Source organism: Nakamurella sp. A5-74 (assembly GCF_040438885.1).
Lineage (GTDB): Bacteria > Actinomycetota > Actinomycetes > Mycobacteriales > Nakamurellaceae > Nakamurella.
Genome location: NZ_CP159218.1, coordinates 860,337 through 918,007, shown reverse-complemented (window position 1 = coordinate 918,007; position 57,671 = coordinate 860,337). Strand labels below are relative to the sequence as shown.

Below are 57,671 nucleotides of genomic sequence, written 5' to 3'. Positions count from 1 at the left end.
CCATCATGGTCTGGCCACCGACGCCGGAGGTGTGGCTGAAACCGGTCCCGGTGATGCCGGTGTCCGTGGTGATCCGGGTGGTGATGATCTCGATGTCGGTGACCCGGTGGATCTGGTCCCCCCATTCGCCGTGCGGCAAGGGGATGCGCGAAAGCATCAGTTGAATGTCAGCAATCTTCACAGTCAGTGGCCTCTTTCGTCTGGATGGGTACGCATGGTGGTCGCCCGCTGGCGGTCTGGAAGCGGCGCAGGTCTCGGAGGGTGCCGGTTCAGCCCTTGACCGCACCGGCAGCCAGGCCCTCGACAAGCCGGTTCTGCACCAGGAAGAACCCGATGATCACCGGAACGACGGACAGCACTCCACCGGCGGTCAGCAGATCCCAACGGATCTGGAACTCGCCGATGAACAGGTGGAGCCCGATGGGCAGGGTCCTGGTGGAGTCGGAGGCGGTGAACGTCAATGCATACAGGAACTCGTTCCACGACAGGATGAAAATGTAGGTGCCTGCCGCGACCAGTCCCGGAGTCAGCAGCGGGAGGATAAGTCGCTGGATCACCTGGAAGGTCGAGGCTCCGTCGATCCGTCCGGCTTCTTCCATCTCCCGCGGGATCGAGTCGAGGAACCCCTTCAGCAGCCAGGTGGCGAACGGCGTGGCGAAGGCTGCGTGCACCAGTGCAAGCCCGACCTTGCTGTCGAGCAGGTCGAACGTCTGCAATTGACCCTGGAGGGAGATCACCAGCAGCACGGCGGGGAAGAGCTGAGCCAGCAACAGGCCGGTCATCACGAAACGCTTGCCGCTGAACTCGAGACGGGACAACGCGATCGCCGCGCCGGTTGCAACCACCAGGGTGAGAGGCACCGCGATCAGTGCCACCAGAAAGCTGTTCCGCAGGAACGTGAGGAACGGCGTTCCGGTCAGCAGCTCCCGGTAGGCATCCAGGGTGACATGTGCCGGCCAGAGCGAGGCGCCTGCGGTGTCCAGCTCCGACTGAGGCGTCAGAGAGGTGATCACCATGATGAGATACGGAGCCAGAATGGTGGTCAGCCAGCCGAGGAGTCCGACGTACAACCCGATCCGCGCGACTGAGCGGTTGCTGGTGGCTGTCGCAGTGATCATGACTTCTCCGATCGGCGCGTCATCCTCAGGTACATCGCGACGAAGATGCAGAGAATCACCGCTTGCAGCACGGCGTAGGCGGCGCCCTTGCCGAGATCGGCGGACTTGTAGGCAGTGATGTACGACTCCAGGGCCCACGTGGTCGAGGACGTTCCAGGACCGCCCTGGGTCATGATGAGAACCAGATCGACGTAGTTTGCGGTCCAGATCAGCCGCAGCAACGTGGTGATCATGATCGTGGGCAGGATCACGGGCAGCACCACCGAACGGAAGGTGGCGAACCGCCCGCATCCGTCCACCGCGGCTGCTTCCCGCAGATCCGGCGGAACTCCCTGCAGCGCAGCCAGGATCATCACCGCGAAGAGGGGGACGCCCTGCCAGACGTCGATCATGATCAGCGTCGGCAACGCGGTCCCCGGTGAACTCAGCAGTTCCAGCGGCTGATCGATCAGATTCAACCCGAGCAGCACCTTGTTGAGGATGCCGTGGTTGGGATCGAGGATCCACAGCCACATCAGGGCGACCAGCACGCTGGGTGTCGCCCACGGGATCATCGCCAGACCACGGAAAACGCCACGGAGTACGAACCGCTGGTTCATCAACAGAGCGGCACCGAGTCCGCACACCAGTTGGATTGCGACGGCCCCGAACGTCCAGACCGCGGTGTTACCGGCGAACGTGCCGAAATCACGATCGGTGACAACGCTTCCGAAGTTGTCGAATCCCACGAACTTGACGATGCCCTCGAACAGGTTGGCCTCGTTGAAGGCGTACCAGACCGACCGGAGCAGTGGGTAGCCAGCGAAGATCCCGACCAGGACCAGTGCGGGTCCGAGCAGCAGGTAGGCCTCGAAATCTTTGATCCGGCGGCGCCGACGGGCGGTGTGCGGACGCGCATCGTCGACCCGCGGGCTGCCGGCCGGGGCCACGACCCCGGCATCAGTCGTGCTCATTTCTTGTCGAGGATGCCGGCGATCTGGTCCACGGCCGCGTCGCTGCTGAGCTGACCGAGGAAGGCCTGCTGTTCGATCGTCTGCCAGTCCTTGGCGGCCAGTTGCGCCGTTCCGGGCAGTGCAGGCCAGGTCTTGGCCGTCTCCGCGGCCTTGACGGCGACCTTCAGAGCCTCGTCCTCGGTGTAGGGCGCCTGAGCCGCGACGGATGCCAACACCGGGAGCTGGCCTCCGCTGGAGGTGGAGATCTTCTTCATCGGGCCCGCGGTGTCCAACCACGAGATCCATTGGAACGCAGCCGCCTTCTTCGCGCTCGAGCTCAGGACGATGTTGCCGCTCATGGAGCCCAGGGTGGCGCCGGGAGCGCCGTCGACCGTCGGCAGCGGTACCACACCGACCTTGTCTCCGAGTGCTGATCGCACGTCGGCGAGTGACCCCGGATGGTGGATCATCATGGCCGTCGTCCCCGTCGTGAAGTTCGTCTTCACCTGGGCGAACGCGGCCGTCACCGATCCCGGCGGTGTCAGTTTGTCGGTGGCCAGCCGGACATAGAACGCGTTGGCCTTCTTGGCAGCATCGTTGTTGATCGACACGGCACCACCCGCGTCGACGAAGTCGCCGCCGCCGGCGAGCATCCATGCAGCCCACTGGTCCTGACCGCCGGCACCGCCGCGGACGTCGAGCCCGAACCGTTTCCCGTTCGTCAGTTTCGCAGCGGCGTCGAGCACGTCCTGCTGGGACTTCGGCGCTGCCAGTCCGGCTTCCTTGAAGTAGTCCTTGCGGTAGTACAGATAGAGGGTCGTGTACTGGTGAGGCAGCATGTAGATCTTCTTGTCACCGGGCAGTTGCCCGGTGGCCCAGAGTGCCGGAGTCACATCGGCTTTCCCCGCCCAGCCGTCCACGTCGGCGGTCAGGTCGGCGACCATCCCCTTGGGAGCGAACTGCCCGAGCCACCAATCCTTGCTGCGCGCGGCATCCGGGCCGGCCTTGTTCGCGGCGGCCGTGATCAGCTTGTCCTGGTACTGGTCCAGGGGAATGACCTCGACGGTCACCTTGACCTTCTGCTGCGATGCGTTGAACTCGGTGGCCAGTTCGTTCCAGGTGGTGTCGGTGGGGTTGTCCTGCCACAGCCAGTAACGGATCTCGACCGGCCCGGACCCTTGGGCAGAGGTGGAATCGCCACCCCCGCAGCCGGTCAGCGCCAGCGCCGCCGCGAGCAGCACCGCACAGGTCGCGACGCGTTTGCGAAACTTCATCGTGTATCTCCTCGTTGAAATAGCGGATGTTCTTGACGCGGGATGACGGTGATTCGGCAGCGTCAACCGGCAGGCCGGGCCTCCTGCTCCGGATGGTCGCGCAGTGACACCACCCGTCGCCTGACGCCGTAGAAGTGGGCATCGAGTTCGTGCGCGGCCAGTCTGATGTCGCCGTCCGTGATGGCATCGGCGATCGCCAGGTGTTTGCGAGCGACCGCAAGACGGTCTTCGTCGGCGGGTCGACCCGCGGTGTAGGCATGGAAAACCCGCCAGTACGCCGTCATCAGGCCCAGCAACATGGTGTTACCGAGGGCCGCGAACATCAGGCGGTGGAATTCCTCGTCCTCACGTGTGAACGGCCGTCCCGCCTCTGCCTCGGAGATCATCCGGCCTGCCAGGTCACGAAGGCGGGCAAGATCCAGGGGTGTCATCTTGTCGACAGCCTGCGGGAGCAGCGTGGTCTCCAGGGTCTGCCTCAGTTCGAGGAAGTCGGCCAGCGCCGACGAACCGCCCGCACCGAGAACGCCCCCGATCTGTTCGCCGAACGTCGTCCCGTCGAAGCCACGCCAGACTCGACGCGCTCCCTGTCGGGCGTCGATCGCACCGAACGCCTCCAGCACGCGGAGACCTTCACGGATCTGCGGGCGTCCGACAGCCAATGCAGCGGAGAGCTCGGATTCGCTGGGAATGATGCCGCCGAGACCGATGCGTTGATCACGCAGCGTGCGCAGGATTCGCAGATGGGCGGGGACCGGGTTCTCGGTCGAGGCCTTGTCGGAAACCAGAGAATCGTCTGTCTTGTCGGACAAGCTAGCCACCATTTCCTTCATTCAAGCGGGCAGGCGAGGTGGGAAATTCCTCTGAGCACGAAACCTAGAGCGGCCGCCGAGCTATGGTCAAGCAGTTCTTTGTGTACTTGTAGGACATGTCCGCGACAAACAGGACGGGGTGTCAGGCCGGGCGACGGCGTTGGGGTCGGTCACCCTGGCCGATCACCATCGGATCTGGGAGCGACCGCGACGGGTCGCACGGTGGGTGCTCGGGCCACCCGAGGAACCGGCTTCGCCCCACCAGACCGCTGGCATGTGGTGGACCCGATCCATTCCCGCGACGACCTGCGCGTCGACATCCAGGCGCTCGGCTGGATGTCAGGTGGTCGCTACCGCCTGCTCACCGACGACATCGCCTCGACCGCGCTGTACTACCTGGACCGACCCACTTCGGCCCACCCCGCGCTGCCGAGCAACGACGACCTCGAGGTGACGGGCGCACCGATGGATCCCCTCACCTGAGCTGTCCTGACGGGATCTCGACGCGCTCGTTCCTCGCTTGCTCGATCACCGGAGAGTTCGATGACCGAGCGAACGAACGAGTCGAGATGTGTTGCCCGAGAACCGATCACGTCACGTCGGGATCTCGACGCGCTCGTTCCTCGCTTGCTCGGTCACCGGTGATCTCGGTGATCGAGCTGGGTCCACGCCGAGCGTCAGCGGGGTGGGGATGAGACGCGATCCGTTGCGCGAGAACCGATCACGTCACGTCGGGATCTCGACGCGCCCGTTCCGCGGCCCCGATCTCTGGCTGGTACTGCGAGGTCACAAGGAAGGGACGGCCTCTCGGATCCGGACGCTGAGGCAAGTCACGCACCCCTCGAGCTTGGTGAACTCGCCGATGTCCACCTCGGTCACGTCGATCCCCCGATCCCGCAGCAGCGCGGCGGATTCGGGGGCGTCGGAGCTCATCACGATCGCGTTCTCACCGATCACCACCACGTGGGAGCCACCCTCCTCCGGCATGGCGAGGAAGGTCGGATAGCGCTCGACCTCGTCCACCAGCGGCAGGTACCCGATGATCGTGCCGTCGGGCAGCGCGGTCACCGCGCTCTTGAGATGGAGCGCCTTCGTCAACGGGATCGCCACCACCGTCCATCCCCGCGGAGTGAGCCACTGGGTCAGCTGATCTGCGGCAGCCTGGTTCGTCGATGCGGTGAGCCCCACGTAGACGGTCCGTCCGACCTTGAGCACGTCACCGCCGTCCATCGCCGCCGGATCCTCCAGCCGCAACAGCGGGATTCCCAGCGATTCGACAACCGTTGCGGTGTCACGGATCTCCGGGTGGCGCTGCGGCCGGTTCGGGTTGGTGAGCACCGCGACGTCACCGAACATCACCACCGTGTCCTCGACGAACACCGAGTCCGGCAGCGCGTCGTCCGGCGGGACCTCGACGATCTGCCACCCCGACTGCTGCAGTACGGCGACATAGGCGGCCCATTGCCGGAGCGCCAGCTCCAGGTCGATCGGGGAGCGTTCGATGAACGTCACCATGCCGTCGGCGAGAGAGGTGGCAGGACGGCGCACCAGAGCGATCATCCGGGCAGCCTACGACGCGACCGGAGACCCGATTCCGGCGGCGGGTTGTCAGGATCGGGATCGGGGGTTATCGTCGGAAGCGCAATCCATCAAGACCGGCAGAGGGACAGGCCCGATGAAGCCGGGGCAGCCTCTCGTGGAGCAATCCACGAGAAAGGTGCCAAATCCTGCGGAGCTGTTTCTCGGGCCCCGGAAGATGGAGCGTGACGACGGGCCCTTCGGTGGCGTTCCGCCCTCACGTGAACCTCTCTCCGGCGTTCGCCGAAACTTCCCTCAGCAGGTTGGCAAGCCTGACTCCTGGGAAAGGCACGACATGACGCAGCAGGACTCCCCCGCCGCCTGTTCCGACACTCCTCGAGCCGTCTCGCAGCTGACGCGAGGCTTGCGCACCGGCATCGACTCGGACCCGGCGCAGGGCGCGATCATCCCGCCCCTCTACCTGTCGAGCAACTTCTCCTTCGCCGGTTTCGACGAGCCGCGCCAGTACGACTACACCCGCAGCGGCAACCCCACCCGGGACGTGCTCGCCGAGGCGCTGAGCACCCTCGAGGGTGGCGCCGGTGCCAGCATCACCTCGACCGGGATGAGCGCCATCACCTTGTGTGTCAACGCACTGCTGTGTCCCGGCGACACGATCGTCATCCCGCACGACTGCTACGGCGGAACCTGGCGACTGTTCGACACCCTCTCCTCGCGCGGCCAGTTCGAGTTGGTGACCGTCGATTTCGGCGACCAGGACGCGGTCAATGCGGCGCTCGAGGCCGGCCCGACGGTGGTCTGGTTGGAGACGCCGTCGAACCCGCTGCTGCGGGTCACCGACATCGAGCTGGTGACCAGGGCTGCGCATGCGGTCGGCGCCCTCGTCGTGGCCGACAACACCTTCCTGTCGCCGATCCTGCAGCGGCCCTTCGAGTTCGGGGTCGACCTCGTCGTGCATTCGACGACCAAGTACATCAACGGCCACAGCGACGTCGTGGGTGGCGCCGTGATCGCGAGGACCGGTGAGCTGGCCGAGCAGATCGCCTACTGGAGCAACGTGCTGGGCCTGTCCGGCAGCCCCTTCGACAGTTACCTGACGGTGCGTGGGCTGCGAACGCTGCACACCCGCATCCGGGCGCACCAGGAGAACGCGACGGCGATCGTCAATGCCATCGCGGCGCACCCCGCGGTGGGCTGCGTGTACTACCCCGGCCTCACCTCGCACCCGGGCCACGAGATCGCCGCCAAGCAGCAGGACGGGTTCGGCGCGATGTTCTCGATCGATCTGGCCGGTGGCGAGACGGCCGTCCGCGCCTTCCTGCAGGGCCTGCGGTGCTTCTCACTGGCCGAGTCGCTCGGCGGTACAGAGAGTCTCGTGGCCCACCCCGCCACCATGACCCATGCGTCGATGAGCGCCGAAGCGCGCGCGGTGGCAGGCATCGGTGCGGGTCTGCTGCGACTGTCGGTCGGGATCGAGCTGGCCCAGGATCTGGTGGCCGATGTGCTGGACGGCCTCGACCGGGCGCTCGCGGCAACCTGTCCGACCGGACCCACAGAGATCGCCGAGGAGCTGCCGGCCCCGGGACGGGTCCTCGCCCGGGTGAGCTGACGGGCAACGGAACGCACGTCCGCGTTTCCGACACGCGCAGGACGAGACCGGCCCCCGACGGGGCCGGTCTCGTCGTTCAGGGGGAGCGGTCGGGATCCCACTTCTTGCCACCGAGCTCGGAGGCGAGCAGCGTCATCGCAGCTTCCTCCGGGTCGTGGACAGAGGCTGGGGATGCAGCGGCGGCGGGATCTCCGTAGTCGTCGGGGATCTCGTCCTCGAACGCCGGATCATCCGGGTCCGGAGGCGCCTCGGGCATCGGCCAGTCGTCGGCGGCGGGGACCGCCTGTGCACGGCTTGAGCCGTTCGAGCGAGGGGCCGCACGCTGCGGTTCCTGGCTCCGGGCCGGAGTGGCCGGACGTGGCGCTGCCGCGCTGGACGGCCGGGAGTCGGGTCGCTGGCCGTTCGCAGCCTGCTGGTCCGAGCTGCAGTCGATCGCCCAGTCGACTCCCAGCACCTGGTGCAGAGCCGCGCGCAACGGCTCGGCGTTACCCGTCTCGACCACCCGCCTGGCCATCCCGGCGGTGGGCATCGACAACTTCAGGGTGCGCCCTTCGACTCCCGCGACGGTCGCCGACTCGAGCAGGATCTGGGTGGCCCGGCGGCGGCGCTGGACGTCCTTCAACACGTCCTGCCAGACCCGCCGGACATCCACGACGCCGATCTCGGCGCCACCGGCCCGCCGTGGCCCGCCCTCGGGGGGCGCTGCCGCGGGCTGCCGGTCCCGGTCGGCCTCGGCCGATCGGTCTCCGGGGTGCTCCGGCGTCGGGCGCTGCGGCTTCGCCGTCGGGGGCTGCCCGGTCTCCGAAGGTTCCGCGGCCGGACGGTCGACCGCAGGGGCGGCCTGCCGGGCGGCCGGCGGCTGAGCTGCCGGAAGTTGCGCCGCTTGAGGTCGGTCTTCTGCAGATTGTGCTGCGGCAGGCTGTGCTGTTGGACGCTGATCTGCCGTGGGCCCTGCTGCCGGAGGCTTTGGCCGGCCCTGCTGGGCACTCAGAGTCGGTCGCTGTGGCAGTCCCAGCGAGGAGGCCGCTCTCGCGGGCGGCCCTGCAGGTTCGGGAGCGGATGCCGAACCCGGCTGCCCAGCCCGCTGCGATGTGGACGGCGCACCGTCCGCGGGTGGGGAGGGCTCGCGTTCAGAGGGCATAGGTCCCGGCGTGGCCTCGGGTCGGGGGGAGGCCGGTCCGGACGCGGAGGTTCCCGCGTCTCCCGGCGCCGAGTGCGACTCGGACGTCGCCGGGATCACGGCTGCCCGGGCAGCCGGGGTGGCCGCCGGCACGCGACGCACCGCAGCAGGTTCGGATGGCGCGGCAGTGGGTTCAGGACGCGCGGCAGCCGGGTCAGGACGCACGGCAGCGGGTTCAGGACGCACAGCAGCAACTGCGGGCCGCGCGGCCGCGGGTTCGGCGGCGCCGGTTCCGGGGGCAGCCGCGATGTCCATCCGCCGCTCCACCCGCTCCAGACGCTGCAGGAAAGCGGCATCATCGTCCGCGGCGTGCGGCAACAGCATCCGGGCACACATCAGCTCGAGCACCAGGCGGGGAGCGGTGGTGCCGCGCATGTCGACCAGACCCGTGTGCACCACGTCCGCGAGCCGGCTCAGGGTGCCGGCGCCGATCTTGTCGGCCTGCGCGGTCATCGAGGCGAGCTCGTCGTCCGGCGCGTCGATCAGCCCGCGTGGTCCCGCATCCGGCACGGCCTTGAGCAGAATCAGATCCCGGAGGCGTTGCAGCAGATCGGCCGCGAACCGACGCGGATCGTGGCCGGCCTCGACCACCTTGTCGACAACCCCGAACACGGTGGCGGCGTCGGCGGCGGCCAACGCGTCGGCCATCTCGTCGAGCAGTGCCGCGTCGGTGACCCCGAGCAGCGCGACCGCGTTCGCGTAGCTGACACCGTCCGGACCGGCACCGGCGAGCAGCTGGTCGAGCACCGACAGGGTGTCGCGAGCCGAACCACCGCCCGCCCTGATCACCAGCGAGAAGACGGCGGGATCGACGGTGACCCCTTCCTGCCGGCACAGGTTCTCCACCAGCGTGCGCATGGTGGCGGGCGGGATCAGCCGGAACGGATAGTGGTGCGTCCGCGACCGGATGGTGGTGAGCACCTTCTCCGGTTCGGTGGTCGCGAAGATGAAGACGAGGTGCTCCGGTGGCTCCTCGACGATCTTGAGCAGCGCGTTGAAGCCCTGCGGCGAGACCATGTGCGCCTCGTCGATGATGAACACCCGATAGCGCGACTGCGCAGGCATGTAGAACGCCCGATCGCGGAGCTCACGGGTGTCGTCGACGCCGCCGTGGCTGGCCGCATCCATCTCCACGACGTCCAACGATCCGGAGCCCTCGGGTGCCAGGGCGACACAGCTGTCGCAGACGCCGCACGGATCCGGGGTCGGACCCTGCTCGCAGTTCAGGCTGCGCGCAAGGATCCGGGCGCTGGAGGTCTTGCCACAGCCGCGCGGCCCGGAGAACAGGTAGGCATGGTTGATCCGACCGGCGGCGAGCGCGATGCGGAGCGGATCGGTGACATGGTCCTGCCCGATCAACTCGGCGAACGTCGCCGGACGGTACTTGCGATAGAGAGCCAGGGCCACGGTAGGAGACTACGTGCGGCCACCGACGACGGGCGAGCTCAGCCCAGCCGCTCGCGCGGTACCGGCTGGGTCCCGTTCGCCGAGCGTTCACCGACGGCACCCTGCGCCGCCGCCGGTCCGCACCGATAGTGGGTGCCATGAGCAACGACATCGCCGACCTGTCCCGCCGACGCCTGCTGATCAGCGCGGGCGTGGTCGCCGCCGGCGCCGCGGTCGGCGGCGCTCAAGCCGCCGAGGCCTCCCCGCCGAGCGGTCGTACCGGCGCCGTCGATCCGGACGGCCGTCGCGACAGCGCCGCCGGTCGAGGCCCGCAGCAGCAGGTCAACGGCCTGCACCTGCAGTTCGGGCACGATGCCTCCAGGCAGGTCGTCGTCAGCTGGCACACCCTGACGCCCGTCTCCGGCGCCCGAGCCGTGATCGGCCGACCGGACGGGGAGTTCCTGGCCTCGGCGAAGGCGACCACCCGGAGCTACCTCGACCAGCAGGGCGGTGTCACCGTGTACGCCCACCACGCCCGCTTCGACCGGCTCGCACCAGGAACCGACTACCTCTACGCGGCGCTGCACGCGGGGGCGGCGCCGCAGTTCGGTCAGTTCTCGACCGTGCCGCGTGGCCGGACCCGGGTGACGTTCACCAGCTTCGGCGACCAGGGCACCCCGACGCTCGGCAAGCTGTTCCAACCGCCGGTGGGTGTCACGCTGCCCCGGATCCCCTGGGTCAACGACAACCTCGGTTCACCCTCGGCCGGCGACACCACGGCCGGTGTCGAACAGGTCGCTCCGATGTTCCACCTGTTCAACGGTGACCTCTGCTACGCGAACCTGGCTCAGGACAGGGTGCGCACCTGGTTCGACTTCTGGGAGAACAACTCCCGCTCGGCCCGCAACCGTCCGTGGATGCCATCGGCCGGCAACCACGAGAACGAACGCGGCAACGGACCGATCGGGTACCGGGCCTACCAGACCTACTTCGAGCTGCCCGCCGCAGACCGTCAGACGGACGTCACGCGTGGTCTGTGGTACTCCTTCACCGCCGGTGCGGTCCGGGTGATCTCGCTGGCCAATGACGACGTGTGCCTGCAGGACGGCGGCGACTCCTACGTCCACGACTACTCCGGCGGCGCCCAGAAGCGTTGGCTGGAGCGAGAACTCGCGGCCGCCCGAGCCGATCGCGACATCGACTGGATCGTGGTGTGCATGCACCAGGTCGCCATCTCCACGGCCAACAATTTCAACGGCGCCGACCTGGGCGTCCGCCAGGAGTGGTTGCCGCTGTTCGACCGCTACGGCGTCGATCTGGTCGTCTGCGGCCACGAGCACCACTACGAGCGCAGCCACCCGCTCCGGGGCCACGCGGACACGCGGACGCTCACCCCGACCCCCGTGTCGACCGCGACGCACTCGGTCGACACCAGCCGGGGCACCGTCCACATGGTGCTCGGCGGCGGCGGTACATCGGCACCCTCGAACCAGTTGCTGTCCAGCCCGCCGGAGTGTCGGGTCATCGTCTCCGTCGGCGACCCGGATCCCACCACCGGCAAGCGGCCGCCGGTGTACGTCCGCGAGCAGGCGCCCTGGTCGGCCGTGCGGGACGCGGCCAACGCCTACGGGTTCGCCGGATTCGAGGTCGACCCTGGTCGCCGCGGCGGCGAGACGACCATGAAGGTCACCTACTACAACGTGACGGGCGTCGGCGGCGGCCTCGAGGTGTTCGAGACCTTCACGCTGCGACGTCCCCGCCGCGACGGCTGACGACCCGGCCGATCGCACCGTTGCGTGTGAACGCCGCCGGGCCGGCTCCGGCGGCGCAGCGGGTCCGCTGTCAGCTCTGCACGAACACCGCGACGGTGCGTCCCGGGACCGTCACCGCACTGCCGGAGACGGTCGAGGTCCGCACGACCGGGTCCGTGCCCCCGGCCTGCACCGGGCTCAACCGCAACGCTCCCGCACCCGTCACCGGGACGGTCTGGCTGCCCGGGGTGGCGTTGAAGACGATCACGATCCGCTCCAGCCGCGGGTCCACGTCCTTGCCGACCCGGTCGTCGAGCTGCATGGCGATCACGCCGGCCGCCTGGTCAGGACCCGAGGTGAGGAAGCTGACCTTCTGCTCGATGGTGGCCGCGTTCGGCAACCGGAACAGCGGCGAGGAGTACCGCAGTCGCAACAGGTCTTGGGCGCGGGCCGTGCCGGCGGCGATGTCCGACGGCGCCGGCACCAGCGCCGGGTCCGCCAGCAGCGGCTTCATGAACGCCCACTTCGCCTCGTTCGCCTGCTTCGGGGGCAGCCCGGACCCGAACGTCGAATGCTTGCCGGTCCAGTCGATGCGGTTGAACCAGTCACCCGAGTTGTAGCTGTCCCGGTCGAGGGATTTCGACCGCAGCAGGTCAGCTCCCGCATGCCAGAACATCGGCCCCTGGCCCAGGGTGACGGTCGCCAACGAGACCGTGTTCATCCGCACCCGGTCAACCATCGGGGTATCGGTCGGCAGTTTGTACGCGAGCGTGTCGAACAGCGTCTCGTTGTCGTGCGCGTCCACGTAGTTGATCGTCTCGGAGGGCTCGGCGGTGTACCCGGTGGGTGATCCGTTGTAGTCGATGTCTTTGCCCTGCAAGGAATTTCCGGCAGCATCGACGAGCCGGTAGTCGGCGAGATTGCCGACCAGTCCGACCTTGATGCGATCCTGATCGGCGAGCAGTGTCGCCCGCTGCTCGGCCTCGGTGCCGTTGACCCCACTGGAGTTGGGGTCCGTCAGCAGGCCGGTACCGAAACCCTGCTTGCCCGGATCCTCGTCGAACGGACCTCCGCCGCGGACCGCGTCACGCAGCCGGTCGTTGAACGTGCCGACACCGGTGCCGGCCATGTTCTTCTGGGTGGCCTGGACGAACCGGGCGTCGTCGGCGACCTCACCGAAGTTCCATCCCTCGCCGTAGAGGTAGATCTTCTTGCCGTCCACACCGTGCCGCACGAGGGTCAGCCTGTCCAGGGCGTGCCGCACGTCCAGGATCGTCTGTTTCGGCATGTGCCCCATCAGGTCGAACCGGAATCCGTCGACCTTGTACTGCACCGCCCAGGTGACCAGGGAGTCGACCGTGAGCTTGTTCATCATCATGTGCTCGGTCGCGGTGTTCGCACAGCACGTCGACGTCTCCAGCGCTCCGGTGGCCGAGAGTCGGTGGTAGTACCCGGGAACCACCTTGTCCAGCACCGACTTCGGATCCTGCCCCGAGGCTGAGGTGTGGTTGTAGACAACATCCATCACCACCCGCATCCCGATGCGGTTGACGGCCGAGACCATCTGTCGCATCTGGAGTGTGCGTGCGGAGCCGTTCGGATTCGTCGAGTACGAGCCTTCGGGCACGGTGTAGTGCCACGGGTCATACCCCCAGTTGAAGCCGTCGGTCTCGGCGACCGCGGCGGTACAGGCCTGCTGGTCCTCACCGGCCGGATCGGCCGCAGTGAGTGCCGGCAGGTCGCAGGCAGGTGTTGCCTGCTGTGACCGGTCCTCCTCGACGGTGGCGAAGTCGAACACCGGCAACAGGTGCAGGGTGTTCAGACCGGCCCGGGACAGCGCAGCGAGATGCTGCATGCCCGCGCTCCCACTGTGGGTGAACGCGGCGAACGTGCCGCGGTCGGCGGCGGGCACCGTGCTGTCGGACATCGAGAAGTCACGGACCTGCAGCTCGTAGACCGAGGTGTCGGAGGGCTGCGCGAGCTGCGGTTTGACCAACCGGGTCCATCCCGCCGGCTTCAACGCCGGCGCCGCGAGATCAGCGAGCACCGAGCTGGCCGAGTTCGTGGTCAGCGCGACGCTGTAGGGATCGGTGACGACGTTCCGCTCGACCTTCCCGGTCTCCGGCACGTACACCGTGACGGCGAACAGGTACCGCGCATCCCGCCACGACGGCGACCCCTTGACACTCCACACGCCGGAGTTATTGCGCCGCATGGACACGGTCGATTGACGGGTCGAACCCTGCGGCGTGAGGAGCACCTCGACCGATTGCGCGGTCGGCGCCCAGAGCGCGAGGACCGGTCGGTCCAGGCGCCAGGTCGGACCCAACAAGGCCTGCTTCGCCGACGGATACAGCGCGTCCAGCAACCACGGCAGCTGCACCCCGGTCGCATCGACGAGCTTGCCGGCATCGTCGTAGGCCGCAACGACCACCTGACCGGAGGTGATCTGCTCGAGCAGGCGCCGGTCGCGACTGGCCCAGGTCGGCAGCCGCAGGGCGTCGTAGGCGGTCAGTTCCGGGTGCTGCGCGGTGAGTCGCTTCCCGATACCGGCGGCGTCCCGGGTGAGGGCGATCGAGTCGCCACCGGTGACGGCGGTGGTGTCCAGGCCGAGTCCTCCGGTCGGCGCGAAATGCAGCCGGTAGTGGTACTGGTCGGCTGTCGCGGGAAGATTCCACGCCACCACCGAGGTGTCCAGTGCCTGCGCCTTCGACTGCCCGAGATCGGCATCGGTCGACGACGCGGACGACACCGTCAACACATGCGTGGCCAGCACGTAGGAGAACGTCACCACCGAGCCGGCGGAGACGGTGTAGGTGATGTTGGCGCCGCCCGCCTCGCCGCCGGCGCCGTAGTTCTCGTCCCACGACAGGCCGTGCGCGACCTTGGTCTCATAGCTGCCGGCCGGGATCCGGGCGGTGGAGAAGGTGTAGACCCCGTCACCATCGGGATCCTGCAGCCATGGGCGCAGGCAGTCGGGCGAGAAGTCAGCCGGGCAGCCCAGCTCCGACTGCGCTGTGCCGGGGGCCGTCACGATCGGGCCCTCCGCGCTGCTGGTCACCCAGTGCGTCGAGGGGTCGTAGTAGAAGGTGACCGTCCCGCTCGCCGGCACGGTGACCGGGACGTTGCCGCCGTCACGCTTGGCATTCGCGCCGTAGTTCTCCGTCCACGAGTCGTCGATCGAGGCCTTGTAGTTGTACTGACCGGCCGGCAGCGTGAAGGTTCCGGTCCAGATCCCCGAGTTCGCATCGAGCGTCAGATGCGTTGTCGCGCAGTCGGGTTGCCAGTCGGCACTGCACCCCGCCTCGGACTGCAGATCGCCGGCGATCGTCACCGACGACGGCTGGCTCGCCGGTGGGTCGTTCTGGGCAGCCCCGCCACCGGACGACGGTGGCGCCGGTGCACCGACCACCGCACTGGTCGAGGTCGCTGACAGGTTGCCGGAGTGGTCCTTCACGACGGCCCGGTATTCCACCAGGCTGCCCGGCGCGAGTGCGGAGACGTCCTGGAACACCCGGTAGGGCGCGTTGTCGTCGGTACCGAGCGGCTGCCACGTCTTCGACCCGGCCGGCCGCCAGGCGAAGCTCACCTGGTTGAAACCGCCTGCGGGAACGGCAACCTGGATCGGCGCCCGACCCCCGACGGCGCTCTCCGACCCGACCGCACCCGGGGTGACGAACACCGCTCGCGGGGCGGCCTTCGCGCGTGCCAGCTTCGAGCCGGCCTTCCAGACGACCGTCGAGAGCGCCGGCACCGTGACGCTCACGTGGCCGTCCCGGGCCGAGGTCACCGGTCGGGCGCCGCCGTAGATCGCAGAGAACCGCATGCCCGCGCTGAGGGTGTCGAAGCTGACGGTTTTCGGCTCGGTCGCGTTGTTGGCGGCGACGACGTACTCGACCTGCTCCTTCGCATCGATGCGGCTGAAGGCGAACACTCCTGCGGCGGCGGAGGAATAACGCGGGATCTGGGCGCCGTCCGCCAGCGCCGGGTACTGCTGACGCAGCTTCGAGAGGTCCGCGATGGCCTTGTACACCGGCTGCTGTGTGTCGAACCGCGGCGTCGCCGTGGTCGCCGTGGTACCGATCAGGGTGTCGTCGTTGTAGCTGGCCACCTTGCTGCCGAACATGTCCTGCCGGGCGTCCTTGTCACCGCCGTCGCCGGTGAAGCCCTGCTCGTCGCCGTAGTAGGTGACGGGCTGACCGCGGGTCAGGAACATCAGCTGCTGGGTGAGCAGATCCCGCTTGAACAGATCGGTGCCGCTGTGCCCGCCCGACTGCAGGAAGTATCCGATCCGGCCCATGTCGTGGTTGCCCAGGAAGGTCGGCAGCTCGTAGGCGTTGGAGTCGGTGTCGGTGTAGTAGTCGTCGTTCCCATAGAGCGCAGCGAGGTCCTTGGTCGGCTGACCGAGTCCGAAACCTGTTGCCCTTGCTTGGAATCCGAAGTCCAGCGTCGCCGGGAGCTTGCCTGCGGTGGTGTAGACGCTGGTGTTGGCCGGGTCGGCGTCGTAGACCTCGCCGAACTGGAAGAAGTTCTTCTTCCCGACGCTCGCGGCCGCCTTCTCCATCGCCGGCGCGAACTTCTGCCAGAACTCCAGGTTCACGTGTTTGACGGTGTCGATACGGAATCCGTCGATCCCGAATTTCGCCCAGAACGAGTAGATGTCGGTCATGCCGTCGCGCACCGCGAGCTGTTCGGTGAACAGGTCGTCGAGTCCGGAGAAGTCGCCGTACCGATCACCCTCGCTGCCGTCGAACGCCGCGTCGCCACGGTTGTGGTACTTGAGCGGATCGTTCAGCCAGGCAGGAACCTTGACCGTTGCATCGGCCGCCGAGTTGAACACGGGCGTGTACGGGAACGAGCTCTTGTCGAGCACGGGAAAGGTGTCCCCGGTCGCGTAGTCGTGGTCGTCGAACACCGTCCCCGCCGCATCCCGGTAGGGGACGTCGGACTTCGGGATGTAGGTGTACTTCTTCTGCTGGTAGTCGATGACGTCAGCGGTGTGGTTGGTGATGATGTCGAAGAAGACCTTCATGCCCTTGCCGTGCGCCGCGTCGATCAGCTTCTTCAGATCGGCGTTGCTGCCGAGGTGCGGGTCGATCTGGGTGAAGTCGGTGATCCAGTAGCCGTGGTACCCGGCACTGACATTCACTCCCTGACCCTGCACCGGCCGGTTCTTGAAGCTGGGCGTCAACCAGATCGAGGTGGTGCCCATTCCCTTGATGTAGTCGAGCTTTCCGGTCAGGCCCGTCAGGTCACCGCCGTGGTAGAAGCCCTTGTCCGTCGGATCGAGCCCGGTCGCGAGCCGCGCCTCGGTGCCCGGCGGCGCGGTGATTCCGCCGGCGTCATTGCTCTGGTCGCCATTGGCGAACCGGTCCGTCATGACGAAGTAGAACCGCTCCTTCGTCAACCCTGCGCGGAGACTGTTGCCGGCCAGCGCGCGATCGTCCTTGGTGATGCCCGGCCCGGGCACGGCCGCCGATCGGATCGTCGTGACGTGGCTGGCGTCCTCGAAGCTGAAGGTCACCCGAGCGGTCGCGGTGAGCACCAGCGGGATGTTGGCGCCGTCCGGAATGCCACCGGCGCCGTAGTTGACGGTCCAGCCGTGGTCGAGGACGACCTTGAACTCGTACGCACCCTTCGGCAGCTCGAGCGTCCTGGTGTGGACGCCGTCTCCGGCCACCAGATCGGTGGCCGAACAGGCGGGATCCCAATCACCGGGGCAGCCGGCCTCCGACTGCAGTGACCCGGCGAGCGTCACCGGAACCGCGGCTGCGGCCGCGGCTGCGGGGAGCGCCGCAGTGGGTGGCGCCGCGACGGCCGCACGGGGCGCTGCAGCTGCAGGCCCGACCAGGAGTGCGGATCCGCCGAGCACCACCGCGAGGACGACAGTGAGGTGCCGTCGGAGCGAAGTGCGCCTGCGCGAGTGAACGATGAGACGGGACACGAGGTGGACCTCCGACAGGCGGCGACGATGACGTATGCGGGTGACGGGACAGCGGATGTGGAGCCTGTCACATCGGACGGCGCCCGCACCACCGCCGGTCGAGTTCCTGGCTCGTTCCCGTCCAGGGGGCAGTCCGGTTACACTCGACGGCGGACCCCCGCGGCGTCCATCTCCTCAACTCCCCCAGGGCCGGAAGGCAGCAAGGGTCCGGGAGCTCTGACGGGTGCGGGGGTCCGCTGCATTCCCGGACCCGCATTCCCGGACACACATTTCCCGGACAGGGTGTGCCGATCAGGAGATGTCGCGCCGACGGAACAGCCAGGCCGAGCCGATCGTGATCACGGCCGCATAGGCCAGCAGCACCAACCCGCCCTGCAGGTTCGTGAACACCAGCTCCTGCGGGTTCATTTCCTGGGTCTGCGGGTCGTAGACCGGATCAACGAAATAGTGCAGCCCGCCGGGGAGGAACCAGGCGACCGCTGCGCTGGTGAATTGGTAGGGAACCAGGTACGGGTTCAACGAGGAGAGCACCGTCTCGACCCCCAGCAGGTAGACCAGGGCAACCCCGAGGGTGGCCGCGGTGTTGCGCATCAGGTTCGCCAAGCCGAATCCGAGCAGAGATGTCGGGATGACGAACAGGGCGGCGCGCACCTGCATCTCGAACAGTCCGGTCCAGAACTCCGGCCTCGGCGGATCCGACTGCTCCACCGGGATCCCCTTGGTGGCCAGCAGGATCTTGCCCGTCACGTACCAGATCAGCTGGGCCAGCACCGCGAGCACGAGCAGCACGCCGAGCAGCGCGGTCAGCTTGGCCGCCAGCAACCGAAGACGTCGCGGCTCCCAGAACAGCCAGGCGACCAGGTTGCGGCTGGACCATTCGGCGCCGATGGACGTCGCACCCAGGAACAGGCCGAGCATGCCGACACCGATACCGACGGCGAGCGTGAGCTGCTGGAAGCGGTCGGCGTCGAAAGGCGTGACGTCGACGAACCACCGGACCTCCATGTCCTGTGCGGTCGGTTCGGGCCCGCAGTATTCGGCGACGGGGGTCTCCGACGGTCGCTGCGGGTCGGTCAGGCACTGCTGGTAGTACGCCTGGTTCTGCTGCAACTGAACGTCGCGCGCAACCGTTGCCCTGGCCATCACCTCGGGAGTGACCTTCTCGAAATGGGTGGCCAGGACCACCAGGCCGATCAGGTACCCCAGTAGTCCGATGCCGACGAGGACGACGAAGAATCGACGGGACCGCAGCCGACGCAGCTCGACCCGTACCAGCCGTCCGAAGGTCGGCGCCGAAGTCGGTTCGGTCGCCGGCTCCAACGAATGACGTCCTGATTGCGCGACGCCCGTCATGACGCCTCCCGTGGCCGCGTGCTGTGAGTTCCGGAAGGCGCGGCCTCCTCGTCGCCGGTGATCTGCAGGAAGACGCTCTCCAGATCGGCAGCGATCGGGGTCAGCTCACTCAGGTACAGCGAGGCCTGCGCCAACGCCTGCGTCACTCGGGCGGGGTCCTGCACGCCACCGACCCGCAGGTGGTCGACCTCGGCGGTCACGCTGAACCCGTGGCGTTCCAGGGCCGCTCGGCCGAGGCCCGCCGGATCATCGACCCTGACCCGGAAGTCACCGGAGGATCCCGACCGCACCAGGTCGGCGACCGAACCGGCGGCGATCACCTGGCCCTTCGACATGATCGCGACGCGGTCGCACACCTGCTGCACCTCGGAGAGCTGGTGCGAGGAGAGCAGCACCGTGACCCCCGACCCGCCGAGCCTGACGATTAGCTCGCGGATCTCCCGGATCCCGGCTGCGTCCAGGCCGTTGCCCGGTTCGTCCAGGATCAGCAGCTCCGGGTTCTTCAGCAGGGCAGCCGCGATGCCGAGCCGCTGCTTCATCCCCAGCGAATAGGCCTTCACCCTGTCCCCGGCCCGCTCCCGCAGGTCGACCAGCTCGAGCATCTCCTCCACCCGGGCCTCGGGGATCCGCGAAGCCTGGGCCAGCAGCGACAGGTTCTGCCGTCCGCTGAAGTTCGGGAAGAACAGCGGCGTCTCGACCAACGACCCGATCCGACCGATCACCTGCGGCAGCTCGTCGGGGACGGAACGGCCGAGCAGCTTCATGCTGCCGCTGTCCGCCCTGGCCAGGCCGAGCAGCAGCCGGATGGTCGTCGTCTTGCCGGACCCGTTCGGGCCGAGGAAGCCGAACACGCCGCCACGGTCCACCTGCAGATCCAGGTCCCGCACGGCGTGCTGCGCAGGCCTGCGCCACCGCCGGTAGATCTTGTTGACGCCCACCACTTCGACGACGTTCGTCACGGTTCCCCCGAGTCCGTCAATTCCGGCACCACCTGCTGCCGACCCACCCGGCAGCTCGCCAGGGACTATGCCCCAGCCGGCACCTCATCGCTCCCTGACGCGCCGCGGGAGTCGGCGGGGGACGACAGCACGGACGATCTGTGGCGCGAGCACGCCCGCGGAGCCGGTAAGATCCTCTGCGGAGGATTCGACTAGCGGCCTATGTCGCACGCTTGGAAAGCGTGTTGGGCTTCACCGCCCTCACGGGTTCAAATCCCGTATCCTCCGCCATTCGAAGGCCCCGCCCACGCGGGGCCTTCGGTGTTTTCCGCAAGTGACCGGCACGCAGCCGGCCCGGGGAGGAGACCGTCGTGGTCGGCGCCGGTCGGTACGCCCCCAGTCCCTCGGGTGATCTGCATCTGGGCAATCTGCGAACGGCCGTGCTGGCACAGCTGTTCGCCCGCAGCTCCGGGCACCGCTTCCTGCTGCGGGTCGAGGACCTCGACCGGGTGCGGCCGGGCGCACAGGAGCGGCAGTTGGCGGATCTGCGTGCGATCGGGATCGTCTGGGACGAGCTGGTCCGGCAGTCCGAGCGACGCCCGCTGTACGACGCCGCGCTGGCCGGGCTGATCGCCGATCGCCGGGTCTACGAGTGCTTCTGTACGCGGCGGGAGATCCAGGAAGCGGCCAGCGCGCCCCATGCCCCGCCCGGCGCCTACCCGGGGACGTGCCGGAACCTGACCGCGGCCGAGCGCGCCGAACGTACCGCTGCCCGGCCGGCGGCGTTGCGGCTGCGCAGCGAAGTGGCGGACCTGACCGTCACCGATCTGCTGACCGGCCCGTACACCGGTCAGGTGGACGATTTCGTTCTGCGCCGGACGGACGGCATCCCGGCCTACAACTTGGCGGTGGTCGTCGACGACGACGCCCAGGGCGTCGACCAGGTGGTGCGCGGCGACGACCTGCTGCCGTCCACCCCGAGGCAGGCGTACCTGGCCGGGCTGCTGGGACTGCCGGTGCCGCAGTACGTCCACGTCCCGCTGGTACTGGGTCCGTCGGGCGCCCGGCTGGCCAAGCGGGACGGCGCCGTCACCCTGGCCGAGCTGGCCTCCGACGGCGTCAGCGCGGACGATGTGCTGTCGCTGTTGGCCGTGTCGCTGGACCTCGCCGAACCCGGGGAACCGGTGTCGATGCCGGCCCTGGAGCGCCGCTTCGACCCGGCAGGCATCCCCCGTGCCCCGTGGACGTGGACAGGCTGACCCCAGCGGTCCGGGCTGGCGTGGATGTCCGAGCAGTGCCAGTCTCGGACGATGACGGACTCCCGCCCGGCGATCCGGGCCACCTCGATCACGATCATGGCTCCCGATCCACGCGCGCTCGCCGCCTTCTACGCAACGCTGCTGGGCGCCACCGTGCGTGACTCCGAGCCGGCCCGGCCAGGGGATCCGCCGGAGGCGGGGTGGGCCCAGCTGCAGGCGGGCGCCATGACCATCAACGTCGAGTGGGAACGTGCGTGGGCTCCTCCGGTGTGGCCGGCGACGTCCGGGACCCAGCACTCCACCCAGCATCTCGATCTGCACGTCGACGATCTCCCGGCCGCTTCTGCCTGGGCCATCGAGTGCGGCGCTCGGGAGGCCCCCGTGCAACCTCAGGACGACATCCGGGTGATGTTCGATCCGGCCGGCCACCCGTTCTGCCTGTTCACCTGATCCCGGACCGGATGTTCGCTGATCGGGTCGGTTCCGGAGATCGAGCGACGAGGGAGTCGAGATCCCCATTCCTGCTCAGGCAGCGAGAAACGTTGCCAGCGCTGCAGTATCGGGGTTCTGGAACGGATCGACACCCGACTTGGAGATCATCTGGGTCACCGTGCCGTGCACGTCCGCCTCCACCCAGGCGGCGCGGTGGTCGAGTCCGAGATGCGGCAGACCCGGCAGCAGCACGCAGCCGGATGCGGTCTCGTACTCGGGCACCGAGGAGATGGTGCTGTTCGGCGGATGGAGGATGACGATCGCCGAGGGATGCGGATGGGCGAATTGTCCTGGAACCACGGCGTTCTCACCGATCAGCGGACCAGCTGCGGCGATCAGTCCCACTGCCCCGGGGTGCGGGTCGTCGGGCAGGTCGTCCAGCACCGCGAACACCGTGCTCACCCTGAGCAGCCCGGGGACGGCGGCGATCCGGACGGACAGCACCAACAATTTCGCCCACTCGACGGGGTCCTTCGGCCACCGTCCCAACAACAGGAAACCTGCCAGTCCGCTGCCACTCTGCAACGGAGCCACTTCGACCGACGGTGTCGTCTCGTCCACGGCTCCTCCTCACGGGGTGTCACCTCATGGTGATCGGGAGGATGATCCGCAGGATCGTGCTGGCAGACAAGACCGTCCGAGTGCCAGTCGGACATCCGCGTCCTCCGGCAGTGGCACAATCTCCCGGTGACCAGACCCCAGAAGCCCGGACCTGCCGACGCACCACCGCAGCGGGCCGCCGTCTTCGCGCATACCGGCCCCGGGTACTACCCGGTCCTGGTGTCGGTCTTCTGCTGTCTGCTGCTGCTGTCCAACATCGCTGCCACCAAGGGGATCTCGTTCGGTTTCGTACTGTCGGACGGCGGTGTCTTCCTGTTCCCGCTGACCTACGTCATCGGTGACGTGCTCAGCGAGGTCTACGGTCTGCGTGCGACCAGGCGGGCCATCCTGATCGGCTTCGCGATGTCGCTGCTGGCGTCGTTGACGTTCTACGTCGTGAGCAAGGCCACCCCGGCACCCGGGTACGGCTCGCAGGCCGCGTTCGATGCGGTGCTCGGGGTCGTCCCGCGGATCGTGTTCGCCAGCGTCTGCGGCTACCTGATCGGTGAGTTCCTCAACTCCTACGTGATGGTGAAGCTGAAGCAGCGCGGAGGTGAGCGCAAGCTCTGGCTGCGTCTGGTGAGCTCGACCCTCGTCGGCGAGTTCTTCGACACGCTGATCTTCTGCTCGATCGCCGGCCCGGCCATCGGGATCGAGAAGTTCGGCGACCTGGTCAACTACACCGTGCTGGGCTTCGCCCTCAAGGTCGGCGTCGAGATCATCCTGCTGCCCATCACCTATCGGGTCATCGCGTTCATCAAGAAGCGCGAACCCAGCTACCAGGCTGCGATCGCAGCCCAGCTGCCTGCCGGGGATCTCGGCAGCCGCGATCAGGGAGTGGCGCGCGACCCCGCGTAGTAGTCGTCCAGGAAGCGGCCGGAGACCTCGGCGAACATGCCGTCCTCGATCGCCTGCCGCAGGTCGTCCACCAACCGGATGATGAACCGTTCGTTGTGAATCGTGCACAGCGTGGCGAACAGCCGCTCCCTGGCCTTGAACAGGTGGTGCAGGTACGCGCGCGTGTACTGGCCGCAGGTGTAGCAGTCGCAGCCCTCGTCGAGGGGTGAGAAGTCGCGCTTGAAGCGCGCCGCGGTGACGTTGTAGCGCCCGCCGCGGGAGTAGATCGCACCGTTGCGGGCGACCCGTGACGGCGATACACAGTCGAAGGTGTCGGCGCCGGCCGCGATCGCCACCACGATGTCGTCCGGCTCGGAAATGCCCAGCAGGTGACGGGGCTTGTCCGGTGGCAACTCCTGCGAGCACCAGCCCACGATCGTGCCCAGGTTCTCCTTCTCCAACGCCCCGCCGATGCCGTAGCCGTCGAACCCGCGGCCGTCAGGACCGTGCAACTCCAGCAGACCGCGCACGGCGGAGCGGCGCAGGTCCTCGTACTGGGCACCTTGGACGACCCCGAACAAGGCTTGCTGCGGCTTGCCCGCCCGCGCCAGGGTCTGCCGATGGTGCTCGTCGAGGCAGCGCTGGGCCCACCGGCGGGTCCGCTCGACCGACGCCTCCTGGTACTCGCGGGTGTTCATCAGCGTCGTCAGCTCGTCGAAGGCGAAGATGATGTCCGCCCCGAGCTGGTGCTGGATCTGCATCGACGCCTCGGGGGTGAAGCGATGCCTGCTCCCGTCGATGAACGAGGTGAACGTGACACCCTCCTCGTCGACGGCCGCCATCCTGGTCTTCCCCGGCGCGATCACCTCGTCGGATCGGACGCCCTCGGTGTTCATCGCCAGCACCTTCTTGAAACCGACGCCCAGGCTCATCACCTGGAACCCGCCGGAGTCGGTGAACGTCGGTCCCGGCCAGCCCATGAAACGGCCCAGACCACCTGCGGCATCGACGATGTCGGGCCCCGGCTGCAGATAGAGGTGATAGGCATTGGCGAGCACAGCCTGGGCGCCGGCCTCGTCGATCTGTTCCGGGGTGACAGCTTTGACGGTCGCCTTGGTACCCACTGCGATGAAGGCCGGCGTGCGGATCTCACCGTGCGGCGTCCTGATGACGCCGGTCCGGCCATGGGTGTCGGGGAGCCGGGTCCGAGGGCGGAAGTCGAAAGTCGTGGAAGCGGTGCCCGTCATCCGATCATCCAACCAGTCCGGGACTGGCAGGATCGTCCGATGAGCTCCGATCCAGCGGCCGGGCAGAGCGGCCCCGCGCCCGAGCGTCGGCGCTCGTCCGATCCCGGGGCCGGGTACGTCCGACGGGAGACGCAGGCGCAGCGACTCGACCGCAACTTTGCCGAGATGCTCCAGGAAGTACGGGTCGCGCAGGCCGGAGTGCAGATCCTGTTCGGATTCCTGCTCTCGCTGGCGTTCCAGGCGCGCTTCTCGTCCCTCGACACCTTCCAGCTCGACGTCTACCTGGTCACCCTGATCGCTGCCGCGCTCGCCGTCACTTTCCTCACCGGACCCGTTGCAGCGCACCGCCTTCTCTTCCGGAGAGGGCTCAAGGACTTCCTGGTCCACTACACCGCGAGGCTCACCACGATCGGCATCGGCTTCCTGGCGGTGAGCGTCGTCGGCGGGGTGCTGCTGGTGGTCGACGTGCTGCTCTCCCGCCCGGTCGCGATCAGCATCGGATCGGCCTTGGTGGCCATCGGGATCGTGGTCTGGCTGGTGATTCCGGCGACCATGCTCCGTCGCCGGCGGGATCCGCAGCTGTTCGAGGAGCTGGATCAGAGCTAGCGCACTGACGGGCCGCTGCCGGTTCGGTTCCGTCCGCGGCGGAGCGCCAGCAGCAGCAGGACAAGGCCGGCGAGCGCGATGATCGGCCCGAGAACCGTCCAGGTCGAGTTCCCACTCATCGCGGAGCCGCCGACCACCCCGGCTCCCTGCAGGGTGAACAGGATGCCGGCGGCGATCAGGATCACGCCGAGGACCATGCCGATGATGCGGTTCATGTCCGCGACAGTAGTCCAGCCCGGTCAGCGCTGCGCTGCCGTGAGTTGCGTCGCCGTCAGCCCCTCCGCGGCGCATCCTGGAGTGTCACGAACGGCGCGATCTGCGCCCGCAGACGACCATCCGGCATGCGCCGGACGAACGATGTGGCAACGCGGACCGAGGCAGTGCCGGGTTCGCTCGTGGAGACGGCTCTGCTGCCGGCCCGGTACGGGTCGGGCAAGGTCGCGCCGAGACCCCGGAGAACTGGGTTGCCATGTCGATGTGGTGCTGCGACCACAACCGGGCATCTAGCGCCGCTGGACCCGGTTCAGGTAGCGCTGGACGATGACCACGACGATCACGAACGCGCCGGTGACCACGGCCTGCGCGGCCTGGGGGAGATCGGTGCCGAGGTTGATGTAGCTGCTGACCACGCCGAGCAGCAGCACCCCGGCCGCGGTCCCGATCAACGAACCGGCGCCTCCGGTCAGTAGAGTGCCGCCGATCACCACCGCGGCAATCGCATTCAACTCGAAACCGCGCCCCAGGTCGGGCGTTCCGGACTGGCTGTAGGCCGCGGCCAGGATGCCGGCCACACCGGCCAGGCCGGCCGAGATCACGTACAACCTGATCTTGGTGCTCCGCACTTTCAAGCCCATCAGCGATGAGGCGTCCTCACTGCCACCAAGGGCATACGCGGTGAGCCCGAATGAGGTGCGCGACAACGTGACGTGGGCGAGTAGGTACAGGATGAGGGCAAGCACCACCGGATAACCGATGGTGAACACCGTGCCGGTGCCGAATTGGTAGAACGCCCCGGACTGGGGAGCCGAGTAGACGTCATTCCCGTTGTTGCTGACGAAGTAGACCAGTCCACGCACGCCGTACAGGCCGGCCAGCGTGACGATGAACGGCGGCAACCCGACTCGCGCGATCAGCACCCCCTGCACCAGTCCGATCAGCAGCGCCGCCCCGAGGGCCAGCGCGATGCCGGCGATGGCGTTGCCGCCCATTCCCTTCGACACATCGAGAACCTTGGTGCACAGGATCGCGGCCAGCGCGTACACCGACCCGAGCGACAGGTCGATGCCGCCGGTGACGATCACCATGGTCATGCCGATGGCAATGATCGCCGGGAAGGACACCGAGATCAGCACGTTGCGGATGTTGCCGATCGAGCCGAATCCGTCGACCGTGCTGGCCGCGAAGATGATCACGAGCACCAGCACGACGGTTGCTCCGACACCGTCCCGCTGCAGCAGGTGGGCAATCCTGGCCCCGGTGGTGGTGGGCCGCAGGGACGCCTCCACCCCGGCGCCCCTGACGTCGTCGAGGGACAGGCCCTTTCCGCTGTCGCTGTCGGTCACGACCGGGCTCGCTTTCGCTGGACAAGGACGGCGACGATGATGATCACTGCGGTGACCATCTGGGTGACCGCGTCGGTGAAATTGTGGAATGCCAACGTGCTGCGCAGTACTTGCATCACCAGGGCTCCGGCAATGGTGCCGAGGATCCGGACCCGGCCGCCCGACAACGCTGTCCCGCCGACCACCACCGCGGTGATCGCGAACAGCTCGTAGCCCAGACCGTTGGTGCTCGGGTCGTTGGTACTGGTGAACGTGGTGACCACCAGCCCGGCCCAGGCCGCGAGCAGCCCGCTCACGATGTAGACGGTCAACAGCGTCCGCCGCACCGGGATCCCGGACAGGTACGAGGCCCGCACGTTGTCCCCGATCACCACGATCCGGCGGCCGAAGACAGTGCGCCGCACGACGAACGCGATGATGATCACCGGCACCAGCGCATCCCAGAACGGGGCCTGGATCCCCAGCCACGACCCAGAGCCGAACTTCAGCAGCGTCGGGTCGGACACGCTCAACGTGCTGGCCTGCAACAGCACTGCGATCCCCCGGCCGGCAACCAGCAGGGCCAGCGTCGCGACGATCGGTTGCACCTCGAAGAACGCGACAAGCGTCCCGGCGATGGCGCCGACCAGCATCCCGGCGAGCAGCACCCCGACGATGATCACCGGGACCGAGAACCCGGCGTCAATTCCCTGACCGATGACCGAGGCCGAGATGGCCATGGTGGCCCCGACCGACAGGTCGATGCCCTCGGTGCCGATCACCAGGGCCATGCCGAGAGCGACGATCAGGATGGGGGCGACCAGCACCAGCTGCAGCTTGAGATTGCTCGCGGTGAACCAGAAGTTGGTGAAGAACGCGTTGTAGCCGACCAGTACGGCCAGCGCGACGTACACCCCGTTGTCCTGCAGGAAGGAGGCGACCTTGGAGCGGTCGACGGAGCGGGCCGGCCGGCTCGGTGCCTCCGGCACGGTGGGGGTCGGGGTCTCAGACATCGGTTACGTCCCCGGCGATCGCCTGCACCAGTTCGGACTCGGTGAGCCGGTCACCGCTCAGTTCTGAGACGATGCTGCCATCCCGCAGCACCAGGATGCGGTGCGAGCCGTCCACCAGTTCCTCTGTTTCCGACGAGATCAGCAGTACCCCGAGCCCCTGCTCGGCCAGCTCGTCGATCAGCCGACGGACCTCGGCCTTGGCGCCTACATCGATGCCTCGGGTGGGCTCGTCGAGCATCAGCACCTTGGGTTCGAGACAGAGCCAGCGGGCCAGCAGCACCTTCTGCTGATTGCCGCCGGACAATGTGCCCACCTTCTGACCCGGGCCGTAGGCCTTGATGTTCAGCCGGGTCATGAAGGTGTCGACCAGCTTTCTGGCCGCCCGGTCGGAGAACAGCCCCCAGGTGGAGAGCCGGGGCAGCGCAGCCAGCACGATGTTGTCCCGGATCGACAGGTTGGGCAGGATGCCCTCGGCCTTGCGGTCTTCGGGCAACAGCACTGCGCCGGCCCGGATCGAGCGGGCGGGCGAACCGCCGCGGATCGTGACACCGTCGACGGTGATCGAGCCCGAGTCCAGGATCTGGGCCCCCAGAACGGCTTTCGCTGTCTCGCTGCGACCTGCCCCGAGCAGACCGCCGAGACCGACCACCTCACCCGGCCGAATGGTGACCGAGACGTCGTGCAGCACACCACGTCGGTTCAGGCGTTCGGCCTGCAACGCCGGCGTGTCACCCTCGGCCTGATCGGCCGGCGCCGTGACCGACGACCTGGCGTGCTGTTCGAGCAGTTCACGACCGAGCATGGTGGCCACCAGCTGTCGTCGCGGCAGCTCGGCGATCGGGCCGGTGTGCACCAGCCGGCCGTCCCGCAACACGGTCACCTGGTCGCAGATCCGGTACAGCTCGTCCAGCCGGTGACTGACGTAGACGACGGCCACCCCGCTCGCCTTCAACCGCTCGATCAGCCCGAACAACGTCTCGACCTCGCGGCTCTCCAGCGATGACGTCGGCTCATCCATGATCACCACGTTGGCGTCGAGTGACATGGCCCGGGCGATGCAGATCATCTGCTGGGCCCCGAGGGCCAGGGTGGCAACCGGGACGGTCGGGTCGGCGTCGATTGCGAAGTCGTCGAGCAGTGCCTTGGCGTCGTGGTTCATCTTCTTGTAGTCGACCAGGTGCAGCCGGGTCCGCGGCTCACGGCCCAGGTACAGGTTCCTCGCCCCCGACTGCAGCGGCACCAGGTTCACCTCTTGGTAGATGGTGCTGATGCCCGCCGCCTGGGCCGCCTTGGGATCGGTGAAGGAGACCTGGTTGCCGCGGTGCAGCAGCTGACCGGCGTCCAACTGGTAGACGCCGGTCAGCAGCTTGATGAGGGTGGACTTGCCGGCGCCGTTCTCGCCGACCAGGGCGTGCACCTCACCACCGCGAAGGGTGATCGACACGTCCTGCAGCGCCTTGACCCCCGGAAAGGTCTTGCTGACCCCGCGAGCCTCGAGGATCGGGGGAGCCTGCGACCCTGGGGCGGCAGGACCGGCTGACGCCGGACCATCGGTGACCGTCATGCTGCGCTTCCACTCATTCAGGGGGATGGCAGCCGCCGGTCCGCGCCCGGAACTGCGGGTCGCGGACCGGCGGCATGTTCGCGAACGGGATCAGAATGCCTCGTCAGCCTTGGCCTTCGCCGCATCCGCATCCAGGTAGTCGCCGTCCTCGATGATGATCTTGTCCGGAACCGGCGTGCCTGTCTCGAAGTCCGTGAGCGCCTTGAAGGCCAGCGGCCCGAAGCGCGGGTTGGACTGGATGACCGCGGTGTACTCACCCGTCGCGATCTTGCTCACGGCGTCCTTGATGCCGTCGATCGAGACGATCTTGATGTCCTTGCCCGGGGCCTTGCCGGCTGCCTTGATGGCGTTGTAAGCGCCGACCCCCATCTCGTCGTTCTCGGCGTAGATCCCGGTGATGCTCGGGTCGGCCTGCAGCAGCTGCGAGGCGGTCGCCTGGCCCTTGGCCCGGTCGAAGTCACCGGTCTGCTGCTTGGAGATGGTGACACCCGGGTACTTGGCGGCCATCTCGTCGACGAAACCGCTGGTGCGGTCGGTGGTCACACCGTTGCCCGATGAACCGAGCAGGATGACGACGTTGCCCTTGCCCTCCAGCGCCGCGCCCATTGCGTCCGCCGCCCGATTGCCCTGCTTGACGAAGTCGGAACCGATGAAGGTCAGGTAGTCCTTGCAGGCGGTTTGCGAGACCAGCCGGTCGACGGTGACGACCGGGACCTTGGCGGCGGCCGCGGCGTCCCAGGCAGGCTGCAGGCCGTCGCTGTTCAGCGGCGCGACGATGAGCACCTGCGCACCCTTGGTGATCAGGTCCTTGATGTCTGCAATCTGCTTCTGCGGGTCCTTGTTCGCGTTGGCGTACAGCAGTTCTGCGCCCTGCTTGGCTGCCTCGTCCTTCATCGACTGGGTCTCGGCGGCGCGGAAGGAGGCGTTGTCGGGCTCGGACTGCGAGAAGCCGACCTTGACGCCCTTGAAGCTGGCGATCGCCGGGTAGCCCAGCTTGGCCGCGGTGCAACCGTCGCCGGACGCGGCCGACGAGCCGGTGCCGGCGGACCCCGTACCGGAGGTCATGCCGTCGGACGACATGGCCGACGTCGAGGAGTCGGACGACATGGCCGACGTCGAGGCGTCGGACGACATGGCCGACGACATACCGTCGGACGACATGGCCGGCGTCGAGGCGTCGGCCGACGTGGCTGGTCCCGAGGTGGGTGCCGTGGTCGAGCCGGAAGCCGCCGGGGTGGTGCTGCTGCCACACCCCGCGAGGGCGAGACCGAGAGTGACGGCGACAGCGATCGTCCGGCCGGTGCGAATGAGCCGAGGGGACATTTTCTCACATCCTTGTGATGAGGGCGCAGATCCTGATGATCACACGCAAAGTGGCCGGAGAGCGGCGCAATCCCGCGGCCGACAATGGATCCGAGGGGGCGGCGGCCGTCACGAAGGCTCCCAGTCCAACCCGGAACTGTCAAGATCGATCATTTGGTGGTTGGTAACGATCAGACAACCGCCGACCCCGGTCGGGACGTTGGACCGGACGGCCGACCCGATACCCGCCGGGTCGACCGTCCGCCGTCGTCCTACTGGGTGGCCCCGGGACCCGCCTCGTGCAGGGCCGCGACCTCGGCCGCGGTCAACTCCCGATCGAACACCCTGGCGTCGTCGACCGACCCGTTCAGGTAGTCGACCGGGTTGCCGCCGAACTGACCCCGACCCACCTGCAGGTTGCCGGTTCCGAGGTCACCGCCGCCCAAGATGCCGACCGAACCGGCCAGCACCCCGTCCACGTAGATCGAGAGCCGGGAACGGGTGACATCCCGGACGCCGACCAGGTGGTACCACTGCCCGGCCACGGGCATCCCGACGGTGGTGGCCAACGCCCGGATACTGGCAAAGCTGAACGCCCACCGTTTGTCGGCTCCGGAGTACTGGAGGAAGAACGCGCTGGTGGCCGCGCCGTCCTCGCTCATGACGGTCTGGAACGCTCCGCCGAAACTGGACGCCTTGGCCCAGGCCGACACCGTGTAGTTGGTGTTGGTGGTCGGGATCAGGGTGCCCGAGGACTCTGCGGACTGGTCGACCCCGTTGAGCACCAGGGCGTTCCCAGCCAGGCCGGGTCCGAACTTTGCACCGTTCCGCAGGGTCAGATCGTGCCCGCCCACGCCGTCGGCCGCAGTGGTTCCAGTGGTCTCGTCGAACGACCAGCGATCGACGCCACCCAGCCCCGGGGTGCCCGGCGGCGCCGGCGGGGTCGGCTTGGACCCGGCATTGATCACCGCGAGATTTGACGCCCGCACCCTGGCCTCGTCGACTTTCTCGACCTCGCGGTCGTAGGTGAAGAAGCCGTTCTGCTCACCTTCGACGTCGGTGATCTGGGTGTACACCGAGCCCGAAAGTCCGTAGGGCGCACCCTGATCGCGCAGCACGGCATTGTTGGCCTCATAGCCGGCGTTCAATGCCGCGGCATCCGGGACCGAACCGTATGGGTTGATGGGCGCGCCGGGCCAGGTGTGGCCGGGCACGGTCAGCGTCAGGCCGCCGTGCTCACCGTCGATGGAGGCTCGCGTCGCATCAGGGGCGGGCAGTGCCGGCCCCTGGTACTGGTGCCAGTCGATGATGTCGCCGGTGCCGGGGTCACCCGGGGTGTCGCAGCAGTTGAAGCCGCTGCGGTCGTTGACCAGTCGCGACGGATCCTGAGCCTTGATCTGGGCCCCGACCTCCGAGGCCGCGGCCACGCTCCACTGGCCCCAGCCCTCGTTGAACGGGATCCACCCGATGATCGACGTGACATTGGCCAGTTGTCCGACCATCTGGGCGGTCTCGGCCCGGAAGTTGGCCTTGTCGCCGGCGGTCAGCGAGCCGTTCCGACCTGTCGGGAGCGCCGGCGAGTCCTGCCACACCATGATTCCGAGCTTGTCGGCCCAGTAGTACCACCTGGCCGGCTCGACCTTGATGTGCTTGCGGATGGTGTTGAACCCCAGGTCCTTGGTTTTCTGGATGTCGAACTTCAGCGCGGCGTCGGTCGGCGCGGTGTAGATCCCATCCGGCCAGTAGCCCTGGTCGAGGGTGGACAGCAGGAAGGTGGCCTTGCCGTTGAGGGTGATCCGCTGCTTGCCGTTGACCAGTTGCACTGCAACCGATCTCAGTCCGGCGTAGCTTTCGATGACGTCAGTGCCGTGGCCGGTCAGCCGCACCTTGAAGGTGTAGAGAAAAGGGTCGGCCGGGCTCCACAGGCGCGGCTTGGGCACGGTGACCCGCATGGTGCCACCGGCTGCTCCGCTCACCGCTGCGACCTTCTTGGTGCCGGCGTACACGTCGACGGCGAGCCGCGCGTTGGTCGGATCACCGTTGAGGGTGGCCTTGAAAGTGAACGACGAACTGGCCGCGTCCGGCGTCGCGGTGAACGAGGCAATGCTGGTTGCCGCTACCGGCTCGAGCCAGACCGATTGCCAGATACCGGATGCCGCGGTGTAGAAGATCCCGTCGGGGTCGAGGCGTTGCTTGCCGACCGGGATGGTGGCGCTGTCCACGGGTGAGTGGACGGCGACCAGGATCTCCTGCGGCCCCTTGACCCGCAGCGCCGCCGTCACGTCGACGCTGAACGAATCGTACCCACCCAGATGACGGGCGACCTGGATACCGTTGACGTACACAGCGGCGTCGTAGTTGACCGCTCCGAAATTGAGCCGCAGGTGCTGCCCACCGCTCAGGAAGTTCTTGGGAACGGTGACTGTGCGGCGGTAGAACATGTAGTCGGAATGCTTCTGCACACCGGACAACACCGACTCAGCCGGGTAGGGCACCAGGATCTGACCGTCCAGGTCGGCGCCGAACACCGGAGGGGTGAAGCCATCGGTAGGCGCGTACTGCCAGAGTCCGTTCAGGCTCAGCCACTTCGGCGCCGCGACCGACGGCCGGGCCAGCTGCGGGCGCGGGTAGTCGGGCAGGGCATTCGTCGGCGAGACCTGCGACGTCCAACGGGTGGGCAACGGAGCGGTCAGTCCGCTCCAGGTCGACGCCGAGGCAGTCGGACCGGATGCGGTCCGGGTCGCGGTCGGCCCACCGGGGGCGACCGAGGCTGGGCCGGCGATCGCCGGGGTGGCCATCAGGCCGACGGTGCAGGCGACGGCGATCATTCCGCTCCGCCATCTCTTGGATGCAACTCTCATCGTGACCAACTTCCTTGTAGGTCGGGCAGGAAACGACGAGCCAGGTCGACGCCCCACGGCTGACGCAGTGAACAGCGATCTGCCCACTCCAGTCAAGATCTCGCAACAACTATCGCCTGAATGCCGCAAACGATCAGATTCGATCACAGCATGTGACGACAGGCGGCCGGGCTCGGCACTTGGTGCGGTCCGGAAGCTGTCCGTTCGTCGGCGGACGCGACGATGCGGACGGGTGCTTGCTCTCGTGGGGCACCGGCTCACCCGGGACGCTGCGCCGGGCAGTGCCGGTGCCGCAGCGGGAACTCCGAGAATCAGGCGCGATCTTTGGCCGAGGTGCGGCGGGGCGGGGCCACGTGGACTGTGACGCCCACCGCGCCCACCGCCTCGAGCAGGACCCGGTCCGCGGCGCCGTCGGTGACCAGGTGCGAGATCCGGGAGGTCGGCACCGTCTGGAACATGGTGTCGATACCCAGTTTCGTGTGGTCGGCCAGCACCACCACCTCTTGAGCAGCGGCGGCGATCGTCTTGTCCACCCCGGCCACGTGCATGTTCGGCGTCGACAGGCCGCGCTCAGCGGTCAACCCGTTGCCGGACAAAAATGCCCTGCGCACCCGCAGTTGCGCGAACGCGGTCTCGGCGGACCCACCGACCAGGGCGTACGTCGTCCCACGCAGCGATCCACCGGTCATCACCACCTCGACCGCGGTCCAGGCGAGCACCTGGGCAACCAGCAGCGAGTTGGTGACGACGGTGAGATCCTTCATCCGGACGAGCCCACGGGCGAATTCCTCGGTGGTGGTGCCGGCGCCGATCACGATGGCGTCACCCTCTTCGACCAGAGTGGATGCCAGTACAGCGATGTCGGCCTTCTCGGCCGCGGCGACCCTGGTCTTCTGGCGGTAGCTCTGCTCATGCGAGAGCCCGCCCGGCAACGCTGCGCCGCCGCGGCGGCGATCCACAAGACCGTCGCGCTCCAGCGCCTGGATGTCGCGCCGGATCGTCACTTCCGAGCTCTGGACCGCCTCGGACAGGTCCCGCAACGAGACCGCGCCGCGGGCATGCAGCAACTCAAGGATGGCCTGGCGTCGCTGGGCTGCGAACATTGTCGAGCGTCCTCTCGCGGATTCGCACCGCTCCCCGATCTGCGGACTCATCGATCGATCATTCCGATCATCCTGGACATCGATCTGATCGGCTCGCGGTGCGTGCGCGGGCCCAAGCTATCAGAACCGGACAAGGCGCCATGGACAGCTCACGGCCGAGATCGGTCGGCGGGTCGGTGATGAAAGGCTGGCAGCACACCCGTCCGACTGTCGTCGGCGGCCGACCGGACCAGGACGGGAGCTGACGAAAGTGACCGGTGCCCGGCGATCCGCAGCGCGCGGCATCCTGCCCGGCCTGATGCTGGTCGCGGTCGCCACCGGCATCGCCTGGCTCGCACACCTCGCACTGCCCCAGGTCAGCCCGCTCACGTTCGGCCTGCTGCTGGGCATCGTGCTGGGCAACACGGGTCTGGCCCGTGACAGCTTCCGGCCGGGTCTGCAGGTGGCTGCCAGAAGACTGCTCCGCCTCGGGATCGTCGTCCTCGGTCTGCGGTTGTCCCTCCCCCAGGTGGCCGACCTCGGTCTGCCCATGCTGATCGTCGTGGTCGCAACGGTCGTCATCGCGTTCGGCGGAACCCTGGTGCTGGCCAGGGCGTTCGGGCTGTCCCGCGATGCCGGGCTGTTGCTCGCCACCGGCTTCTCCATCTGCGGTGCCTCGGCCGTCGCGGCGATGAACGGCGTCACCCGCAGCAAGGAATCCGACGTCGTCACCGCGATCAGCCTGGTGACGCTCTTCGGCAGCGCCGCCATCCTGATGTTGCCGGCGCTGCAGGTGCCGCTCGGCCTGGACGACCACCACTTCGGCCTGTGGACCGGCGCCAGCGTCCACGACGTCGCGCAGACCGTTGCCGCCGCCTCCGTGGCCGGACCGGTGGCGCTCTCGGCGGCGATCGTGGTCAAGCTGACCAGGGTCGTCCTGCTGGCGCCGATGGTTGCCATCGCCGCGGTCGTGGAACGTCGCCGGTCCACGAGCGGTGACGGTGCGACCGATTCCGCCCGGGTCGCCCGTCCCGCCCTGCTCCCGCTGTTCGTCGCGGGGTTCCTGCTGGCGGTCCTCGTGCGCAGCAGCGGCCTGCTGCCGCCCTCGGTGCTCGGCGTCGCGCAAACCGTCGAGACCACCCTGCTGACGGCGGCGATGGTCGGCCTGGGAACCTCGGTCCGGCTGCGCACGTTGATCCGGACGGCTGGGCGCTCGGCCCTGGTCGGTTTGCTCTCGTGGATCCTGATCGCCGGTGTCGCGCTGATCGGTGTCCATCTGGCCGGGTGACCGGCCGCACGGCCACCTCGAGAGCGCGGTTCCACCGAGAGCACGGTTACATCGAGATCTGCGGCGGGTACCGGACGCACGCAGCAACCATCGACCGCAAGGATCAAGAGGAGCACACGTGGGCATCGTCAGGAACCTCACGGGGGGAGCACTGTCCTCCGCGGGCAAGAAGCTCGTCCCCCGGCATGCCGCAGGCTTCGTCCGCGGCACACTCGACCGGTCGATCGACGGAGTCGGCAGCCTGCTCGGCGCGGCTCGACAGGCGGACAAGACCCTCGCGTCCAACGACGGGGACGTCGAGGCCGCCGTCCGCGACCTGATCGAGGTACACACGAAGTACGCGGGTGTGCAGGGGTTCGTCACCAACATCGGCGGTCTGGTGACGGCGGCGGCCACCATCCCGGCGAACATCGCCGGCCTGGCCCTCGTGCAGTGCCACCTGGTGGCCGGGATCGCCCATCTGCGGGGTTACGACCTGGACGACCCGCGGGTCCGCGACGCGGTGCTGGTCTGCATGCTCGGCAGATCCACCATCGACGGTCTGATCAAGGACGGCACCCTACCGGGCACTCCTCGGCACATCGCGACGATGACCAGGGAGGGCACCGGGGGCGATCCGACGACCGACGACAAGGTGGCTCGGCTGATCACCGCCGAGATCATCGCCGGGGTCGGCGGGAAGCGGATGGCCACCTTCGTCGGGAAGCGGATCCCGTTCGTGGGCGGGGCGATCGGTGGCGCCAGCGACGGCTGGTCGACCTGGCAGCTGGGCCGCTATGCGGCCAAGGAACTCATCGCCATCGCTCCGCCGGGAGCTGTCACCATCGACTCTCCCCCGTCTCCCCGGGTCTGAGTCGTCACGCTCCGGTAGGAAGTGGACGAGCAGCGTCGTCCGCATGCGGTTGACAGAGACATCAGTTGTCTGACAACCTCACCTCGCTGCGGCGATCCACGTCGCTCCGACTCCGGGAGGCCGGTGCTCGTGCGGACGATCGACTGGTCCCAAGGTGACGACGCACCAGGCGTCATCCGGATGATCGATCAGACGCGACTACCCTCCGAGACGGTGCTGCTCGACATCGGCACCGTCGACGACCTGATCGGCGCCATCCAGCGACTCTCCGTCCGCGGCGCGCCAGCCCTCGGGGTTGCGGGGGCGCTGGGCGTGGTGATCGCAGCGCAGCAGTTCGAGACCGAGAAGGCCATCGCCGCTGCCGCCGACATCCGCTCCAGCCGTCCGACGGCCGTCAACCTGTCGGTGGGGGTCGACCGCGCGCTAGCCGCCTTCCGCACCGGCGGACTGCAGGCGGCCCTGACGGCAGCGCTGCAGTTGCGCGACGAGGACATCGCGGCCTGTCTCGCGATGGCCGAGCGTGGCGCCGACCTGGTCCGCTCGCTCGTCGGCGGGCGACCCCGTCCCATGACGATGATGACCATCTGCAACACCGGTGGGCTGGCCGCCGTGGAGCACGGAACGGCCCTGGGAGTGATCGAGCGGCTGCACCTCGACGGCGACCTGGCCTCAGCCATCGCCTGCGAGACCCGGCCTCTGCTGCAGGGCGCCCGGCTGACCACCTGGGAGCTGGACAGGATGGGTGCACCGCATGAATTGATCATCGATTCGGCTGCCGCGATGATCCTGGCAGGCGGCGGCGTGGATGCCGTGCTCGTCGGTGCAGACCGGATCGCCGCCAACGGCGACACGGCCAACAAGATCGGAACCTTCTCCCTCGCGGTGGCCGCCCGGTATGCGGGCGTACCGTTCATCGTCGTGGCACCCGAGACCACCGTCGATCCGGCGACAGCTTCGGGTGCCGACATCGAGATCGAGGATCGCGGACCGGACGAGGTCGGCGGATTCGGGGGTGTTCGCACGGCACCCCCGGGAACGCACGCCCGCAACCCAGCCTTCGACGTCACCCCCGCAGCACTGATCACCGCCATCGTCACCGACCGCCGGACCATCCGACCGGAGCTCGGGGAACGCCCGGAAACCCCGCTGGACCAGGACCGATCCCGGTGATCCGCACCAACGCTCGCACCCCCATCCCGCAGTCCTTCAAGGAGGAACGGACCATGCGCATGAGCTTCCGTCGTACCCGCACCACCGCATTCGTCGCGATCGCTGCCGCCACTGCCCTGCTCACCGCCGCCTGCTCGCAGGACAGCGGCACCGGCGCGAGCACTCCGGCGACGACGGCGCCCGTCACCTCGCAGGCCTCGTCCCCGGCGACTTCGAGCGACGCCATGTCCACCGACTCTTCGAGCACGGATTCCTCGTCTTCCGAGACGCCGTCCGACACCTCCTCCACCGAGTCCGCTCCCTCCAGTTCGGGCAGCTCCAGTTCGGGCAGCTCCAGTTCGGGCAGCTCCAGTTCGGGCAGCTCCAGCGCACCGTCGTCGTCCTCCGGCTCGACCGGCGACGCCTCCTTCACCTTGCCGGCCGAGAAGCCGGCTGGTGCGAAGGACAAGCTCAAGGTCGCGCTGGTCCGGCAGTCCGGGATCGGCGACTACTTCGAGCAGTGGGGCTCCGGCGCCCAGGCGCAGCTCAAGGCGGCCGGCGCGACCGTCGACGTCTACGACGCACGCAACGACAACGCCAAGCAGGCCACCGACTTCGACTCGGCGATCGCCTCGAAGCCCGACGTGATCATCGTCGACCACGGCCTCAAGGACACCATCGATCCCAAGGTGGATGCGGCCATCACGGCCGGTATCCCGGTTGTCGTGTACGACGTCGCGATCAGCAACGAGAAGGCGCTGTACCTGTCGCAGGACGACGCCTCGATCGCCAGCAAGATCCTGGGTTACCTCAAGGAGCAGAACCCGGACGGCGGCAAGATCGCCTATGTCAATGTCTCGGGGATCGCCCCGCTCGATTCGCGCGACGCCGTCTACAAGCAGTTCCTCAAGGACAACCCGACCTTCACCCAGTCCACCTTCTTCGGCAAGTACTCCGAGTCGGTCGCGTCCGATACCGCGTCCGAAGGTGTTGCGGCCCTGCAGTCGGCCCCGGACACCACGATCGCTTTCGCGGCGTACGACGAGCTGGCCAAGGGCACGCTCATCGCGCTGCGCCAGGTCGGTATGACCAAGGTGAGCGTCTACGGCGTCGACATCTCCACCGCTGACATCGGGCTCATGACGGAGGCCGGCAGCCTGTGGAAGGCCACGGCCGCCACCGATCCGGCCAACGTCGGCGCCATCGTCGCCCGTGCCGCCGTCGCCGCCGGTGACGGGGTCGACCTCCCGAGCAAGATGGTCATCCCGGCAGCCCTGATCACCCAGGACCTGCTGAAGGAGAAGAACGTCACCGACATGGCGGGGCTGCGCAAGGCGCTGCCCGACCTGAACACCCCCGAGTACCTCGGGGCGAGCTGGATCCCGGAGATCACTCCGGGCCAGTGATGAGACGCGCGGCGGTGGTGCCGAACTCCCCCCCGACCCGGTGCCGCCGCCGCGCCCCATCACCCCTTCATCGCCAGTTCCTCCCCTGTTCCTTTCCCCCTCCCGTCCACGCTTGCTCCAGCAAGGCCGGACGCAGATGCTGAGGGCACCATGATCAGCAACGCCACCGGGGTCGCCCCCACCACCGCGGGCGATCCACCCGTTCTGCAGGTCGACGGGATCTCCAAGAGCTTCGGCGACAATCTGGTGCTGCGCGGCGTCGGTCTGCAGATCCGACGCGGTGAGATCTACGGCCTGATGGGCGCCAACGGTGCCGGCAAATCCACCCTGATCAAGATCCTCTGCGGCGCGGAGCAACCCGACGGCGGGACCATCGCGGTCAACGGCTCCCCCACCACGTTCGCCGACCCGCTCGCTGCGGTGCGCCGCGGGGTCGGCACCGTGCACCAGAACCCGAACGACGGCGTCATCCTCGACATGACCGTCGCGGAGAACCTGGCCCTCGACCGGCTCAACTCCGGCTCCTCCTCCCCATGGTTCTCCCGGCGGCGCACCGAGCGCGACGCGCGGGACGTGGCGGCCACCCTCGGCCTGCAGCTGTCCCGGTCGGCGATGCGGGCACCCGTCCGGGAGCTGGGGGTCTCCGAGCGCCAACTGTTGGTGCTGGCGCGGGCACTGTCCCGGCAACCGGAGATCCTGATCCTGGACGAGCCGACCTCGGCGTTGTCGACCGAGGAAACGGGGCGCCTGTTCGAGCTGCTGCGCCAACTCGTGCAGGACGGCGCCACCCTGCTCTACGTCAGCCACAAGCTCTCCGAGTTCGATGCCCTGTGCGATCGGGTCGGGGTACTGCGGGACGGCGCCATGCAGGGCGAGTTCCTCCGCGGACAGTCCGGCCCCGCGACCGACCTCGACAGCAGTCTGTTGACCAAGCGGCCGGCCGTGCAGAACCAGGGATTCGACTGGGGTCAGGTGCTGCAGGCGCTGTTCGACCGCACTCCGGCCGAGATGGCCCGCACCGAGAACGTCGGCAGCGAGTCGGTCCTGCAACTCAGCGGCATGCAGGTGTTCCCGGGCTCACCGCCGCTGGACCTGGAGCTCCGCAGCGGTGAGGTGACCGTGCTGCTGGGGCTGCTCGGCAGCGGGAAGTCCGAGCTGCTGGAGGCCGTGTTCGGTGCGCGACCCTCCCACGGGGGCTCGGCCACCCTGGACGGGGCGCCCTTCGCTCCCGGGCACCCGACCGAGGCCATCGACGCCGGGGTCTACCTGGTGCCCGAGTCGCGACACGAGCAGGCGATCGTCCCCGGTTGGTCGATCGAGCGTCAGCTCTCATTGCCCTTCACCCGCACGTTCTCCCGCGGAACACTGATGAACACCCGCGCGGAGCGCACCGCAGCCCGCCGGAGCATCAGCACTCTCGGCGTCGTCACCACGTCCAGCTCCGCCCCGATCGAGACGCTCTCCGGCGGCAACCAGCAGAAGGTCGTCGTCGGCCGCTGGTTGCTCGGCCGACCGAAGGTGCTGTTGCTCGACGAGCCCTTCCGCGGCGTCGACATCAACGCCAGGCACGACATCGGCACCACCATCACGGCCCTCACCGAGACCGCTGCAGTGCTGGTCGCCACCTCCGATCTGGACGAGGCCCTGGAGGTCGCCGATCGCATCGTGGTGCTCCGTCAGGGGATGATCGTCGCCGACGTCCGGCTGTCGGCCGCACACCGCAGCGAGCTCATCGCGGCCATGTCCCCGGTCAGCTCGACACTGTTGGCCGACGACCAGCAGGTCGGTGTCGAGGCGGTCGGGGCGCTGACCCACGACCCGCTGGACGACCTGCTCGAGCATCCCGCCGCACCGCACACCAGCCCGGCTCCCCTTCCCCAGCGCAGCACCACCGAGCACAGCAACGAGGAGTCGTCATGACCACCGGAGCAAGCCTCACCCCGGTCGGCCGAGCCCGGTCGGGTCCGAGCCCGCTGGACTTCTTCGTGCGCTACGGCGTGCTGGTGATCTTCCTGCTGGTGCTCATCGTCTTCTCCCTCTCCATCGACAACTTCGTCTCGATGAACACCCTCACTTCTGTCCTGCAGGCACAGACGGTGGCCGGGATCGCGGCGCTGGGCATGACATTGACGGCGATCGTCGGCGACCTGGACCTGTCGGTCGGCGGCATCGTCGGTCTCTCGGTGACGGTCGCCGCGTTGGTGATGATCAAGTACGCCCTGACCGGTGGCACGGCAATCATCGTCTGCCTGCTGACCGGCCTGGTCGCCGGTTCGATCAACGCAGTGCTGATCGTGTTCCTGAACATCCCCCCGCTGCTGGCGACCCTCGGCATGATGTTCACCGCACAGGGCCTGAAGCGCTGGCTGGTGGACGGTCAGACCCTGGTCTCCGGGCTCACCCTGCCAGGTCAGGACGCGCCCCTCAAGGGCAAGTTCACCGCAGGCTTCGCCGCCATCGACGGCAACCGGTTGTGGGGTCTGCCCTACTCGGTCTACGTCTTCATCGCATTGGCCGTGATCATGTGGATCTTCCTGGAGGCCACCAGGTTCGGTCGGTTGTTCTATGCGGTCGGTGGCAACCCGGAGGCAGCCAGGCTGGCCGGCACCAGGATCAACCGCTACCGTTTCGCCGCGTACGCGATCTCCGGGCTGCTGGCGGCCGTGGCCGGCATCATCCTCGCGTCCCGACTCCGCCAGGGCGATGTCACGGCGGGTGACTCGACGCTGCTCGACGCGGTCGCGATGACGCTGGTCGGGTACGCCGTGCTGGGCGCGAAGAAGCCCAACGCATTCGGCACGGTGATCGGCGCGCTGTTCATCGGCGTGGTGCTGTACGGCCTGACCCGGCTGCAGATGAGCTACTACACCCAGGATCTGATCAAGGGCCTGGTGCTGATCTTCGCGCTGCTGATCTCATTCTCGCTGCGCCGCAGGCGACGTCGGGCACCGGCAGTGGTCGCACCGGGAGGCGGCGCACCGGAAGCCGTTGCACCGCCGGTCGTTGCATCCCCGGTTGTTGCACAGTCCCCGAACGGCACCGAGACGGACGGCCACGCATGAGTGGCGCCGGTGCCCCGGTGGCCGCCGTGTCCGGCCGGACGCTGACCGTGGCCTCCATCCCCGAGTACCTGGCCGCTCGACCGGAGCTGGCGGCGCAGATCGAAGTGGCCGGGCTGCAGGTCGCCGAGGTCGGTGACGGGAACCTCAACCAGGTCTTCATCTGTCGGGGCCGCGATGGTCGGAACCTCGTCCTCAAGCAGGCGTTGCCCTATGTGCGACTGATCGGTCCGAGCTGGCCGATGACCGAGGAGCGTGCAGCGCGCGAGGCGCACGCCATCCGCATCCATGCCGCCCTGTCGGACCGGGTCTGTTCGGTCACGTACTACGACCCGGACTGGTTCGTGTTGGCCCTGGAGGACCTGACCGATCACACCGTGCTCCGCGCACATCTCAACGAGGGCAACGACATCGGCTCCGGTGACAATGGGGTTGCCGCCGTCCTCGGCCGTCACGTCGCCGACGTCTGTTACGGCACGTCCTTCCTGGCGATGGACCCGGAGCCGTTCCGGCTGGCGGCTGCTGCCGCGGTCAACAGCGAGCTGTGCGAGCTCACCGAGGACGTGATCTTCACCGAGCCGTTCCTGGGCGCCGACCGCAACTCGGTGGGTGATCCCCGGGTCCAGGAGCTGGTCGACGAACTGCAGGCCGACCCCGCGTGGGTCGGCGCGGCGATGCGCGCCAAGCGGCGGTTCCTGACGGTCCAGGAGGCCCTGCTGCACGGGGATCTGCACAGTGGCAGCGTCTTCGTCCGTCGGGCTGCCGACGCGGGCGGGGATCCGCAGTGGTCGGTGAAGACGTTCGATCCCGAGTTCTCCTTCTACGGTCCGATCGGCTTCGATCTCGGTCTGCTGCAGGCGAATCTGCTGATCGCCGCTGTCCGCGCCCAGGTGCGGGGCGACACAGCTCGGGCTGCAGCGTTGCTGACGGACGTCGGGACTGCCTGGTCGGCGTTCGCCGACCGGTTCCACGCTCTGTTCGCCGATCGCGCGCGGCCGTCGAAGTTCTCCGACGACTTCGTGGACGGCTGGTTGGCCGACATCCACGCCGACACCCAGGCGTTCGCCGGCTGCGAGATGTCCCGCCGGGTGATCGGACTCGCGAAGGTCACCGACCTCGAGTCGCTGCCGACCCAGCAGTACGTGGTCGCCGCCACGGCGGTCCTGCGGCTGACCCGCTCGCTGCTGGTCGACGGGGGCCTCCCGGATGATGCGCTGTCCTTCTCGGAGTGACCGCGGCTCAGCGGCGGCGAACTCCGCCGCGGGGCAGGTCGTCGCCCACCTGTTCGCAGCGGTACCGCGGCTTGATCTCGGCCGTGACGAACGCGCCGATACGGTCCGAGCCGACCAGCGCTGCCGCGACCGAGGCGGGGACGGCGTAGTAGCGGTAGAGCTCGCCGCTGACGAACTCCAGCTCCAGCACGTTCGTGGCGGCGTCATGACCGATCGAGGCGATCATCCGTGATTGCACCGGTTGTCGTTGCATCGCTCCACCGTATTCATCAGCCGCCGTATTCATCACCCGCCGTGTCCATCACCCGCCGTGTTCATCACCCGCCGTATCCATCACCCGCCGGCGTTGACCGTCCGGAAACGCGTCCCGTAGGTTGTCAGACAACCGATCACCCATCTGAAGGGCACCATGCAGAGCCGCTGGAACACCGTCGAAGCCCCCACCGATCCGCTCGAGCAGTGCGCCTACGGGTCGCGGTTGCTCGGCAGCGACGACCTGCTGGTCCTGCACGGTGGCGGAAACACGTCGGTCAAGACCGCTGCTCTGGACGTCACCGGCGTTGAGATCGAGGTCCTGCACGTCAAGGGCTCCGGCTACGACCTGGCGAGCATCCCCGCCGCAGGCTTTGTGCCGCTGCGAATCTCCCGCCTCCGCGAGCTGCTCCAGCTGGAGCGGATGACGGATCCGCAGATGGTCAACGAATTGCGGTGCGCCCGGCTGGACGCCTCAGCACCGGATCCTTCGGTCGAGGCGCTGCTGCACGCCCTGCTGCCCTTCCCCGCTGTCCAGCACAGCCATGCCGACGCGATCGTCACGTTGACCAACCTGGCCGACGGCGAGGACGTGGTCCGTCGGGTCTTCGGCGACGAACTCGTCGTCGTCCCGTATGCGATGCCCGGCTTCGACCTGGCAGCATCCGTCGCAACCCTGTGGCCCCGGCACGCGCACCCGGGCACCGTCGGCCTGGTCCTGATGAACCACGGGTTGTTCACCGTCGGTGCCGACACGCAGCAGGCCTACGAGCGGCACATCGCGCTGATCGACCGGGCCCAGCAGTACCTCGCCGAGCACGCAGCGCTTCCGGAACCCGCGGTCGCCGCGCTGCCCGCCGTCGGAGTGACGGAGTTGGTGGCGATCCGCCGGGCACTCAGCGATGCCGCCGGTGTCCCGCTCGTCGTGCGCCGGGACAGCTCGCCGGTCGTCGCCGGATTCGTTGCCCGCGAAGATCTTTCCGCCGTCGCAACGCGGGGCCCTGCCACCCCGGATCACATCATCCGCACCAAACGGGTACCCGTCATCGGTGACGGTGGCGACGGCGCGCTGGTCGGGGCCATCGCCGAGTACACCGCCGCCTACGACGACTACGTACAGCGCAACGTCGAGCGCCGTCGCGCCGCAGCAACGGCGGCCGGTCGCGAGCCGGAGGCCGTCACCGCCCTCGACCCCGCCCCACGGGTATTGCTGGATCCGCGGGTCGGAATGCTCACCGCCGGCCGCACGGCCAAGGACGCCGCGATCTCTGCGGACATCTACCACCACACCATCGACATCATCGGCCGCGGCGAGCTGCTGGGCGGCTACCAGGCGTTGCCGGAAGCACCGCTGTTCGACGTGGAGTACTGGGATCTGGAGCAGGCGAAGCTGCGCCGGGCCGGCTCACCGCCGATGTTCGCCGGCCAGGTCGCCCTGGTCACCGGCGCTGCATCCGGTATCGGAAAGGCCTGTGCTGCAGCTCTTCTCGCGGCTGGTGCTGCCGTCATCGGACTGGACCTGTCGCCTGGAGTCAACGAGTCGTTCTCCGGTCCGGCCTGGTGCGGGGTCAGCGTCGACGTCACCGACGCGGCCGCCGTCGACGCCGCGATCGCCACCGGCATCGAGGCATTCGGCGGACTGGACATCGTGGTGGTCAGCGCCGGCGTGTTCGCCGCGTCGGCACCGATCGCCGAGCTCGACGAGAGCGCCTGGCGCAAGACCATGGCCGTGAACGTCGATTCCGTCGCCACCCTGTACCGGTCGGTGCATCCGCTGCTCGCCGCGTCTCCGGTGGGTGGCCGGGTGGCCGTGATCGCCAGCAAGAACGTCCCGGCTCCCGGCCCCGGTGCGGCAGCCTACTCAGCCTCGAAGGCGGCGCTGACGCAGCTGTCCCGGGTGGCTGCCCTGGAGTGGGCGCCCGACGGTATCCGGGTCAACCTGGTGCATCCGGACGCCGTCTTCGACACCGGTCTGTGGAACCCGGAACTGCTCGCGGAGCGGGCGAATCGATACGGGATGACTGTGCAGGAGTACAAGCGCCGCAACCTGTTGCGCACCGAGGTCTCCAGCCCACTGGTGGCCGCAGCAGTGGTGCGGTTGTGCTCGGACGAGTTCAGTGCGACCACCGGCGCCCAGGTGCCGATCGACGGGGGCAGCGACCGCGTCGTCTGAGCCGGTGCTCTGCTCCGGTGTGTCGCTGGTGACGAGTGCAGCTGCCGGCCGCCCCAGTCCTTGTCGCTGGTGACGAGTGCAGCTGCTGGCGAGAAGGACGTCCCTGAAGCCAGCAACAACCCTTGACACCAGCGACAACCGCGGCGCCGGCTCGGACGAGCTCGACACGTTTCCGCCACCTGCCGGCAGCTGCGTGCGCCACCTGGCGCCTGACCGGCTTCAGCGCACGCGTCGCACGGAGAATTGGAAGCGGCCCTCGGCGAAGTAGGTCTTGGAGGCGAGAGTCCCCACACCGCTGTCCGTGTAGTGGATCTGGTCGAGCAGCAGGTAGAGCCCGTCCGGCGCCCGCTCGCCCCAGCCGATCGTCGGATCCACCACTGCGTGCAGTTCCGCAATCGCGGTGGTCGGGATGACACCGTTGATCCGCAACAGATCGAACAGGGAGCCGGACACTGCGTCGGGATCGAAGTCGTCGCCCAACAGCGACGTCTGGATCGTGTCGTAGGAGAAGGCGACCATCTCGCCGTCGGCGAGCACGGCCCGCTCGGTAGCGAACACCTCGGCGCCGGGTGCCAGGTGCAGCCGATCGATCTCCTCCTCGCTCGCCGTCCGGACCGAGGCCCGGTGGTACTGCATCTGCGGCTCGAAACCGTGTGAGCGGATGATGTCCGACATCGACTGCAGTTCCTGCAACGAGGTCTTGATCTCGCCACCGAAGGCCGCGACGAAGGTTCCCAGCCCGTGCCGGGTCCTGGTGCGACCCTGGTTCTCCAGCAGCTGCAACGCGCCCCGAACGGTGCTCCGGGAGACCCCGTACTCGGTGGAGAGCTGCGCCTCGGTCGGCAGCCGATCCCCAGCCCGCCACTCACCGTCCCGCAGCCGGTCCCGCAGGCTGTCGGCCAGTTGCAGGTGCAGGTTGCGCACCGGTTTGAGCTCTCGTCCTCGGCTGGTCGACACGCTTCGGAGTCTATCCGCCACGGACCATTCCTCCACTGCGCACAGCGCAGCCGTTTCTCACCTCCGTCATCGCGTCGATTTTCGTCACTCCTGCCGCTGCTGCTCGGTGATCGCCGCCAGCGAAAGACCGTCCGGCAACGGCAGGCTGTGGATCACCGCGAGCCGCTGGGTCGCCCGGGTCAGCCCGACGTACAGGTCGGCCTCGCCGCGTCGTGACCGCGCGACGATCTGGCTCGGCTCCACCAACACCACCGCATCGAACTCGAGTCCCTTGGACTCCCGGACCGTCAACACCGTCACCCGGTGATCGGGACCCGGTTCACCGGACGCCGCCGGAACCTGTGCCCGCACCGCGGCGAGGATCTCCCGCTGGCGCTCCTCCGGGACCAGCACGGCGAGCTGACCGGCCGGCAACCGGCCGAGCTCGGCCGCCACCGATGCTGCGACAGCGCCACCCAGTTCGGCCTCCTCGACCTGCAGCGACCAGGGGCGGACACCGCTCTCGCGGACCGAGGTGGGCACCGACTGCAGCGGGTCGATCCGTTGCAGCACACCAGCTGCCACGTCCATGATCTCCGCGGGCGTGCGGTAGTTGACGGTCAGCTCGGAGAGCCGCCAGCGATCGGCGACGTGCGGCCGCAACACGCGAGCCCAGTCAGTGGTGCCCGCCGGATTCGAGGTCTGCGCGACATCGCCCACCAGCGTCATCGACTTGACCGGACACCGGCGCATCACCGTCCGCCAGGTCATCGGCGACAGCTCCTGCGCCTCGTCGACGATGACGTGGCCGTACGTCCACTCACGGTCACCGGCAGCCCGATCCGCGGTCGTCGCCCCGATCCGGTCCTCGGTGTTCATGTCCGCGAGATCCTCGGCGCTCACCATGCCGACGGTGAAGCCGATTCCGGAATCCTCCTGGTCCGCACCGGCATCGGCGAGGGCGTCGAGCGCCTCCTGCGCATAGGCGACCTCCTCGGCCCGGTGCTGCGACCACGCTCGATCGACGACGCCGATCTCACCGAGAAGTTCCGCTGCCTCGTCCAGCAGCGCCACGTCCCCGACCGTCCACGGCGACCCGGCGGGCCGGATCATCGCCGGCCTGGTCCGGCGCGAGATGGTGGGCCCGGCGAAATCGAGTCGACGCGGATCCGACAGCAGATCGCCGACGAGTTGCTGCGGGGTCAGCGCCGGCCACAGCTCCGACAGCGCGGCGACGATCCGATCATCGGTCTGCAGATCCTTGCGGATCGACGCAACATCCGTTGCGGGAGAGATGCTTTCTTCCTCCGGCGCCTGCTTGACGCCGGGTCGGCCGGCGATCTGCCTGGCCAGCGAGTCGAGCACGGACCGCAGGAAGATCTGGCGCGCACGGTTGTGCGGCAGCCGCGAACCCCAGGCACGACGCTGCGCCTTGGTGAGCATGCCGGGCTCCAGCCGGAGAGAGCCACCGTCGTACTCGATCACCCTGGCCCTGCGCGGCATCCGCTGCCGGTCCAGCACGGCGTTGTCGAGGACGCCTGCCATCGACGCGCGGCCCTTCACCTCGGCGACCTCGGGGTCGTCCACCGCCGTCGCCTGCACGCCGGGGAAGAGCGTGCCGGGCGTTGCCAGGACCACGCTCGATTCGCCGAGCGAGGGCAGCACCTGACCGATGTAGTCCAGGAACGTCCGGTTCGGACCGATCACCAGCACTCCGTGGCCCCCGAGCCGGTCCCGGTGGGTGTAGAGCAGGAAGGCTGCCCGGTGCAGGGCGACGACGGTCTTACCGGTGCCGGGACCACCCTGTACGACGAGCACACCCGCCCGGTCGGAGCGGATGATGGTGTCCTGTTCGCCCTGGATGGTGGCGATGATGTCGTGCATGCGGCCGGTCCGCGGCGCGTTCAGCGCTTCCAGCAGCGCCGAGTCGCCGGCCGATCCGAGATCCTGGGAGTCTCGCGGATCGCCGAGATCCGACGCCTGCAGGAACTCGTCTGCCACCGAGAGCACCTTGCTGCGGCGGGTCTGCAGATGACGCCGCCGCACCACCCCCTGCGGGGTGAGCGCGGTCGCCGTGTAGAACGGCGCCGACGAGGGCGCGCGCCAGTCGATGAGGATCTGGCGGCGCTCCTGGCTACCGTCCGTCATCCCCATCCGGCCGATGTGCCGGTGCTCGCCGTCTTCGTCGTCGATCCGCCCGAAGCACAGCTTCGATTCGGCGGCGGAGAGCGTGGCGATCTCTTCCGCGTAGCGGTACTGCAGCGCGTCGCGGGTGAACCGCCCGGAGGGAGTGCCGTCGGAGGAGAAACGGGCGTCGTCCTTGCGCCGGACCGCGTCCGCCCGCATCACCGCGAGCCTGGCGTACATCGTGTCGAGGTGGACCTGTTCTTCTTCCAGGGCGCCGCGCTGCTCCGGCTCCAGGGCGTCGCGCTGCTCCGGAGGAGACACTGCGTCGCTCGTCGCGCCGTCCGGGCTGTGGCCGTGCGTGGAAGTGGAATCGGAACTGGTGTGGCCGGCCCTGCTGGAACCCGTACTGCTCGACATCTGACTCCTCGGGCTGCGGCTCCTGGAGAGGAGCCATCGCGTGCGTCGACCGATCCGTGAGGAAACCGCGTGGCTGCCTCACTCCCCGTCCGACGGGCGGCGGTGCCTGTCGAGCCGTCCCCGTCGGACCGTGGGATCCGATTCCGCGGCCGTTGCCGAGCGCAGCAGGATGGGGGGTCAAACCTACCCGAGGCGCGCGGCGGTGCCGACCCGACCGCCGCACCGGATGCGGACCGCGCCGGGGAAGCGCCGGGGAAGCGCCGCCGGGTGTCCTCGTACCGGGCCCGGGATGCGTCGATCCGCCCTACCATCGCGGGCATGCGCACCCGCCGGAACCTGTGGACGTCCGTGACCGCTGCGCTCGTGGTGCTGCTGAGCGCCTGCACCAGCACGGTCGCGGGGACCGCCACCACCAACGGGACGGCGACTTCACCGGGCGCAGACCGGCTCGCCGAAGCGCTGGCGTTGGTGCCGGCGGTTGCCGGCTCCGCCGAGGTGTCCGACCTCGCCACGTCCAAGCAGCGCTGGGGACTCAGTGGGGTGACCAGCGAGACCGGCGCGAACTCCGCCGAAGCGAAACAGTTCAGCTCGAAGCTCATGGCCACCGGGCTCGGATCGAACCTGTTGATCTACACCCCCATGCTCGAAGGGGTGGCCTGGAACGGTCTGGACGTGGACACCGAGATCCGCCCGCAGGTCGACGGACCGCCGGTGACCATCTACCGGCTGCGATCCTCGTTGGACATGCAGAAGGTGATCGACTCCTTGCAGGCGGACGGGATGACGCGGACCGGCAGCGACGAGGCTCCGTTCTTCGTGCCGAAGTCGCTCGGCGACGGGAAGTTCGGACAACTGTTCCTGTCGGGGGTGACCGTGTACCCGGCCCTGCACCTGCTGGTCTCCGGCCCGCAGGATTCCTGGGCGATGCCGGCTCCCGGTGCATCCCTGGCCGGCGTCGCCGGCGTGGCGGACCTGGTCGCGGACCTACCGCCTGCGGACTACGTGGCGATCGACTCAGGGCCACGCGCATGCACCGATCCGGCGCAAGCCCTGGGTGGCAGGGGTACGCCGCAGGCAGTCCAGCAGTTCCTGGGAGCTCTCGATGCCGCGGGCGACCGGCAGGCGGTGAGCGGGGCGGTGGTTGCCGTCACGGGTGACGAGGCCGGCCAGATCCGGGTCGGCTACGCCGATGCGGCTGCTGCGACTGCGGATCTGCCGGTCCGCACAGCGATCCTGCAGACCGTGGACTCCCCGGTCTCGAGACAGCCGTACACGCAGTTGTTCACGGCGCGGAGCACGATCGTCGGGTCCACGCTGCGGTACGCCGTGACGGAGGAACGGCCCTCGATCCTCATCCGGACCCGCCAGCAACGGGACACTCCCTGGGCATTCTGCTGAGCCTCAGAACACCGTCGACAAGTCCGAGAACCGCTGCAGTGTGAGGATTCCGGTGTCGTCCGGATCGACAGCCGCATGCTCGAGCACCCAGGTGTCCGGGTTGGGGATGTACACCGCCCGCAGGCCGGCCTCCCGGGCAGGATTGATGTCAGAGGCCGGGGAGTTGCCGATCATCCAGGTCGCCGACACGTCCAGCGCCAGCTCCGTGACGAGGTCCCGGTAGGTGTGTGCCTGCTTCGTCGGCACGATGTGGGTGGAGGAGAAGTACGGCGCCAGCTCGGACGCGTCGATCTTGCGTTGTTGTTCCGGCACGTGGCCTTTGGTCACCAGTTTGAGGTCATGCCGAAGACCCAGCTCGACGAGGGTGTCGGCCACCCCGTCGTACAGATCGATGCGGTGCTCCAGCAGAGCGGTGGCCATCGCATCGATCTCGGCGGCTTCCCGGTCCACGACCGGCCGCTGCATCAACAGCTGGAAACACTCCCGCAGGTTCTGCAGGAAGGCGAGGCTGCCGAACCCGGCGGTGTGGATGTTCGCGCGCTCGATGTCGTCCAGGATCTGCCGGATGTCCGCGTGCTGCAGGGTGGGATGCGCGAGCCAGCGCAGGTAGTCCGCGGTCACCTGCTCGAAGTAGATGTTGTTGGCCCACAGCGTGTCGTCCGCGTCGATGAGCAGGGTCTGGGGCGTCAGCACCGCACGAGCGTAGTGGCCGGCACCGTCCGGGCGCTCGACCACCTGCGTCGCTGAGCCGTCGAGCGTCACCTGCGTGAGCGTCATCACCTGCCGTCATCTGCGGCACACTGGGCGGATGGCACGCACCGTCGCGACTGCGACCTCCGTCGAGAAGGACGCTCTCCTGGAGTTCGTCCGTCCCCGCCACCAGATGGTCATCAGCACCTTCCGCCAGGACGGCTCGCTGCAGAGCTCCCCGGTCAGTGGCGGGCTGGACTCCGAGGGCCGCATCGTCATCGCCAGCTATCCGGAACGCGCGAAGAGCAGGAACATCACCCGGACGGGCAGGGCCAGTGTCGTCGTGCTGAGCGACGACTTCGGCGGCGCCTACGTCCAGGTGGACGGGCCCGCCCAGAGCCTGGATCTACCGGAGGCACTGGAGCCGCTGGTGGAGTACTTCCGCTCGATCTCCGGCGAGCACTCCGATTGGGACGAGTACCGCACGGCGATGATCGAGCAGGGCAAGTGCTTGATCCGCGTCACCCCCGAGCGGTGGGGTCCGGTCGCCACCGGTGGCTTCCCCGCCCGGCTGGCATGAGCACCCGCTGGTACCTGCCGGACTGCTACCTGCCGGAGCTCTCGACCGTGCACGCCTCGCACGGGTCGCTCTGCGTCCTGAACGATGCGGACGCCGAGGCGGTGCTGATCATCGAGGTCTACTTCGCCGATCGCGAGTCGGCTGCGTCGAGCCCGATCCGGATCGGGCCCCGCAGCTGTCATCACCTGCGCAGCGCCGACCCTGCCCAGTTCGGCGGCCTGCAGATCCCGGTCGGCGTGCCCTACGGGATCGTCGTGCGCAGCGACGACGAGATCCACCTGCAGTACAGCCGGCTGGACACGACCGCCCCTGCCTATGCACTGATGACAGCCATCCCGGTGCCGCGACAGTGAGCACGCCCGCACTGAGCACTGCGGTGGTGCTCCGGGTCGAGGATGGCAGTTGCGAGGTGAGCGGCCCCGCCGGAGCCCAGACCGCACGCTTCGCCCCGCAGTTCCCGACGCCGCACCGCGAGCGGGTCTCGCCGGGGAATCTGGTCGCACTGGCCCCCGGCGATGACGGTCGGGCCGTGGTGCTCTGGCGTTGGTTCGACGTCGTGGTGATCGGCTTTGCCGACGACGGACGGATCGCGGTGTGGGAACCGGCACACGGCGAGGTGACGGCCACCGCCCGGTCGACGTTCACAGCACGGGATCCTGGTTCCCGGGCTTATGCCTCCGCCGGCCTGCCGGGTGCCGACTGGTGGGTCGCGGCAGCGGTCCCGCCCTCGATCGGGAGCGCTGCGGTCCCGGTCGATCTCGACGAGGTGGCCGCGCTGTACGACGCCCACGACCTCTGGACGACGGCGCTGGCCGCGCCGGAGTGAGTCGTTCTGCCCGAATCGCTTCGGCCGCCGCTCACTTCAGCGGTGCACGATGCCGACGACCGCGATCAACTCCGGGACGGACAGGATCGTCGTCACCAGCACTGCCTCCCGGGCGAGCGCCTCACCGACGTGATAGCGGATCGCATAGACGAACACGTTCTGCGCGGTCGGCAGCGCAGCCGCGAGGGTCGCGGCCAGCACGGCGACAGGATCCATCTGGAAGACGAACTGCCCCAGGCAGTAGGCCACCACCGGCAGCACCAGCATCTTCAGCACGGCGATGAGCGTGAGCTCGGTCCGACTGCCGGTCCGACCGGGGAGCGGCGCCCCGTACAACGACATCCCGAAGGCGATGAGCGCACCGGGGACGGCGATTCCGGCGATCATGTCGATCGGACGGACCACCACCGCAGGCAACGACCACCCGCCCAGTGCCATCACCACTCCGAGCGCAGAGGCCAGCACGAGTGGATTGCGCACCGGTTGCAGCGCCACCCGCAGCACGGACGGCCGCTTCCCCGTCTCGGCGATGTCCAGGGCCACGAAGGCGATGGGCGCCAGCACGATCAACTGGTACATCATCACCGGGGCGACGTAGGCCGCCGTTCCGAACAGGTAGGTGCTGAGCGGGATGCCCAGGTTGCCGGCATTCACGTAGCTCGAGGCGAGTGCGCCGATCACGCTCTCCCCCAATGACTTCCGGCGTACTCGCGCGATCACCAGGTAGCCGATCGCACCGACTGCCGTGGTGATCGCGGTGACTCCCAGCGCCGACGACAGCACAGTTCCCACCGGCGCCCCCGACAGCGTCCGGAACAGCAGCGCGGGGGTGGCGACGAAGAAGACCAGCCGCGCGAGGATCTGCTGGGTGCCCTCCGGCAGCACCCGGAACCGGGCGAGCAGGAAGCCGACAGCGATGACGACCGCCAGTACGCCTAGGCCTTGCAGAATGGACGACACCGATCAACCTTTGCATCCGCGGCCGGCTGCGGGCACTCCCCTGCACCGGATCACAACCGGATCAGGGACGATGGTCCGATGAGTACACCGGTCGAGCCTGCAGCGCAGGACGACCGCGCGCCCGAACTGGTGGTCGCAGAGCCGCCGGTGGTCGAAACGACCCGGAGCCCCGAACAGCAGAACCCCGCACCCGGACAGGGCGCACCCAGCCGCCGCGGCACGATCCTGCGGATCGTCGGCGGGGTGGTCATCGCGCTGGTGGTCTTCGCCGTGCTGCGCTCCCGGTTCCCTGATCCGCAGCAGTTCTTCGATGCGCTCGGCGACGCCAACTGGTGGTGGGTGTTCGCCGCGTTCGCCCTCGAGCTCGCCTCTATCGGCATGCTCATCCGTCAGCAGCGACGCCTGATGCGTGCGTTCGGGGTGCCGATCAGCTACGGCCGAATGGGCGCGATCGCCTACTCCAGCACCGCCATCTCGATGTCGATCCCGGCCGGCGGCGCAGTCTCCGCCGGCTACTCCTACCGCAAGTTCCGCACCGCTGGAGCGTCCGCGTCGACAGCGGCGTCCGTGCTGTTGCTGTCCGGCGTCTTCTCCGTGGTGGCGCTGGTCCTGCTCTACCTGGTGGGAGCGGTGCTCGCGACCACCACCAGGCTGTCCGACATCGGCGGTGAGTACCCAGTGCTGACACTGGTGATCGGCGTGGTGGCGGTCGGTGCGGTGTGGTTCGCCATCTGGTGGATCACCCGTCGATCAGGTCCTGCGGTGAGTGCCTCGACACCGCGCCTGGATCGCTACGAGCAGCGGCACCGTTGGCTCGGTGCCGCCGGACGCCATGCGCTGGAAGCGTTCCGCCGCGCCGAGCGCGTGCCGCGCAAGGATTGGAACCTGGCGCTCACGCAATCGGTGGCCAACTGGTTGCTCGACGCGCTGAGCCTGTACGCGGCCACCCGCGCCTTCGACCTATCGGTCGACGTGTGGCAGCTCGCGCTGCTGTACCTGGGCATCCAGGTCGTGCGGCAGATCCCGGTGACGCCCGGCGGGATCGGCATCGTCGAGGCATCCCTGTTGGCGGGCCTGGTCTCGGCCGGCGCCGCCACCGGCGCTGCGGCGGCGGCGGTGGTGATCTACCGGTTGTTCTCGTGCTGGCTGCTGATCCCGTTCGGCTTCAGCATCATGGCTGCGGTGTCGTTCCGCGACGCCCGCAAGGACCGCAGGCCGGCCGGAGCACCAGGATCCGGCGAATCGCCACCTGCTGTTGGTTGATCGGTGAGGTCCGGGCTCTAGTCTTCGCAGATGACCAGCGCAGCCGTGTCTCCGTCAGCAGCCACCCAGCCGCCGACCCGGAAGCAGGTCGTCTCGTGGGGTCTGTGGGACTGGGGGTCGGCTGCGTTCAACGCCGTCATCCTGACGTTCGTCTTCTCCGTGTACCTGGTGCAGGGCGTCGCGGGTCTGGACGAGAACAACAAGTGCGCCACGGCAGACTGCATCGAAAGCGGCGCCACGTACTACTCGCTCGCTCTCGGCGTCGCCGGTCTGTTCATCGCGCTGCTCGCGCCGGTCACCGGCCAGCGGGCGGACGCCGGCGGTCACCGCAAACGCAACCTCGGGGTCTGGACCGGGCTGATCGTTCTCAGCATGCTGGCGCTGTTCTTCGTCAAGGACGCTTCCTCCTACTTCTGGATCGGTGCCGCCCTGCTCGGGATCGCCTCGGTGTTCGCGTCCTTCGCCGAGGTCTCGTACTCGGCGATGATGCGCCAGATCTCCACTCCCGCAACGATTGGCCGGGTGTCTGCGTTCGGGTGGTCGATGGGCTATTTCGGCGGGATCGTGTTGCTGCTCATCAGCTATGTCGGGTTCATCGCCGGGGATGGGGACACCCGCGGTTTGTTCGCGGTGACCACCGAGGGCGGGCTGAACATCCGGATCGTCGCGGTGATCGCGGCGATCTGGTTCGCGGTGTCCGCGCTGCCGGTGCTGTTCGCGGTCCCGGAGACGCCGGGCCTGCCGAAGGAGAAACGGGTCGGCTTCTTCGCCTCGTACCGCCTGCTGTTCCAGCAGATCCGCGAGCTGTGGCACACCGACCGCAACTCGGTGTTCTTCCTGCTGGCCAGCGCGCTGTTCCGGGACGGCCTCGCTGCGGTGTTCACCCTCGGCGCCGTGCTGGCGGTGGACGTCTACGAACTGACCGCGGCGAACGTGCTCATCTTCGGGATCGCCGCGAACGTGGTCTCGGCGATCGGCGCACTCACCGCCGGCCGCTTCGATGACCGGGTCGGGCCGAAGAAGGTCATCATCGTCTCACTCGCCGGGCTGGTGGTGACCGCGCTGATCCTGCTGTTCGTATCCGGACCGACGATGTTCTGGATCTTCGGACTGGTGCTCACGTTGTTCGTCGGACCCGCGCAGAGTTCCGCCAGGACCTTCCTCGCGCGGGTCTCCCCCGTCGGCCGGGAGGGCCAGATGTTCGGGCTGTACACCACGACCGGTCGGGCAGTGTCGTTCCTCGCGCCGCTGCTGTTCAGCGCGTTCTCGGCGATCGGCGGTACCCGCTACGGCATCCTCGGCATCGCCCTGGTGCTGCTGGCCGGCCTCGTCGCGATGCTGTTCGTCAAGCCCGCCGTCGACAAGTCCCTGACGTCTGCCACCTGACTCTGATCGGGCGGCGCCGTACGTGTCGCCCGCGGTCCGACGGTGATCGAGTGACGCAGGAGTCGAGATCCCGCCACCCGACACCGACTCCTGTCGCCGTCGCCGTTGGTGATCGAGCGAGGAACGAGTCGAGATCCCACCGGCCCACCCACGAAAAATCGGTTGCCGGACGGATCCAGCACGCGTTTCGCTACGTCTACCGGGTGAGGCCCCGATCCCGACACGCGAGAGGTGGAACCCCATGTCCGATCAATTTGCATCCGCCCGACGCACCCACTGCCCCAGTCCCTGGGAACCGGCCCGGCCACTCGGCACCCGCTGGACCCGGATGAGCGACAGCGTCCGCTTCCTGGCCGCGGTCGCCGGCTTCGCCACCGGTGGGCGCACCAGCCGCCCGCGTTGATCCCGTATCAAGCCCGGCGGGGACCCTTGCAGGTCCAGCCCGCACGAAATCAACGGCTCGTTCGTTGATCGCCCTGTTCGAGCACCACTTCCAGCCTTCGACACGTCGAATTCATGCAGCTTCTCAGGATCCCGACGGGTCCTTGCGCTTCTTGAGCGGCGTGCCCTCCGGTGTCGCCGGATGCCTGGCGTCCGGCATCCGCCACTTGCCTGAGCGGGACAGATAGACAGCCTTGTCCTTCTCCTTGCTGCACCGAGTGCACGCGCGGTAGCCCTGCTTCTCCAGCCCGCCGGATTCGGTGTTGGGGTCAGGGAAGTCCTCGAAGTCGTGCAGCCCGATGCGACACAGCAGTGGTCTCGTCATCAGTGCCCCTTTGCACCCGCGACCCTGACGCGGTCGACACCTCCGAGTGTAGTGACGGTGTCCACAACGGATGCGGGGTGAACCCGGGGTCAGGGAGCGACGGAGGACGAGAAGCACAGATAGTTGCCGAAGGGGTCGCGTCCCGCCGCCCACCAGCCGAAACCGCCGCCGATCTCCGTGCGGACCTGGGTGACGGTTCCCCCCGCCGACTGCACGAGCGCCAACGTGCTCTCGAGGTCATCGGTGTCCCAGGTCGGACGGAGGTACGCGTCGCCCGGCGGCGCCGTGGTGACCTGCTCCAGGGCGAACATCGGTGCGCCCTGTGGGTCGACGAGCATAGTGAACTGCTCCTGCTCCCACGGCGCGGTCCGGACGTCGAACACGGCGGTGTAGAACGCCTGCGCCGCCTCGAGATCCGTCACGCGGATCTCGTACCAACCGATGGACGCCTTCACCTTCATCAGGGACCTCCTGGGATCGTCGATGCCGGACCGAGAGGTGGCCGGCACGAAGTTGACGAACGGACGAGCGAAGGATCGACAGCGCGCCCGGAGATCACCGTGGTCACTGCATCACCGCATCTACCACACCGTCGATCCACGCCTGGCCCTCGGCCAGGGTGGTGAATCCCTGCGTCACGGTGTTGCTGCCCGGAACCGATCTGTTGCCACCT

49 protein-coding genes, 1 tRNA gene, 1 other RNA gene and 1 riboswitch (2 of these 52 cut by a window edge) are annotated in these 57,671 nt (G+C 68.2%); of the genes, 24 read left to right on the top strand and 27 right to left on the bottom strand.

The features are described from left to right. The 5 genes from ABLG96_RS04160 to ABLG96_RS04140 form a co-directional block, all read right to left on the bottom strand. On the bottom strand, positions 1–157 hold the beginning of the coding sequence (locus ABLG96_RS04160) for a mandelate racemase/muconate lactonizing enzyme family protein (protein ID WP_353650155.1). Its footprint begins 902 nt before the window's first position; only the first 157 of its 1,059 coding nucleotides appear in the window; the start codon lies at positions 155–157; its stop codon lies beyond the left edge, outside the window. Between the two features lie 112 nt (positions 158–269). After that, complete coding sequence (locus ABLG96_RS04155; RefSeq protein WP_353650154.1) at positions 270–1,118, bottom strand: carbohydrate ABC transporter permease; 849 nt, start codon at positions 1,116–1,118, stop codon at positions 270–272. Next, on the bottom strand, positions 1,115–2,071 hold the full coding sequence (locus ABLG96_RS04150) for a sugar ABC transporter permease (RefSeq protein ID WP_353650153.1): 957 nt from the start codon (positions 2,069–2,071) through the stop codon (positions 1,115–1,117). The genes ABLG96_RS04155 and ABLG96_RS04150 overlap by 4 nt, the downstream gene beginning before the upstream one ends. Continuing rightward, positions 2,068–3,324 (bottom strand): sugar ABC transporter substrate-binding protein, encoded by a 1,257-nt coding sequence (locus ABLG96_RS04145; RefSeq protein WP_353650152.1) that lies wholly within the window; start codon positions 3,322–3,324, stop codon positions 2,068–2,070. The genes ABLG96_RS04150 and ABLG96_RS04145 overlap by 4 nt, the downstream gene beginning before the upstream one ends. A 62-nt stretch (positions 3,325–3,386) precedes the next feature. Continuing rightward, the gene (locus tag ABLG96_RS04140; protein ID WP_353650151.1) at positions 3,387–4,154 is read right to left on the bottom strand and encodes an FCD domain-containing protein; all 768 of its coding nucleotides are present in this window, start codon (positions 4,152–4,154) and stop codon (positions 3,387–3,389) included. A 258-nt stretch (positions 4,155–4,412) separates the two neighbouring features. On the opposite strand from ABLG96_RS04140, the gene ABLG96_RS04135 reads away from it, so the two are divergent. Continuing rightward, positions 4,413–4,616: a hypothetical protein gene (locus ABLG96_RS04135; RefSeq protein WP_353650150.1), complete on the top strand. Its 204-nt coding sequence runs from the start codon at positions 4,413–4,415 to the stop codon at positions 4,614–4,616. A 303-nt stretch (positions 4,617–4,919) separates the two neighbouring features. Here ABLG96_RS04135 and ddaH read toward each other — a convergent pair whose 3' ends face one another. Continuing rightward, entirely contained in the window at positions 4,920–5,693 is a 774-nt protein-coding gene (ddaH, locus tag ABLG96_RS04130) for a dimethylargininase (protein WP_353650149.1), read from the bottom strand. 83 nt (positions 5,694–5,776) lie between these two features. Then, positions 5,777–5,896, top strand: a riboswitch (SAM riboswitch). A gap of 110 nt (positions 5,897–6,006) precedes the next feature. Here ddaH and metB point away from each other — a divergent pair. Continuing rightward, on the top strand, positions 6,007–7,281 hold the full coding sequence (metB, locus tag ABLG96_RS04125) for a cystathionine gamma-synthase (protein WP_353650148.1): 1,275 nt from the start codon (positions 6,007–6,009) through the stop codon (positions 7,279–7,281). A 76-nt stretch (positions 7,282–7,357) separates the two neighbouring features. On the opposite strand, the gene ABLG96_RS04120 is transcribed toward metB, so the two are convergent. Beyond that, positions 7,358–9,868 (bottom strand): DNA polymerase III subunit gamma and tau, encoded by a 2,511-nt coding sequence (locus ABLG96_RS04120; RefSeq protein ID WP_353650147.1) that lies wholly within the window; start codon positions 9,866–9,868, stop codon positions 7,358–7,360. 137 nt (positions 9,869–10,005) lie between these two features. Here ABLG96_RS04120 and ABLG96_RS04115 point away from each other — a divergent pair, with 137 nt between their 5' ends. Next, on the top strand, positions 10,006–11,619 hold the full coding sequence (locus ABLG96_RS04115; protein WP_353650146.1) for a metallophosphoesterase: 1,614 nt from the start codon (positions 10,006–10,008) through the stop codon (positions 11,617–11,619). 70 nt (positions 11,620–11,689) lie between these two features. Here the strand turns inward: ABLG96_RS04115 and pulA are convergent, their stop codons facing one another. Continuing rightward, positions 11,690–17,542 carry a pullulanase-type alpha-1,6-glucosidase gene (pulA, locus tag ABLG96_RS04110; protein ID WP_353650145.1) on the bottom strand — a complete coding sequence of 1,951 codons (5,853 nt, stop codon included), beginning with the start codon at positions 17,540–17,542 and terminating at the stop codon, positions 11,690–11,692. Between the two features lie 146 nt (positions 17,543–17,688). Between pulA and ffs the strand changes: the two genes are divergently transcribed. After that, an RNA gene (gene ffs / locus ABLG96_RS04105) (signal recognition particle sRNA small type) lies at positions 17,689–17,785 on the top strand. Positions 17,786–17,833: 48 nt separating this feature from the next. On the opposite strand, the gene ABLG96_RS04100 is transcribed toward ffs, so the two are convergent. Together ABLG96_RS04100 and ABLG96_RS04095 are read right to left on the bottom strand one after the other, a co-directional pair. After that, positions 17,834–18,895: an ABC transporter permease subunit gene (locus ABLG96_RS04100; RefSeq protein WP_353650144.1), complete on the bottom strand. Its 1,062-nt coding sequence runs from the start codon at positions 18,893–18,895 to the stop codon at positions 17,834–17,836. Continuing rightward, positions 18,892–19,854: an ABC transporter ATP-binding protein gene (locus ABLG96_RS04095; RefSeq protein ID WP_353650143.1), complete on the bottom strand. Its 963-nt coding sequence runs from the start codon at positions 19,852–19,854 to the stop codon at positions 18,892–18,894. Before ABLG96_RS04095 ends, ABLG96_RS04100 begins: the two co-directional genes overlap by 4 nt. Before the next feature lie 180 nt (positions 19,855–20,034). Between ABLG96_RS04095 and ABLG96_RS04090 the strand changes: the two genes are divergently transcribed. The 3 genes from ABLG96_RS04090 to ABLG96_RS04080 all read left to right on the top strand — a co-directional run bounded on the left by ABLG96_RS04090 (position 20,035) and on the right by ABLG96_RS04080 (position 21,542). Further along, positions 20,035–20,124: transfer RNA gene (locus ABLG96_RS04090), tRNA-Ser, on the top strand. 80 nt (positions 20,125–20,204) lie between these two features. After that, positions 20,205–21,092, top strand: coding sequence for a tRNA glutamyl-Q(34) synthetase GluQRS (gluQRS, locus tag ABLG96_RS04085; protein ID WP_353650142.1), 888 nt, complete (start codon positions 20,205–20,207; stop codon positions 21,090–21,092). Between the two features lie 51 nt (positions 21,093–21,143). Next, positions 21,144–21,542: a VOC family protein gene (locus tag ABLG96_RS04080; RefSeq protein WP_353650141.1), complete on the top strand. Its 399-nt coding sequence runs from the start codon at positions 21,144–21,146 to the stop codon at positions 21,540–21,542. Between the two features lie 75 nt (positions 21,543–21,617). On the opposite strand, the gene ABLG96_RS04075 is transcribed toward ABLG96_RS04080, so the two are convergent. Beyond that, complete coding sequence (locus tag ABLG96_RS04075; protein ID WP_353650140.1) at positions 21,618–22,145, bottom strand: peptidase; 528 nt, start codon at positions 22,143–22,145, stop codon at positions 21,618–21,620. Positions 22,146–22,271: 126 nt separating this feature from the next. Between ABLG96_RS04075 and ABLG96_RS04070 the strand changes: the two genes are divergently transcribed. Further along, entirely contained in the window at positions 22,272–23,042 is a 771-nt protein-coding gene (locus ABLG96_RS04070; protein ID WP_353650139.1) for a queuosine precursor transporter, read from the top strand. Here the strand turns inward: ABLG96_RS04070 and tgt are convergent. Further along, entirely contained in the window at positions 23,015–24,268 is a 1,254-nt protein-coding gene (tgt, locus tag ABLG96_RS04065; RefSeq protein ID WP_353650138.1) for a tRNA guanosine(34) transglycosylase Tgt, read from the bottom strand. The two genes, ABLG96_RS04070 and tgt, sit on opposite strands and share 28 nt — an antisense overlap. Before the next feature lie 39 nt (positions 24,269–24,307). On the opposite strand from tgt, the gene ABLG96_RS04060 reads away from it, so the two are divergent. Next, positions 24,308–24,874 carry a DUF6328 family protein gene (locus ABLG96_RS04060; protein ID WP_353650137.1) on the top strand — a complete coding sequence of 189 codons (567 nt, stop codon included), beginning with the start codon at positions 24,308–24,310 and terminating at the stop codon, positions 24,872–24,874. Here the strand turns inward: ABLG96_RS04060 and ABLG96_RS04055 are convergent. The 7 genes from ABLG96_RS04055 to ABLG96_RS04025 all read right to left on the bottom strand — a co-directional run bounded on the left by ABLG96_RS04055 (position 24,871) and on the right by ABLG96_RS04025 (position 34,309). Continuing rightward, entirely contained in the window at positions 24,871–25,089 is a 219-nt protein-coding gene (locus tag ABLG96_RS04055; RefSeq protein WP_353650136.1) for a hypothetical protein, read from the bottom strand. The two genes, ABLG96_RS04060 and ABLG96_RS04055, sit on opposite strands and share 4 nt — an antisense overlap. Before the next feature lie 288 nt (positions 25,090–25,377). Continuing rightward, positions 25,378–26,436: an ABC transporter permease gene (locus tag ABLG96_RS04050; protein ID WP_353650135.1), complete on the bottom strand. Its 1,059-nt coding sequence runs from the start codon at positions 26,434–26,436 to the stop codon at positions 25,378–25,380. Then, positions 26,433–27,428: an ABC transporter permease gene (locus ABLG96_RS04045; protein WP_353650134.1), complete on the bottom strand. Its 996-nt coding sequence runs from the start codon at positions 27,426–27,428 to the stop codon at positions 26,433–26,435. The genes ABLG96_RS04050 and ABLG96_RS04045 overlap by 4 nt, the downstream gene beginning before the upstream one ends. Beyond that, the gene (locus ABLG96_RS04040) at positions 27,421–28,992 is read right to left on the bottom strand and encodes a sugar ABC transporter ATP-binding protein (protein WP_353650133.1); all 1,572 of its coding nucleotides are present in this window, start codon (positions 28,990–28,992) and stop codon (positions 27,421–27,423) included. The genes ABLG96_RS04045 and ABLG96_RS04040 overlap by 8 nt, the downstream gene beginning before the upstream one ends. 90 nt (positions 28,993–29,082) lie before the next feature. Continuing rightward, positions 29,083–30,315 (bottom strand): ABC transporter substrate-binding protein, encoded by a 1,233-nt coding sequence (locus ABLG96_RS04035; protein ID WP_353650132.1) that lies wholly within the window; start codon positions 30,313–30,315, stop codon positions 29,083–29,085. A gap of 251 nt (positions 30,316–30,566) precedes the next feature. After that, a complete protein-coding gene (locus ABLG96_RS04030; protein ID WP_353650131.1) occupies positions 30,567–33,122 on the bottom strand; it encodes a LamG-like jellyroll fold domain-containing protein in 2,556 nt (851 codons plus the stop codon). Positions 33,123–33,466: 344 nt separating this feature from the next. Beyond that, the gene (locus ABLG96_RS04025) at positions 33,467–34,309 is read right to left on the bottom strand and encodes a DeoR/GlpR family DNA-binding transcription regulator (RefSeq protein WP_353650130.1); all 843 of its coding nucleotides are present in this window, start codon (positions 34,307–34,309) and stop codon (positions 33,467–33,469) included. A 199-nt stretch (positions 34,310–34,508) separates the two neighbouring features. Between ABLG96_RS04025 and ABLG96_RS04020 the strand changes: the two genes are divergently transcribed. The 7 genes from ABLG96_RS04020 to mtnK all read left to right on the top strand — a co-directional run bounded on the left by ABLG96_RS04020 (position 34,509) and on the right by mtnK (position 43,224). Next, on the top strand, positions 34,509–35,525 hold the full coding sequence (locus tag ABLG96_RS04020) for a putative sulfate exporter family transporter (protein WP_353650129.1): 1,017 nt from the start codon (positions 34,509–34,511) through the stop codon (positions 35,523–35,525). A gap of 118 nt (positions 35,526–35,643) precedes the next feature. Beyond that, positions 35,644–36,378 (top strand): EcsC family protein, encoded by a 735-nt coding sequence (locus ABLG96_RS04015; protein WP_353650128.1) that lies wholly within the window; start codon positions 35,644–35,646, stop codon positions 36,376–36,378. Positions 36,379–36,516: 138 nt separating this feature from the next. Beyond that, a complete protein-coding gene (mtnA, locus tag ABLG96_RS04010; RefSeq protein ID WP_353651371.1) occupies positions 36,517–37,548 on the top strand; it encodes an S-methyl-5-thioribose-1-phosphate isomerase in 1,032 nt (343 codons plus the stop codon). Beyond that, entirely contained in the window at positions 37,545–38,933 is a 1,389-nt protein-coding gene (locus ABLG96_RS04005; RefSeq protein ID WP_353650127.1) for a substrate-binding domain-containing protein, read from the top strand. The genes mtnA and ABLG96_RS04005 overlap by 4 nt, the downstream gene beginning before the upstream one ends. 150 nt (positions 38,934–39,083) lie before the next feature. Then, positions 39,084–40,853, top strand: coding sequence for a sugar ABC transporter ATP-binding protein (locus ABLG96_RS04000; protein WP_353650126.1), 1,770 nt, complete (start codon positions 39,084–39,086; stop codon positions 40,851–40,853). Then, a complete protein-coding gene (locus tag ABLG96_RS03995; RefSeq protein ID WP_353650125.1) occupies positions 40,850–41,995 on the top strand; it encodes an ABC transporter permease in 1,146 nt (381 codons plus the stop codon). Before ABLG96_RS04000 ends, ABLG96_RS03995 begins: the two co-directional genes overlap by 4 nt. Continuing rightward, a complete protein-coding gene (gene mtnK / locus ABLG96_RS03990) occupies positions 41,992–43,224 on the top strand; it encodes an S-methyl-5-thioribose kinase (protein WP_353650124.1) in 1,233 nt (410 codons plus the stop codon). The genes ABLG96_RS03995 and mtnK overlap by 4 nt, the downstream gene beginning before the upstream one ends. 7 nt (positions 43,225–43,231) lie before the next feature. On the opposite strand, the gene ABLG96_RS03985 is transcribed toward mtnK, so the two are convergent. Beyond that, positions 43,232–43,477 (bottom strand): KTSC domain-containing protein, encoded by a 246-nt coding sequence (locus tag ABLG96_RS03985; RefSeq protein WP_353650123.1) that lies wholly within the window; start codon positions 43,475–43,477, stop codon positions 43,232–43,234. 156 nt (positions 43,478–43,633) lie between these two features. Here ABLG96_RS03985 and ABLG96_RS03980 point away from each other — a divergent pair, with 156 nt between their 5' ends. Then, entirely contained in the window at positions 43,634–45,649 is a 2,016-nt protein-coding gene (locus ABLG96_RS03980; protein WP_353650122.1) for a bifunctional aldolase/short-chain dehydrogenase, read from the top strand. 219 nt (positions 45,650–45,868) lie between these two features. Here the strand turns inward: ABLG96_RS03980 and ABLG96_RS03975 are convergent, their stop codons facing one another. Both ABLG96_RS03975 and ABLG96_RS03970 read right to left on the bottom strand, forming a co-directional pair. After that, positions 45,869–46,606, bottom strand: a complete 738-nt coding sequence (locus ABLG96_RS03975) for a GntR family transcriptional regulator (RefSeq protein ID WP_353650121.1) — start codon at positions 46,604–46,606, stop codon at positions 45,869–45,871. Between the two features lie 84 nt (positions 46,607–46,690). Then, positions 46,691–49,129: a 3'-5' exonuclease gene (locus tag ABLG96_RS03970; RefSeq protein WP_353650120.1), complete on the bottom strand. Its 2,439-nt coding sequence runs from the start codon at positions 49,127–49,129 to the stop codon at positions 46,691–46,693. A 318-nt stretch (positions 49,130–49,447) separates the two neighbouring features. On the opposite strand from ABLG96_RS03970, the gene ABLG96_RS03965 reads away from it, so the two are divergent. Beyond that, on the top strand, positions 49,448–50,527 hold the full coding sequence (locus ABLG96_RS03965) for a hypothetical protein (RefSeq protein ID WP_353650119.1): 1,080 nt from the start codon (positions 49,448–49,450) through the stop codon (positions 50,525–50,527). Between the two features lie 3 nt (positions 50,528–50,530). On the opposite strand, the gene ABLG96_RS03960 is transcribed toward ABLG96_RS03965, so the two are convergent. Next, positions 50,531–51,304: an HAD family hydrolase gene (locus ABLG96_RS03960; protein ID WP_353650118.1), complete on the bottom strand. Its 774-nt coding sequence runs from the start codon at positions 51,302–51,304 to the stop codon at positions 50,531–50,533. A gap of 31 nt (positions 51,305–51,335) precedes the next feature. On the opposite strand from ABLG96_RS03960, the gene ABLG96_RS03955 reads away from it, so the two are divergent. From ABLG96_RS03955 to ABLG96_RS03945, 3 genes are read left to right on the top strand one after another with little or no spacing between them, the layout of a single operon-like run. After that, complete coding sequence (locus ABLG96_RS03955; protein ID WP_353650117.1) at positions 51,336–51,797, top strand: PPOX class F420-dependent oxidoreductase; 462 nt, start codon at positions 51,336–51,338, stop codon at positions 51,795–51,797. Continuing rightward, positions 51,794–52,150, top strand: a complete 357-nt coding sequence (locus tag ABLG96_RS03950) for a sensory rhodopsin transducer (RefSeq protein ID WP_353650116.1) — start codon at positions 51,794–51,796, stop codon at positions 52,148–52,150. Before ABLG96_RS03955 ends, ABLG96_RS03950 begins: the two co-directional genes overlap by 4 nt. Continuing rightward, positions 52,147–52,623 carry a hypothetical protein gene (locus tag ABLG96_RS03945; RefSeq protein ID WP_353650115.1) on the top strand — a complete coding sequence of 159 codons (477 nt, stop codon included), beginning with the start codon at positions 52,147–52,149 and terminating at the stop codon, positions 52,621–52,623. The genes ABLG96_RS03950 and ABLG96_RS03945 overlap by 4 nt, the downstream gene beginning before the upstream one ends. A 36-nt stretch (positions 52,624–52,659) precedes the next feature. Here ABLG96_RS03945 and ABLG96_RS03940 read toward each other — a convergent pair whose 3' ends face one another. Further along, positions 52,660–53,583, bottom strand: a complete 924-nt coding sequence (locus tag ABLG96_RS03940) for an AEC family transporter (RefSeq protein WP_353650114.1) — start codon at positions 53,581–53,583, stop codon at positions 52,660–52,662. Positions 53,584–53,661: 78 nt separating this feature from the next. Here ABLG96_RS03940 and ABLG96_RS03935 point away from each other — a divergent pair, with 78 nt between their 5' ends. The 3 genes from ABLG96_RS03935 (at position 53,662) to ABLG96_RS03925 (ending at position 56,635) form a co-directional block, all read left to right on the top strand. Beyond that, entirely contained in the window at positions 53,662–54,846 is a 1,185-nt protein-coding gene (locus ABLG96_RS03935) for a YbhN family protein (RefSeq protein ID WP_353650113.1), read from the top strand. A 30-nt stretch (positions 54,847–54,876) separates the two neighbouring features. After that, entirely contained in the window at positions 54,877–56,232 is a 1,356-nt protein-coding gene (locus tag ABLG96_RS03930; RefSeq protein WP_353650112.1) for an MFS transporter, read from the top strand. 241 nt (positions 56,233–56,473) lie between these two features. Further along, positions 56,474–56,635, top strand: a complete 162-nt coding sequence (locus tag ABLG96_RS03925; RefSeq protein WP_353650111.1) for a hypothetical protein — start codon at positions 56,474–56,476, stop codon at positions 56,633–56,635. A 123-nt stretch (positions 56,636–56,758) separates the two neighbouring features. Here ABLG96_RS03925 and ABLG96_RS03920 read toward each other — a convergent pair whose 3' ends face one another. From ABLG96_RS03920 to ABLG96_RS03910, 3 genes are all read right to left on the bottom strand, one after another. Next, positions 56,759–56,998 (bottom strand): hypothetical protein, encoded by a 240-nt coding sequence (locus ABLG96_RS03920; protein WP_353650110.1) that lies wholly within the window; start codon positions 56,996–56,998, stop codon positions 56,759–56,761. A gap of 89 nt (positions 56,999–57,087) precedes the next feature. Beyond that, positions 57,088–57,459, bottom strand: coding sequence for a VOC family protein (locus tag ABLG96_RS03915; protein ID WP_353650109.1), 372 nt, complete (start codon positions 57,457–57,459; stop codon positions 57,088–57,090). Positions 57,460–57,562: 103 nt separating this feature from the next. Further along, positions 57,563–57,671: the final stretch of a hypothetical protein gene (locus ABLG96_RS03910; protein WP_353650108.1), read on the bottom strand. 155 nt of this gene lie beyond the right edge of the window; only the last 109 of its 264 coding nucleotides appear in the window; its start codon lies off the right edge, out of view; its stop codon occupies positions 57,563–57,565.

Excerpts from the sequence above, each read along its gene's own strand:
- ABLG96_RS04040 (WP_353650133.1), bottom strand. The coding sequence starts at position 28,992 with ATGACGGTCACCGATGGTCCGGCGTCAGCCGGTCCTGCCGCCCCAGGG.
- mtnK (WP_353650124.1), top strand. The coding sequence starts at position 41,992 with ATGAGTGGCGCCGGTGCCCCGGTGGCCGCCGTGTCCGGCCGGACGCTG.
- ABLG96_RS04030 (WP_353650131.1), bottom strand. The coding sequence starts at position 33,122 with ATGATCGCCGTCGCCTGCACCGTCGGCCTGATGGCCACCCCGGCGATC.
- ABLG96_RS03955 (WP_353650117.1), top strand. The coding sequence starts at position 51,336 with ATGGCACGCACCGTCGCGACTGCGACCTCCGTCGAGAAGGACGCTCTC.
- ABLG96_RS03985 (WP_353650123.1), bottom strand. The coding sequence starts at position 43,477 with ATGCAACGACAACCGGTGCAATCACGGATGATCGCCTCGATCGGTCAT.
- ABLG96_RS03960 (WP_353650118.1), bottom strand. The coding sequence starts at position 51,304 with ATGACGCTCACGCAGGTGACGCTCGACGGCTCAGCGACGCAGGTGGTC.
- ABLG96_RS03935 (WP_353650113.1), top strand. The coding sequence starts at position 53,662 with ATGAGTACACCGGTCGAGCCTGCAGCGCAGGACGACCGCGCGCCCGAA.
- ABLG96_RS04150 (WP_353650153.1), bottom strand. The coding sequence starts at position 2,071 with ATGAGCACGACTGATGCCGGGGTCGTGGCCCCGGCCGGCAGCCCGCGG.
- ABLG96_RS04080 (WP_353650141.1), top strand. The coding sequence starts at position 21,144 with ATGACGGACTCCCGCCCGGCGATCCGGGCCACCTCGATCACGATCATG.
- ABLG96_RS04060 (WP_353650137.1), top strand. The coding sequence starts at position 24,308 with ATGAGCTCCGATCCAGCGGCCGGGCAGAGCGGCCCCGCGCCCGAGCGT.
- ABLG96_RS04115 (WP_353650146.1), top strand. The coding sequence starts at position 10,006 with ATGAGCAACGACATCGCCGACCTGTCCCGCCGACGCCTGCTGATCAGC.
- ABLG96_RS03995 (WP_353650125.1), top strand. The coding sequence starts at position 40,850 with ATGACCACCGGAGCAAGCCTCACCCCGGTCGGCCGAGCCCGGTCGGGT.
- ABLG96_RS04025 (WP_353650130.1), bottom strand. The coding sequence starts at position 34,309 with ATGAGTCCGCAGATCGGGGAGCGGTGCGAATCCGCGAGAGGACGCTCG.
- ABLG96_RS04035 (WP_353650132.1), bottom strand. The coding sequence starts at position 30,315 with ATGTCCCCTCGGCTCATTCGCACCGGCCGGACGATCGCTGTCGCCGTC.
- ABLG96_RS04100 (WP_353650144.1), bottom strand. The coding sequence starts at position 18,895 with ATGACGGGCGTCGCGCAATCAGGACGTCATTCGTTGGAGCCGGCGACC.
- ABLG96_RS04055 (WP_353650136.1), bottom strand. The coding sequence starts at position 25,089 with ATGAACCGCATCATCGGCATGGTCCTCGGCGTGATCCTGATCGCCGCC.
- ABLG96_RS03930 (WP_353650112.1), top strand. The coding sequence starts at position 54,877 with ATGACCAGCGCAGCCGTGTCTCCGTCAGCAGCCACCCAGCCGCCGACC.
- tgt (WP_353650138.1), bottom strand. The coding sequence starts at position 24,268 with ATGACGGGCACCGCTTCCACGACTTTCGACTTCCGCCCTCGGACCCGG.
- ABLG96_RS03950 (WP_353650116.1), top strand. The coding sequence starts at position 51,794 with ATGAGCACCCGCTGGTACCTGCCGGACTGCTACCTGCCGGAGCTCTCG.
- ABLG96_RS03915 (WP_353650109.1), bottom strand. The coding sequence starts at position 57,459 with ATGAAGGTGAAGGCGTCCATCGGTTGGTACGAGATCCGCGTGACGGAT.
- ABLG96_RS04155 (WP_353650154.1), bottom strand. The coding sequence starts at position 1,118 with ATGATCACTGCGACAGCCACCAGCAACCGCTCAGTCGCGCGGATCGGG.
- ABLG96_RS03925 (WP_353650111.1), top strand. The coding sequence starts at position 56,474 with ATGTCCGATCAATTTGCATCCGCCCGACGCACCCACTGCCCCAGTCCC.
- ddaH (WP_353650149.1), bottom strand. The coding sequence starts at position 5,693 with ATGATCGCTCTGGTGCGCCGTCCTGCCACCTCTCTCGCCGACGGCATG.
- ABLG96_RS04000 (WP_353650126.1), top strand. The coding sequence starts at position 39,084 with ATGATCAGCAACGCCACCGGGGTCGCCCCCACCACCGCGGGCGATCCA.
- ABLG96_RS03965 (WP_353650119.1), top strand. The coding sequence starts at position 49,448 with ATGCGCACCCGCCGGAACCTGTGGACGTCCGTGACCGCTGCGCTCGTG.
- ABLG96_RS03970 (WP_353650120.1), bottom strand. The coding sequence starts at position 49,129 with ATGTCGAGCAGTACGGGTTCCAGCAGGGCCGGCCACACCAGTTCCGAT.
- ABLG96_RS03980 (WP_353650122.1), top strand. The coding sequence starts at position 43,634 with ATGCAGAGCCGCTGGAACACCGTCGAAGCCCCCACCGATCCGCTCGAG.
- metB (WP_353650148.1), top strand. The coding sequence starts at position 6,007 with ATGACGCAGCAGGACTCCCCCGCCGCCTGTTCCGACACTCCTCGAGCC.
- ABLG96_RS03920 (WP_353650110.1), bottom strand. The coding sequence starts at position 56,998 with ATGACGAGACCACTGCTGTGTCGCATCGGGCTGCACGACTTCGAGGAC.
- ABLG96_RS04140 (WP_353650151.1), bottom strand. The coding sequence starts at position 4,154 with ATGAAGGAAATGGTGGCTAGCTTGTCCGACAAGACAGACGATTCTCTG.
- ABLG96_RS04145 (WP_353650152.1), bottom strand. The coding sequence starts at position 3,324 with ATGAAGTTTCGCAAACGCGTCGCGACCTGTGCGGTGCTGCTCGCGGCG.
- ABLG96_RS04045 (WP_353650134.1), bottom strand. The coding sequence starts at position 27,428 with ATGTCTGAGACCCCGACCCCCACCGTGCCGGAGGCACCGAGCCGGCCG.